General features: G+C 62.4%; 56 protein-coding genes and 1 tRNA gene (1 of these 57 running past the window's edge). 25 read left to right on the top strand and 32 right to left on the bottom strand.

Annotated elements, in window-relative coordinates:
- The coding region (locus HMPREF9696_RS07485) for a COG3904 family protein (protein ID WP_040301252.1) at positions 1-857 on the bottom strand (857 nt) is incomplete at its 3' end.
- A 312-nt stretch (positions 858-1,169) separates the two neighbouring features.
- Between HMPREF9696_RS07485 and yidD the strand changes: the two genes are divergently transcribed.
- Entirely contained in the window at positions 1,170-1,505 is a 336-nt protein-coding gene (yidD, locus tag HMPREF9696_RS07490; protein WP_002712368.1) for a membrane protein insertion efficiency factor YidD, read from the top strand.
- Here the strand turns inward: yidD and HMPREF9696_RS07495 are convergent, their stop codons facing one another.
- A complete protein-coding gene (locus HMPREF9696_RS07495; protein ID WP_002712369.1) occupies positions 1,506-2,609 on the bottom strand; it encodes an MFS transporter in 1,104 nt (367 codons plus the stop codon).
- 212 nt (positions 2,610-2,821) lie between these two features.
- Between HMPREF9696_RS07495 and thrS the strand changes: the two genes are divergently transcribed.
- Positions 2,822-4,855, top strand: a complete 2,034-nt coding sequence (gene thrS, locus HMPREF9696_RS07500) for a threonine--tRNA ligase (protein ID WP_002712370.1) — start codon at positions 2,822-2,824, stop codon at positions 4,853-4,855.
- A 131-nt stretch (positions 4,856-4,986) separates the two neighbouring features.
- On the top strand, positions 4,987-5,550 hold the full coding sequence (locus HMPREF9696_RS07505) for a nitroreductase family protein (RefSeq protein WP_002712371.1): 564 nt from the start codon (positions 4,987-4,989) through the stop codon (positions 5,548-5,550).
- Between the two features lie 4 nt (positions 5,551-5,554).
- Here HMPREF9696_RS07505 and HMPREF9696_RS07510 read toward each other — a convergent pair whose 3' ends face one another.
- Positions 5,555-6,598 (bottom strand): hypothetical protein, encoded by a 1,044-nt coding sequence (locus HMPREF9696_RS07510; protein ID WP_002712372.1) that lies wholly within the window; start codon positions 6,596-6,598, stop codon positions 5,555-5,557.
- A 295-nt stretch (positions 6,599-6,893) separates the two neighbouring features.
- Here HMPREF9696_RS07510 and HMPREF9696_RS07515 point away from each other — a divergent pair, with 295 nt between their 5' ends.
- Positions 6,894-7,937, top strand: coding sequence for a patatin-like phospholipase family protein (locus tag HMPREF9696_RS07515; RefSeq protein ID WP_002712373.1), 1,044 nt, complete (start codon positions 6,894-6,896; stop codon positions 7,935-7,937).
- A 113-nt stretch (positions 7,938-8,050) separates the two neighbouring features.
- Here HMPREF9696_RS07515 and HMPREF9696_RS07520 read toward each other — a convergent pair whose 3' ends face one another.
- Positions 8,051-8,479: a CBS domain-containing protein gene (locus HMPREF9696_RS07520; RefSeq protein ID WP_002712374.1), complete on the bottom strand. Its 429-nt coding sequence runs from the start codon at positions 8,477-8,479 to the stop codon at positions 8,051-8,053.
- A gap of 192 nt (positions 8,480-8,671) precedes the next feature.
- Entirely contained in the window at positions 8,672-9,391 is a 720-nt protein-coding gene (locus HMPREF9696_RS07525; RefSeq protein WP_002712375.1) for a rhomboid family intramembrane serine protease, read from the bottom strand.
- Between the two features lie 507 nt (positions 9,392-9,898).
- Here HMPREF9696_RS07525 and HMPREF9696_RS07530 point away from each other — a divergent pair.
- The 3 genes from HMPREF9696_RS07530 to HMPREF9696_RS07540 all read left to right on the top strand — a co-directional run bounded on the left by HMPREF9696_RS07530 (position 9,899) and on the right by HMPREF9696_RS07540 (position 12,122).
- Positions 9,899-10,465, top strand: a complete 567-nt coding sequence (locus HMPREF9696_RS07530) for a PAS domain-containing protein (protein ID WP_002712376.1) — start codon at positions 9,899-9,901, stop codon at positions 10,463-10,465.
- An 87-nt stretch (positions 10,466-10,552) separates the two neighbouring features.
- Positions 10,553-11,170 (top strand): PilZ domain-containing protein, encoded by a 618-nt coding sequence (locus tag HMPREF9696_RS07535; RefSeq protein ID WP_002712377.1) that lies wholly within the window; start codon positions 10,553-10,555, stop codon positions 11,168-11,170.
- A 331-nt stretch (positions 11,171-11,501) separates the two neighbouring features.
- On the top strand, positions 11,502-12,122 hold the full coding sequence (locus tag HMPREF9696_RS07540) for a transglutaminase-like cysteine peptidase (protein ID WP_002712378.1): 621 nt from the start codon (positions 11,502-11,504) through the stop codon (positions 12,120-12,122).
- Positions 12,123-12,297: 175 nt separating this feature from the next.
- Here HMPREF9696_RS07540 and HMPREF9696_RS07545 read toward each other — a convergent pair whose 3' ends face one another.
- From HMPREF9696_RS07545 to HMPREF9696_RS07555, 3 genes are all read right to left on the bottom strand, one after another.
- On the bottom strand, positions 12,298-12,690 hold the full coding sequence (locus HMPREF9696_RS07545; protein ID WP_002712379.1) for a DoxX family protein: 393 nt from the start codon (positions 12,688-12,690) through the stop codon (positions 12,298-12,300).
- A gap of 215 nt (positions 12,691-12,905) precedes the next feature.
- On the bottom strand, positions 12,906-13,436 hold the full coding sequence (locus HMPREF9696_RS07550) for a gamma carbonic anhydrase family protein (RefSeq protein ID WP_002712380.1): 531 nt from the start codon (positions 13,434-13,436) through the stop codon (positions 12,906-12,908).
- A gap of 68 nt (positions 13,437-13,504) precedes the next feature.
- A complete protein-coding gene (locus HMPREF9696_RS07555) occupies positions 13,505-13,834 on the bottom strand; it encodes a DUF6949 family protein (RefSeq protein ID WP_002712381.1) in 330 nt (109 codons plus the stop codon).
- A gap of 254 nt (positions 13,835-14,088) precedes the next feature.
- Here HMPREF9696_RS07555 and HMPREF9696_RS07560 point away from each other — a divergent pair, with 254 nt between their 5' ends.
- Entirely contained in the window at positions 14,089-14,802 is a 714-nt protein-coding gene (locus HMPREF9696_RS07560; RefSeq protein WP_002712382.1) for a hypothetical protein, read from the top strand.
- A gap of 67 nt (positions 14,803-14,869) precedes the next feature.
- Here the strand turns inward: HMPREF9696_RS07560 and HMPREF9696_RS07565 are convergent, their stop codons facing one another.
- From HMPREF9696_RS07565 to HMPREF9696_RS07580, 4 genes are all read right to left on the bottom strand, one after another.
- Positions 14,870-15,088 carry a DUF3126 family protein gene (locus HMPREF9696_RS07565; protein WP_002712383.1) on the bottom strand — a complete coding sequence of 73 codons (219 nt, stop codon included), beginning with the start codon at positions 15,086-15,088 and terminating at the stop codon, positions 14,870-14,872.
- A gap of 100 nt (positions 15,089-15,188) precedes the next feature.
- Complete coding sequence (gene cysE, locus HMPREF9696_RS07570) at positions 15,189-16,010, bottom strand: serine O-acetyltransferase (RefSeq protein ID WP_002712384.1); 822 nt, start codon at positions 16,008-16,010, stop codon at positions 15,189-15,191.
- A gap of 136 nt (positions 16,011-16,146) precedes the next feature.
- The gene (locus HMPREF9696_RS07575; RefSeq protein WP_002712385.1) at positions 16,147-16,899 is read right to left on the bottom strand and encodes an alpha/beta fold hydrolase; all 753 of its coding nucleotides are present in this window, start codon (positions 16,897-16,899) and stop codon (positions 16,147-16,149) included.
- A 98-nt stretch (positions 16,900-16,997) separates the two neighbouring features.
- Positions 16,998-18,122, bottom strand: a complete 1,125-nt coding sequence (locus tag HMPREF9696_RS07580) for a hypothetical protein (protein ID WP_002712386.1) — start codon at positions 18,120-18,122, stop codon at positions 16,998-17,000.
- A gap of 287 nt (positions 18,123-18,409) precedes the next feature.
- Between HMPREF9696_RS07580 and HMPREF9696_RS07585 the strand changes: the two genes are divergently transcribed.
- Both HMPREF9696_RS07585 and HMPREF9696_RS07590 read left to right on the top strand, forming a co-directional pair.
- A complete protein-coding gene (locus tag HMPREF9696_RS07585; protein WP_002712387.1) occupies positions 18,410-18,655 on the top strand; it encodes a zinc-finger domain-containing protein in 246 nt (81 codons plus the stop codon).
- Between the two features lie 7 nt (positions 18,656-18,662).
- Positions 18,663-19,856 carry an FAD-dependent monooxygenase gene (locus tag HMPREF9696_RS07590; protein ID WP_002712388.1) on the top strand — a complete coding sequence of 398 codons (1,194 nt, stop codon included), beginning with the start codon at positions 18,663-18,665 and terminating at the stop codon, positions 19,854-19,856.
- A gap of 144 nt (positions 19,857-20,000) precedes the next feature.
- On the opposite strand, the gene HMPREF9696_RS07595 is transcribed toward HMPREF9696_RS07590, so the two are convergent.
- From HMPREF9696_RS07595 to HMPREF9696_RS07610, 4 genes are all read right to left on the bottom strand, one after another.
- Positions 20,001-20,414, bottom strand: a complete 414-nt coding sequence (locus tag HMPREF9696_RS07595) for a hypothetical protein (protein WP_002712389.1) — start codon at positions 20,412-20,414, stop codon at positions 20,001-20,003.
- A 52-nt stretch (positions 20,415-20,466) separates the two neighbouring features.
- On the bottom strand, positions 20,467-20,676 hold the full coding sequence (locus tag HMPREF9696_RS07600; RefSeq protein ID WP_002712390.1) for a hypothetical protein: 210 nt from the start codon (positions 20,674-20,676) through the stop codon (positions 20,467-20,469).
- 36 nt (positions 20,677-20,712) lie between these two features.
- Positions 20,713-21,111: a hypothetical protein gene (locus tag HMPREF9696_RS07605; protein WP_002712391.1), complete on the bottom strand. Its 399-nt coding sequence runs from the start codon at positions 21,109-21,111 to the stop codon at positions 20,713-20,715.
- A 198-nt stretch (positions 21,112-21,309) separates the two neighbouring features.
- On the bottom strand, positions 21,310-23,544 hold the full coding sequence (locus HMPREF9696_RS07610) for an NADP-dependent isocitrate dehydrogenase (protein WP_002712392.1): 2,235 nt from the start codon (positions 23,542-23,544) through the stop codon (positions 21,310-21,312).
- Positions 23,545-23,962: 418 nt separating this feature from the next.
- Here HMPREF9696_RS07610 and HMPREF9696_RS07615 point away from each other — a divergent pair.
- Both HMPREF9696_RS07615 and HMPREF9696_RS07620 read left to right on the top strand, forming a co-directional pair.
- Positions 23,963-24,049, top strand: a tRNA-Leu gene (locus tag HMPREF9696_RS07615).
- A 196-nt stretch (positions 24,050-24,245) separates the two neighbouring features.
- Entirely contained in the window at positions 24,246-25,073 is an 828-nt protein-coding gene (locus tag HMPREF9696_RS07620; protein WP_002712393.1) for a metallophosphoesterase family protein, read from the top strand.
- Here HMPREF9696_RS07620 and HMPREF9696_RS07625 read toward each other — a convergent pair.
- Entirely contained in the window at positions 25,012-25,497 is a 486-nt protein-coding gene (locus HMPREF9696_RS07625) for a cyclic nucleotide-binding domain-containing protein (RefSeq protein ID WP_002712394.1), read from the bottom strand. The two genes, HMPREF9696_RS07620 and HMPREF9696_RS07625, sit on opposite strands and share 62 nt — an antisense overlap.
- Before the next feature lie 174 nt (positions 25,498-25,671).
- Between HMPREF9696_RS07625 and HMPREF9696_RS07630 the strand changes: the two genes are divergently transcribed.
- Entirely contained in the window at positions 25,672-26,577 is a 906-nt protein-coding gene (locus HMPREF9696_RS07630) for a crotonase/enoyl-CoA hydratase family protein (protein WP_002712395.1), read from the top strand.
- Positions 26,578-26,580: 3 nt separating this feature from the next.
- Here HMPREF9696_RS07630 and HMPREF9696_RS07635 read toward each other — a convergent pair whose 3' ends face one another.
- The 3 genes from HMPREF9696_RS07635 to HMPREF9696_RS07645 all read right to left on the bottom strand — a co-directional run bounded on the left by HMPREF9696_RS07635 (position 26,581) and on the right by HMPREF9696_RS07645 (position 29,121).
- Positions 26,581-27,555 (bottom strand): NADPH:quinone oxidoreductase family protein, encoded by a 975-nt coding sequence (locus HMPREF9696_RS07635; RefSeq protein WP_002712396.1) that lies wholly within the window; start codon positions 27,553-27,555, stop codon positions 26,581-26,583.
- Between the two features lie 125 nt (positions 27,556-27,680).
- Complete coding sequence (locus HMPREF9696_RS07640) at positions 27,681-28,298, bottom strand: 2-hydroxychromene-2-carboxylate isomerase (RefSeq protein WP_002712397.1); 618 nt, start codon at positions 28,296-28,298, stop codon at positions 27,681-27,683.
- A gap of 127 nt (positions 28,299-28,425) precedes the next feature.
- Positions 28,426-29,121, bottom strand: coding sequence for a glutathione binding-like protein (locus HMPREF9696_RS07645; protein WP_002712398.1), 696 nt, complete (start codon positions 29,119-29,121; stop codon positions 28,426-28,428).
- Between the two features lie 148 nt (positions 29,122-29,269).
- Here HMPREF9696_RS07645 and HMPREF9696_RS07650 point away from each other — a divergent pair, with 148 nt between their 5' ends.
- Positions 29,270-30,292 (top strand): methionine synthase, encoded by a 1,023-nt coding sequence (locus tag HMPREF9696_RS07650; protein WP_002712399.1) that lies wholly within the window; start codon positions 29,270-29,272, stop codon positions 30,290-30,292.
- A gap of 15 nt (positions 30,293-30,307) precedes the next feature.
- Here the strand turns inward: HMPREF9696_RS07650 and gpt are convergent, their stop codons facing one another.
- The 3 genes from gpt to HMPREF9696_RS07665 are packed head-to-tail and all read right to left on the bottom strand — an operon-like array spanning position 30,308 to position 31,971.
- A complete protein-coding gene (gpt, locus tag HMPREF9696_RS07655) occupies positions 30,308-30,811 on the bottom strand; it encodes a xanthine phosphoribosyltransferase (RefSeq protein ID WP_002712400.1) in 504 nt (167 codons plus the stop codon).
- 12 nt (positions 30,812-30,823) lie between these two features.
- Positions 30,824-31,237: a PaaI family thioesterase gene (locus HMPREF9696_RS07660; protein WP_002712401.1), complete on the bottom strand. Its 414-nt coding sequence runs from the start codon at positions 31,235-31,237 to the stop codon at positions 30,824-30,826.
- Entirely contained in the window at positions 31,237-31,971 is a 735-nt protein-coding gene (locus HMPREF9696_RS07665; protein WP_002712402.1) for a competence/damage-inducible protein A, read from the bottom strand. The genes HMPREF9696_RS07660 and HMPREF9696_RS07665 overlap by 1 nt, the downstream gene beginning before the upstream one ends.
- A 263-nt stretch (positions 31,972-32,234) precedes the next feature.
- Between HMPREF9696_RS07665 and HMPREF9696_RS07670 the strand changes: the two genes are divergently transcribed.
- The 6 genes from HMPREF9696_RS07670 to HMPREF9696_RS07695 all read left to right on the top strand — a co-directional run bounded on the left by HMPREF9696_RS07670 (position 32,235) and on the right by HMPREF9696_RS07695 (position 38,248).
- The gene (locus HMPREF9696_RS07670; RefSeq protein ID WP_040301884.1) at positions 32,235-33,650 is read left to right on the top strand and encodes a circularly permuted type 2 ATP-grasp protein; all 1,416 of its coding nucleotides are present in this window, start codon (positions 32,235-32,237) and stop codon (positions 33,648-33,650) included.
- Positions 33,651-33,653: 3 nt separating this feature from the next.
- Positions 33,654-34,598, top strand: a complete 945-nt coding sequence (locus tag HMPREF9696_RS07675) for an alpha-E domain-containing protein (protein WP_002712404.1) — start codon at positions 33,654-33,656, stop codon at positions 34,596-34,598.
- Between the two features lie 175 nt (positions 34,599-34,773).
- On the top strand, positions 34,774-35,598 hold the full coding sequence (locus tag HMPREF9696_RS07680) for a transglutaminase family protein (protein ID WP_002712405.1): 825 nt from the start codon (positions 34,774-34,776) through the stop codon (positions 35,596-35,598).
- A 238-nt stretch (positions 35,599-35,836) separates the two neighbouring features.
- Complete coding sequence (locus tag HMPREF9696_RS07685; protein WP_002712406.1) at positions 35,837-36,583, top strand: proteasome-type protease; 747 nt, start codon at positions 35,837-35,839, stop codon at positions 36,581-36,583.
- A gap of 129 nt (positions 36,584-36,712) precedes the next feature.
- On the top strand, positions 36,713-37,465 hold the full coding sequence (locus tag HMPREF9696_RS07690; RefSeq protein WP_002712407.1) for an SDR family oxidoreductase: 753 nt from the start codon (positions 36,713-36,715) through the stop codon (positions 37,463-37,465).
- Between the two features lie 6 nt (positions 37,466-37,471).
- A complete protein-coding gene (locus tag HMPREF9696_RS07695) occupies positions 37,472-38,248 on the top strand; it encodes an NAD(P)H-dependent oxidoreductase (RefSeq protein ID WP_002712408.1) in 777 nt (258 codons plus the stop codon).
- Positions 38,249-38,276: 28 nt separating this feature from the next.
- Here the strand turns inward: HMPREF9696_RS07695 and HMPREF9696_RS07700 are convergent, their stop codons facing one another.
- The 3 genes from HMPREF9696_RS07700 to HMPREF9696_RS07710 form a co-directional block, all read right to left on the bottom strand.
- A complete protein-coding gene (locus tag HMPREF9696_RS07700; protein ID WP_002712409.1) occupies positions 38,277-38,843 on the bottom strand; it encodes a cupin domain-containing protein in 567 nt (188 codons plus the stop codon).
- Positions 38,844-38,932: 89 nt separating this feature from the next.
- The gene (locus HMPREF9696_RS07705) at positions 38,933-39,232 is read right to left on the bottom strand and encodes an usg protein (protein WP_002712410.1); all 300 of its coding nucleotides are present in this window, start codon (positions 39,230-39,232) and stop codon (positions 38,933-38,935) included.
- A 172-nt stretch (positions 39,233-39,404) separates the two neighbouring features.
- On the bottom strand, positions 39,405-40,100 hold the full coding sequence (locus HMPREF9696_RS07710; RefSeq protein WP_002712411.1) for a VIT1/CCC1 transporter family protein: 696 nt from the start codon (positions 40,098-40,100) through the stop codon (positions 39,405-39,407).
- A 291-nt stretch (positions 40,101-40,391) separates the two neighbouring features.
- Here HMPREF9696_RS07710 and HMPREF9696_RS07715 point away from each other — a divergent pair, with 291 nt between their 5' ends.
- Together HMPREF9696_RS07715 and groL are read left to right on the top strand one after the other, a co-directional pair.
- Positions 40,392-40,706, top strand: a complete 315-nt coding sequence (locus tag HMPREF9696_RS07715; RefSeq protein WP_002712412.1) for a co-chaperone GroES — start codon at positions 40,392-40,394, stop codon at positions 40,704-40,706.
- 140 nt (positions 40,707-40,846) lie between these two features.
- On the top strand, positions 40,847-42,490 hold the full coding sequence (gene groL, locus HMPREF9696_RS07720) for a chaperonin GroEL (RefSeq protein WP_002712413.1): 1,644 nt from the start codon (positions 40,847-40,849) through the stop codon (positions 42,488-42,490).
- An 84-nt stretch (positions 42,491-42,574) separates the two neighbouring features.
- Here the strand turns inward: groL and HMPREF9696_RS07725 are convergent, their stop codons facing one another.
- On the bottom strand, positions 42,575-42,889 hold the full coding sequence (locus HMPREF9696_RS07725; protein WP_002712414.1) for an ArsR/SmtB family transcription factor: 315 nt from the start codon (positions 42,887-42,889) through the stop codon (positions 42,575-42,577).
- Between the two features lie 114 nt (positions 42,890-43,003).
- On the opposite strand from HMPREF9696_RS07725, the gene HMPREF9696_RS07730 reads away from it, so the two are divergent.
- Entirely contained in the window at positions 43,004-43,756 is a 753-nt protein-coding gene (locus HMPREF9696_RS07730; RefSeq protein WP_002712415.1) for an SDR family NAD(P)-dependent oxidoreductase, read from the top strand.
- Between the two features lie 184 nt (positions 43,757-43,940).
- On the opposite strand, the gene HMPREF9696_RS07735 is transcribed toward HMPREF9696_RS07730, so the two are convergent.
- Positions 43,941-46,019 (bottom strand): putative bifunctional diguanylate cyclase/phosphodiesterase, encoded by a 2,079-nt coding sequence (locus HMPREF9696_RS07735; RefSeq protein ID WP_002712416.1) that lies wholly within the window; start codon positions 46,017-46,019, stop codon positions 43,941-43,943.
- A 797-nt stretch (positions 46,020-46,816) separates the two neighbouring features.
- On the opposite strand from HMPREF9696_RS07735, the gene HMPREF9696_RS07740 reads away from it, so the two are divergent.
- Positions 46,817-47,836, top strand: a complete 1,020-nt coding sequence (locus tag HMPREF9696_RS07740) for a hypothetical protein (RefSeq protein ID WP_210161298.1) — start codon at positions 46,817-46,819, stop codon at positions 47,834-47,836.
- Positions 47,837-48,706: 870 nt separating this feature from the next.
- Here HMPREF9696_RS07740 and HMPREF9696_RS07745 read toward each other — a convergent pair.
- From HMPREF9696_RS07745 to HMPREF9696_RS07760, 4 genes are all read right to left on the bottom strand, one after another.
- Positions 48,707-49,834 (bottom strand): DUF2778 domain-containing protein, encoded by a 1,128-nt coding sequence (locus HMPREF9696_RS07745; RefSeq protein ID WP_002712418.1) that lies wholly within the window; start codon positions 49,832-49,834, stop codon positions 48,707-48,709.
- 219 nt (positions 49,835-50,053) lie between these two features.
- Positions 50,054-50,356: a hypothetical protein gene (locus HMPREF9696_RS07750; RefSeq protein WP_002712419.1), complete on the bottom strand. Its 303-nt coding sequence runs from the start codon at positions 50,354-50,356 to the stop codon at positions 50,054-50,056.
- Positions 50,357-50,489: 133 nt separating this feature from the next.
- Positions 50,490-51,995: a glycosyltransferase family 39 protein gene (locus HMPREF9696_RS07755; protein WP_002712420.1), complete on the bottom strand. Its 1,506-nt coding sequence runs from the start codon at positions 51,993-51,995 to the stop codon at positions 50,490-50,492.
- On the bottom strand, positions 51,992-53,104 hold the full coding sequence (locus HMPREF9696_RS07760) for a glycosyltransferase (RefSeq protein ID WP_040301258.1): 1,113 nt from the start codon (positions 53,102-53,104) through the stop codon (positions 51,992-51,994). The genes HMPREF9696_RS07755 and HMPREF9696_RS07760 overlap by 4 nt, the downstream gene beginning before the upstream one ends.
- Before the next feature lie 296 nt (positions 53,105-53,400).
- Between HMPREF9696_RS07760 and HMPREF9696_RS07765 the strand changes: the two genes are divergently transcribed.
- A protein-coding gene (locus HMPREF9696_RS07765; protein WP_002712422.1) for a DUF72 domain-containing protein crosses the window boundary here: on the top strand, positions 53,401-54,192 show its 5' portion. Its footprint extends 12 nt past the window's final position; the window shows 792 of its 804 coding nt (coding positions 1-792); it begins with the start codon at positions 53,401-53,403; its stop codon lies beyond the right edge, outside the window.

A 54,192-nucleotide genomic window follows, 5' to 3' on the forward strand; every position in this document is an offset into this window, starting at 1 on the left:
CCGCCGGTCGGGACATGGGCCTCGGCCGTCCGTGTGCCGGGCGCAAGGCGGGTATCGTTGTTCTGAACATCCGAGATCAGCGACACCTCCGGCGCACTCACCACGCGATCCTGCGCCTTCGGCGCGGCGCTACCGGTTACCTCATCCGAAGGCCGCCGCGCATCCGCCATCGTGTTCATCGTGACAAGATTGGTCAGGCGCAATTCATCCGCGGTGAGCTGATGCAGCGCCTCCCACGGCGGCACGCTCAGTGCGAGCGACAGCAGGTCGCCGGTGCCGCCCATGTCGAAGGTGTATTTGGCGAGGCGGCCGATATCGCGCTCGACGATCATCAGGTCGTCCGCGGAGTACGTCGCAGCCTTGGCGTCGTCGGCGCGGTCGCCCATCCAGATCTGATGCACACGGACCCGCGCGCCTTCGGGCACCGTGCGCGTATTGCCCGCCAGCAGCAGGAACGCGCACATCGATTCACAATAGGCGTCGGGAAGAATGTCGCGCCGCTCGTCGCTCGCGATCACAAGACCGACGGTGGTGCGCAGTCCGAGTGTGCGCCAGCGCCGTCCGAGCGTGATGGCGTCCAGCACCGAGCCGCCGCTGGAATCGAGCACGACAAGGCTGCCCTTGAGATTGCGGCCTCTGACAAACTCCTCGAATTTCGCCGGCGTCTCGGAGGTGATGACGCCGACTGCGCCGATCCAGCCCGCGCAATCGCGCGCGCAGGAGGCCTGCGCGTCGTGCCACATGAAGTTCATCGGAAGTTTGCGTTCTTCGAGGGTCGCCGATGCGCCGACGGTGCCGCCGAGCGTGGCCGAGCCAGGCAGAGCAAGACAGATCGCGGTGGCGCAAACTCGCGCCAAGCCGCTCCAATTCAGCGACCTCACGGCGTTCAACGTGGTTCCTTCCCCGCCCCAATCGACAACGGCATCGGCCCCAATCCGCGCGGCGATTCTGTCACACGGATGTTATGGAAAACGTACTAGGGCTTAAGATTCGCGTCCATGCGACTTTTGCTGCGATGCCGTCAAAATCATGCGATAGTCCGGCCGGTGTGGCGCGAAAGACAACATGTTGCGGTTCCCTGCGCAGGAACCCGTCATGTGGGCGCTGGCAATTCCATCATGCGCCGAAAAATCCGGCATGGTGCGAACAGTGACGGCCAAGGCAGTTCCATGAAACATTCCACGCAATGCCCTGACTGCTCCGGCGGGATTCAGAATCTGCCGCGCAATGCCGGGCGTGGACTGATCTGGGTCTATCGCCACACGCTCTCCCCGCTGGTCGGCTTCAACTGCCGCCATTTGCCGACATGTTCCGTGTACGGGGACGAAGCCATCGGCCGTTTCGGCCTGTGGGCTGGCGGCTGGATGACGCTGGCGCGGCTGCTGCGCTGCCAGCCATGGGGCACATCCGGCATCGACAATGTGCCGGATGCAATTTCAAAAGAGGCGCGCTGGTATCTGCCATGGCGTTACGCGCGCTGGCGCGGCGTCAATGATGGCAGCTAGTTATCGCCGCGACAGAACCACCGCGATCACGGCGCAGACAAGGAAGCCGACGCCGAAGTAACCGACGGCGTAATACATCTCGCGCGCAAACAGGAAGCCGCCGATCCCCGACCCGATGGCCTGGCCGATATAGAGGCCCGACGTGTTCAGCGACACCGTCGCGCTGGCAAAAGCGGGCGCGGCCCCCGCGAGTCTGACCTGCTGCATCGAGTTGACCGATGAGAACGCCATGCCCCACGGCACCATCGAGGCCAGCATCAGCGGCACGATGCCCGCCCCAAACGCCCACATCGCCAGTCCGAACAACATCATCGAGATTGCCGTGAGTGACGTGCGATAGCCGCCCCACGAATCCACCACGCGGCTGGCGATCACGTTTCCAATGAATCCCATCACGCCGTAAATGCCGAATGCGAGGATGGCGAGTTGCGCGCTGCCGCCGAGTTTCGCAAACAGCGGACCCAGATAGGTGAACACCACGAACTGGCCGGAGGTCTGCAGTACGGTGATGATGAGCAGCAGCACGATCAGCGGGTTGCGCATCAGATCGGCCCACGTCTTCAAGTCCACCGGCGTGCCGACGAGCCCGCCGGGAATGCGCGAGATCAGCATCACCAGATTGAGCAGCGCGAGCACACCAATTCCGCCATAGGCGACGCGCCATCCGATGTGACTGGCGACATAGGCGATCAGCGGCAGACCGACCGCCAGCGCCAGCGACCAGCCAAGGAAGACATAGGACATCGTGCTGCCGCGCCGCTCGGGCGGCACCATCATCGCCGCCGTCCCGGCCGCCTGCGGCGTAAACAGCGCCGCGACCGCCAGCATCAGAAGCCGGATCGTCATGAGCACCGCGTAGCTCGGCGCCAGCATGGATGCGAACTGCGCCGCCGCCATCGTCGCAACACTGATCGACAGCAGAAGCCGCCGGTCGACGCGGCTGGTCAGCCAGGCAGACACCGGCGAAGCAACGCACAGCACAAACGCGCCGAACGTGATCAGAAATCCCGCTTCACGGATCGAGACGCTGAATTCCTGCGACAATTCCGGCAGCATGCCCGCCGGCGCGAGAATGCTCACGCCGGTGACGAAATTGCCGAGCATCAGGGTCGTGGGTGCAAAGCGTTTCACAGTCCGTTGTTAGCACACGAACAGTTAAATGCAATTGCATGAAAGCCATGCGAGATCGCCGCGAGGAGCCAATCCCGCAATACGGCCCCTCAGCCGCGCATTGCGCCGCCCGAATCCGCTGCTATACAACGGGTCCCATCGCTTACCTGCGTTCGTTCGCGGGAGTGAGCAACAAGGAGAATATGATGACTGAGAATCCGGAATCCGGCTTCAAATTCGGCCTCGCCAATCTCAAGGCGGCCGACAGCACCAGCAAGGTCAAGGTGACCTTCCCAGACGGTGCGACGCGCGAATATCCCAACGGCACCACCGGCCTCGACATCGCCAAGGGCATCTCGCCCTCGCTGGCGAAGCGCACCGTCGCGATGGCGCTGGACGGCGTGGTAAGCGACCTCGCCGATCCCATCACGCATGACGCGAAGATCGACTTCATCAACCGCGACGACCCGCGCGCGCTGGAATTGATCCGGCACGACGCCGCGCATGTGCTCGCCGAGGCGGTGCAGTCGCTGTGGCCCGGCACCCAGGTCACCATCGGCCCGGTGATCGACAACGGTTTCTATTACGACTTCTTCCGCAACGAGCCGTTCACGCCGGACGATTTCGCCGCCATCGAGAAGAAGATGCGCGAGATCATCGCCAAGGATGCGCCCTTTACCAAGGAAGAGTGGTCGCGCGACCGCGCCAAGAAGGTGTTCGCCGACAAGGGCGAGACCTTCAAGATCGAACTGGTCGACGCCATTCCGGAAGACCAGTCGCTGAAGATCTACAAGCAGGGCGACTGGTTCGATCTGTGCCGCGGCCCGCACATGACCTCGACCGGCAAGGTCGGCAACGCCTTCAAGCTGATGAAGGTCGCCGGCGCCTACTGGCGCGGCGACAGCAACAATCCGATGCTGACCCGCATCTACGGCACCGCTTTTGCGAACCAGGCCGATCTCGACGCTTACCTCAAGCAGCTTGAGGAAGCTGAAAAGCGCGACCACCGCCGCCTCGGCCGCGAGATGGACCTGTTCCATTTCCAGGAAGAAGGCCCCGGCGTCGTATTTTGGCACGCCAAGGGCTGGACGCTGTTTCAGGCGATCATCGCCTATATGCGCCGCCGCCTTGCGGGCGACTATCAGGAAGTGAACGCGCCGCAGATGCTCGACAAGTCGCTGTGGGAAACCTCCGGCCACTGGGAATGGTATCGCGAGAACATGTTCGCGGCGCAGTCGGCCGGCGACGAGGCGGAAGACAAACGCTGGTTCGCGATCAAGCCGATGAACTGCCCCGGCCATGTGCTGATCTTCAAGCATGGCCTGAAGAGCTATCGCGAACTGCCGATCCGGCTTGCCGAGTTCGGCGTCGTGCATCGTTACGAGCCGTCGGGCGCCATGCACGGCCTGATGCGCGTGCGCGGCTTCACGCAGGACGACGCGCATGTGTTCTGCACCGAAGATCAGCTCGCGGAAGAGTGCCTGAAGATCAACGATCTGATCCTGTCGACCTACGAGGACTTTGGCTTCGTCGGTGAACTCACCGTGAAGCTCTCGACGCGGCCTGAAAAGCGCGTCGGCACCGACGAGGCGTGGGATCACGCCGAGACGGTGATGGCGAAAGTGCTCGAGCAGATCGCCGCGCAAGGCCACAACCGGATCAAGACCTCGATCAATCCGGGCGAAGGCGCGTTCTACGGGCCGAAGTTTGAATACGTGCTGCGCGACGCCATCGGCCGCGAGTGGCAATGCGGCACCACGCAGGTGGACTTCAATCTGCCGGGCCGTTTCGGCGCGTTCTATATCGACGATCACTCCAACAAGGTGACGCCGGTGATGGTCCACCGCGCCATCTGCGGATCGCTGGAGCGTTTTACCGGCATCCTGATCGAGCACTTCGCCGGGCACTTCCCGCTCTGGCTTGCGCCGGTGCAGGCTGTCGTCACCACCATCACCTCGGACGCGGACGATTATGCGCGCGAGGTGGTCGCGGCCTGCCGCAAGGCGGGAATGCGCGTAGAGCTCGATCTTCGCAACGAGAAGATCAACTACAAGGTGCGCGAACATTCGCTGGCGAAGGTCCCTGCGCTCCTCGTTGTCGGCAAGAAGGAAGCCGAAGGCCGCATGGTCTCGATCCGCCGCCTCGGCAGCGAAGGCCAGACCGTGCTGCCGCTCGACGAGGCGCTCAAGGCGCTGACCTATGAGGCCCTGCCGCCGGACATCAAGCGCGCGCAGGGTTGAGGCGGTCCAAAACGTTTATGAGGTCTCTTTTTAGAGACCTCATAAACTGCGAGCCTTGTTATCGCGGTTCGGATTGCCGATATCAGCGCGGCGCACTTTTCGCCACGCGCGTCAACATCACCGGATACCTCATGCTCTACGCCATCGACCTCCTCACCACGCGCCGGTCCGTCAAGCCGGTGGAGATGACCGGCCCCGGCCCCTCGCCTGCCGAGATCGAAACCATTCTCACCATCGGCGCGCGCGTGCCCGATCACGGCAAGATCGTGCCATGGCGTTTCATCGTGTTCGAGGGCGACGCGCGCGCGAAGGCCGGAGATATCTTCGCAAAAATTTTCCGGCTGAAGAACGTCACCGCGACGCCGGATCAGGTGGAAGCGGAGAAGAAGCGCTTCATGCATGCGCCGCTTGTCATCGCCGTGGTGAGCAGAACCTCGAAGCACCCGAAGGTGCCGCCGTGGGAGCAGGAATTGTCGGCGGGCGCCAGCGCCATGAACATCGTCCATGCGGCGCATGCGCTCGGCTATGTCGCGAACTGGCTGACGGGCTGGATGGCATTCGACCGCGACGTGATGAGCGCGCTCGGTCTTTCAGAAGATGAAAAGATTGCCGGCTTCATCCACATCGGCCACTCCGCACGTCCTGCCGATGACCGGCCCCGTCCCGCGCTCGGCGATATCGTGACGCGGTTTTAGAAACCTAGCGCGCGATGACTTCGACCTCGCCGTCGACGCCGTTGCTGACGTTGAACGGACGCTCGTACACCTTGCCTTCGTTCTTCGCGATCACGCGATACTCGCCTTCCGAGAGGATCACCTTCGGGAAAGCGCCGTTGTATTCCTTGATGACGTCGCCCGCGGGCGTGATCACCGACCATGCGGTGTTGGCGAGCGCTTCGCCGCCCTTGTCGCTGACGAGCTTGAGCGTGATGACCGCCGCGCGGTGTGTGACGGTGACATCGGTGAGCTTGCCGGCCTGCACGCGAATGTCGGAGCGCACCACCGAGTTGGCGTCGCCGTAGTTCGAGATGATGTAGTAGGTGCCCTCCGGCACCAGCAGCACATCGCCCGCGGCGACGTTCTGCGCCAGCGGCGCGCGCTCGCCGACTTCAAACTGGCTGCCCTTGTATATCGAGAACGTGATCTGGCCCTGCGGAATCTTCGTGGTGCCGACGCGCCCCTCGATGCGAAGTCCGCCAGCCGGAAGATCGAACTGTTCGCGCAGCGTGTCGTTGCGCAGCGTGACCGGACGGACCGCGCTGACAAGACCGAGCGAGGCGTGAACCACATACCCGCCCGGAGGCAGCACGATGTTCGGGGTCGGGTTGCGGTCTTCGCGCACAAGCTGGAATGCGCCGCTGGCATCGGGCCTGTCGGAATAGACCCGCCATATCACGCCACTGGTCACAGCCGGCATGTCCTTCCCGAAACGCGCGTTGAGCGCGAGCACGCCTTGCGGCGGCGCCGGCGAGGCAGGCACCGGCGCGGCTGCGGGTGGCAGGGCTGTCGTCACCGGCGGCTGGGTCAGGGTCGAGGGCAATCCCGGCGTTGCGGCGGGTCCGGATGGCGGCGCCAGACTGATCGCCGGACCCGACGGTGTCGGCGCCTGGGGCACATTGGCCGGCGGGATCGGCGGAGGCGCATCACCGATGAACTGGGCGAAGGCCGGGCTTGAGAGCGTGATTGCGGCCAGACACGCCAGCGCGCGCATCCATGCCGATGCATAGCGATGCATGGGGGTCATGGAGCCTGTCCGCGCGCCGCAGACGGCTGTCCTGCGGCTGTGTCCGGGGGCTGTCATGGCGGAGGTTTTTCACCGAAAACGAGGCAAATTCAAGCCTGACAACCGTCTTGACGGCTTTTCCGGGGATGCCCTGCGGATTGGTGGGTTCTGCGGCCCGGCAAGCCGCGCTACAGTCACATTTGCCGATTACCGGGGCGCGTGAGGACGGCACCATCACAGCCGTTCCGCGTTCTGATGACCGGATCGGGCCGAGAGGGACCGATTCGCCATCACGAAAGGCCTCAGGAGACCGGCGTTGCTCGAAAGTTTGATTGGATTCCGCAATGGCGGCACACGGGGCAAAATGGAGCTTGGGGGACCACTGACAAAGAAACCGAAGGTCGGGCTCGCCCTTGGCGGCGGCGCGGCGCGTGGCTTCGCCCATATCGGTATCCTGCGGACGCTGCTCGCCAACGGCATCGTACCGGACATCGTGGTCGGCACCTCGATCGGCGCGGTTGTGGGCGGCTCCTATGCGGCGGGCCATCTCGACACGCTGGAGTCCTGGGCACGAGGTCTCCTGCCGCGCAATATCTTCAGCTATCTCGACATCCGCCTCAGCGGCTCCGGCCTGATCGGCGGCAGCAAGCTCGCGGCCCAGCTCGAAGCCTCGTTCGGCGACATTTATATCGACGAGCTTCCGCTGAAATTTGCCGCCGTCTCCACCGAAGTGAATACCGGTCACGAGATCTGGGTCACCAACGGCAAGCTGGTGGACGCGGTGCGCGCCTCCTACGCCCTGCCCGGCATCTTCGAGCCGGTGCTGATCGGCGAACGCTGGCTGGTGGACGGCGCGCTGGTCAACCCGGTGCCGGTGTCTGCGGCCCGCGCGCTCGGCGCGGAAATCGTGATCGCCTGCAATGTTTCGACCGACGTGTTCGGCCACGGCACCATCATCTCGGCCACGAGCCGCGCGGAGCTTGAGCCTGCCCTCGCGGACGAGCCGCCGCCGGCGCCCGAAAAGCGCGGTTTCGGAAAGTTCTTCTCGGCTGAAAGAACCGTGAAAAGGGAGTTCTTCGGCAGCGCCGGACGCCCCGGTATTTCGACCGTGATGGTCGAAGCCTTCAACATCATGCAGGACCGCATCACCCGCTCGCGCCTTGCGGGCGATCCGCCCGACGTCCTGATCTCGCCGCGCGTTGGCAAGGTGGGATGGTTCGACTTTCACCGCGCCGAGGAAATCATCGCGCACGGCACGCGCGCGGCGGAACGCAACATCGAGTCGATTCAGGAAGCGATTAATCTCTTGAGTCCGACGACGAACCAGACGCCGGGCACCGCGCAGCCGACGCAGCCGTAACTTGGTCCTTATGGAGAGGAGCGAGGCCTTCAAGGCCTCGCGTCTCGAACCATGGGCAACAACATCCTCATCCTTCGAGACGCGCGCAAAAGCGCGCTCCTCAGGATGAGGCCCTACGCCGTCTTGATGTAGTCCTGCAGCGCTTCCTGCTCGCGCTCGTATTCCGCCACGCGCCATTTCACCACGTCGCCGATCGAGATCAGGCCGACGATCCGCTCGTTCTCCACCACGGGCAGATGGCGGAATTTTCCGGCCGTCATCACTTCCATGATCGCGGAAACGGTGTCGGTCTCCCGGCAGGTGATGACTTTCGACGTCATCACGCCGCGCACCGGCTCCTCGAGCACGCCTGAACCGCGCTCACCCAGCACGCGCACCACATCGCGCTCCGAAAGAATGCCCTCGATTTTCTGGCCGCTCATCACCATGACGGCGCCGATACGTCGTTCGCTCAGAATTTTGATGGCTGCGGAAAGTTTGGCGTCGGGCGATACGCTGATCACCTGATGGCCTTTAGAACCCAGAATGGATCGAACCGTCATTGAAGCCTCCCGAAAATCCCACCGCGCGATCGAACGAGCGCAGTCTGCCGTCGAGTCAAACAACGTGGGGTCTGTTTGGTTTCGCGCGCCTCCCAAAAATGCCTGTTCGGGATGATGGAGCAAATACTACCGCCTCGCAAGGCGCTGCGTGACACGGCATGGCTGCTGATGACTGGGAGATTTGGACGCAGGTCAGTCCGCCGCAGGCGGCAACGCGCCCGCATTGTTATCCTGCACAATGGCGCGCGGCACCGGGTCGAACAGCGAAAACAGCACAAGTCCCGCGACAAAACCGCCGATATGCGCCTGCCAGGCGATGCTTTGTGCGGATGCACCAATCGCGATGGCGCCAAGGCCGGTCATGATGTTGAGGCCGAACCACACGGCAAGGAATCCCAGCACGCGCGAATTCTGCAGCGACTTGACCAGCGAGAGCGCCGGCACCCGCGCCGCCACTTCCGCATCGCCCCGCCGGAACGACAGAAAGCTGCCATGCTGGAAGGCAAAGCGGATCGCAGCCGCCATCATGCCCGAGACGGCGGCCGATGCACCGATCATCGGCGCAACCTCGTGCTGGTGCGTCAACAGATGCGCGACCGCGCCCGCGATGGCGGTCACCGCGAAAAAGGCGAAGAACCGCACCGTGCCGAACCGGCGCGCGACAGCGCTGCCGAACGGCAGCATCCACAGCATGTTGAAGGCGATGTGGGTGATGTCCGCATGCAGGAAGGCATAGGTCAGGAAAGTCCAGATTTCCGCGCCCACCCCGCCCGGAAATTTGCCGGCCAGCACCGAAGCGTCATATCGCGCCGGCACGAACCCGAAGGTCCAGATCACCTCCTGATCGGTGGCCAGCGGCAGCAGCGCGCGCAGGCCATGGATGGCGGCCATAACCACAATGACCGCGGTCATCGCAAAAGGAATGGTCAGGATCGGTTCGCGGGGAGATTCGGGAGAGTCCAAGGTCGCACAGGTCCGGAAAGCGGGCGGGTCACCTGAGATAGGCGGCTTTCGCGGTGCGGTGCAAGCGCGAGGACCCACATGGACAAAAGAAAAGGGAGGGCTTGAAGGCCCTCCCCGGTCTTTGCTTGTTTTGCCGGTCTTTCCGCGCCGTCCGGGTATCCCCACCCCTCCCGCGCAATGACCAGGTCGTTTTCCGCCGCCTGTCTTCAACTTGAGTTCTTGGCCAGCGCCGACCCTGGAGAAGACCGGCGATCTGGAGTGACCGGACACTACCCGGCCTACGTAGATCCACGAAGCTCATAGTTAAATTAATCTTAACAACGCAAACCCGCCGCCCTGCATGGGTTCGGCATGGACGCTGCACCTCAAGTCCCGCACAAACAGAAAGGGGCCTCGCGGTGCCCGAAAGCGGGACAAACCTGTCCCGCCGTCGTTGTCCGCGGGGCGGGGTTGAGTATGAAGCATCCGGCAAATCAGGAATTTTACGCGTATTGGGACCAGAAGCGCGCGGGCGCCCTCGCCCCGGAGCGCAGCGACCTGGAACCCGAACAGGTCCGGCATCTGCTTGGCGACATCTTTGTCCTGTCCTGCGATCTGGCCGCCGGCTACCCGTTTCGGGTGGCGGGAACCCGGATGTGCGCCCTGCTCGGCACCGACCTGAAGGGGCAGAGCTTCCTGAATCTGTTCCGCGAAGCCGACCGCGACGAGATCGCCGATCTTCTCGGGATCGTGTCGGAGGAAACCCAGCCCACCGTCGCCGGCCTGACCAGCATCGCCCCCGATGGCGGCCGTTTCCATCTTGAACTGCTGCTGCTGCCGTTCAGCGCCCGCTCGCATAGCCCCGTCAGCCTGACCGGACTGCTCGCCCCCCTCACGTCCCTCGAGGGGGCGCAGGCCTATGGCAACCTGAAAGATTTCAGCCTGACCTCGTGGCGTCATCTCGAACAGGACCGCGGCCGTGCGCGCGCGCTGCGCAAGTGGTCGCTGATCCGCGGCCTCACCGTCTACGAGGGCCTGCGCTAAGTCAGCACGGTTCCCGTATAGCTAACGCCTCATTAACCCTGTGCACCGTAAGGTTCATCATACCGAAAAACCGGTTGACCGGTGTTGATGATGGCGTTGGTGCAAAGACAATCAATCCGTCCGTCCGCTCAGGAGCGGCGGCGCTTTCAGCGCGTGAAGGTTCACCTGCTCGGCCGCTACATGCTGTCGGACCGGCGTGAATTCCCATGCCAAGTCATCAATATGTCTCCCGGCGGCCTTGCGATGCTGGCGCCCGGCATCGGCAATGTCGGTGAGCGCGTCGTCGCCTATCTCGATCACATCGGCCGTGTCGAAGGCAAGATCACACGCCTGCTCGACAACGGCTTCGCTATGACGGTCGGCGCGACCCCGCGCAAGCGCGACAAGCTCGCCGCCCAGCTCACCTGGCTGGCCAATCGCCAGATCCTCAATTTGCCGGAAGACCGCCGCCACGACCGCATCGTGCCGCGCAATCCGATGTCGATCCTCAAGTTCGACGACGGCCGCGCCATGGCCTGCCGGATCATCGACCTGTCGCTGTCCGGCGCGGCGCTCGCCGCGGAGATCAAGCCGCTGGTCGGCGAGCCGGTCATGCTCGGCCGGGTGCAGGCCCGCGTGGTCCGCCACCTCGAAGAAGGCTTCGCGATCGAGTTCGTTCACGCGCAGCTTCCCGAGACTGTCGAAGACAACGTAAGCGCGCAGTAAAGAGCCGCGGTTACCCATTTCTGATTTTGAGGCCGATCAGGGCGATACCCGCATCCGGGTATCGCCCTGATGCTTTTGGCGTGCCCTGTCACCCGCCGTCGTGCCGCTTTTGGACACCGGCAAAACGCGATGGAGATCAATCGCTTGCGGGATGATAGATAAAATTTGAATCAAATTCGATTATCTCGAATTTTATGCGTATTTTATTCAAGTATAGATCGAGTTCGCTGCGTCTTTTACTTGTATTCGTCTCAATTGTACTTTGACGACTTAGCGGCGGTTCAAATCCTTTGTGTGAAAAGTGGTCCCAACAAGAAAAACGGGGGCCACAATGTTTTCAATTCGTGGACGGGGAGCGGGTCTGGCGGTTGCCGCCAGCCTTTTCGGAATGACGATTGCGGCGCAGGCCGCGAACGAGCGCGTTCTTTACGCAAGCCTTGGTGACGCGACACGCGCGCCGATCGGCTGGGTGGAATTCTGCAACGACAATCCGCGCGATTGCCGGGTCGGCGCGACGCAGGCCCGCGACATCGTGATGACGCAGACCGCGTGGAAGGATCTGTTGCGGGTCAATCGCTGGGTCAACGAGACCGTCAAGCCGATGACCGACATGGATCACTGGGGCGTTATCGAGAAGTGGTCGTATCCGACCGACGGATATGGCGATTGCGAGGACTATGTCCTCTTGAAGCGCAAGATGCTGATGGACGCCGGATGGCCGCGCGAAGCGCTGCTGATCACGGTGGTGCGCGACAAGAAGGGCGAAGGCCACGCGGTGCTGACCGTGAAGACCGACAAGGGCGAGTTCGTTCTCGACAATCAGAACGAGGACGTCGTCGCCTGGACCGACACCGGCTACCGCTTCGTGAAGCGGCAGTCGCAGAACGATCCGAATACGTGGGTGTCGCTGGGCGACTCGCGTCCCGCCGTCGCCACCGCAAGTTCACGCTGAGATTTGGAGCATGGCCGCAACGCCATGCTCAAAAAATGGATACTTGAAAAGATAGGAACACACGACCCGGTCGTATCCCCACCCCTCCCCGTCCCAGACCGGTTCGTGCGCGGCCGAGCTTCCCCCAAAGCTCGGCCGCAACTTTTTTTTTGGAACGGATGACGCCGCGGACTTGCTATCGCGGCAGTGTCAGCGGCAGCAATTCGCGCAGCCGCGGATCGCGCAGGTAAAGCCCGCCCCATGTCATGACACCGAGCAGCAGGCAAATGAGCTGCGGCGGTGAGCCGAATTCACCGAGCCGAAAGTGCGTGCAGATCGCGCCGCCGAGAAAGGCCGTGGTCAGGATGGCCCCGAGATAGACCGTGCGCGGAATCGCATAAAGAACGCCGCAGACAAGCATGATGATGCCGAGCGGCACGGCAAGGCTCATCGGAAATCCGGTCGCATCCATCGGCTCTTTCAGCAAGTGCGGTGCGAACAACTGGATACCGCCGTCGGCAAGCAACGCCAGCACCACGAGGGCACTGATGACATCGCCAATCCAGTTGGCTGCGGTCTTCTGCGCCATGATATCTCCTTTTGTCACAATGATTTTTTGAAGCGGCCGCGCCGGCGGGCACGCAACATTCCGTCGCCCGCCGCGATGAATTGCGGAAAGACGCGATGGGCCACGGACAGGCCGGCGCGTCAATGGACGATTGGTTGCAAATCAGCGGTTAAAATAAATGCGGCGCCACTTGAAATGGCAAGCACCCCGCATGGGAAAAGATTCGCAAGCGCGCGTCAGCCGATCTTCTTCAGTCCCGCCTTGAAGCGCTTGCCGTTGTGAACGTAATGCGCGGCGCCATAGGTCATGGCGGTGACCTGCTCCGGCGTCAGCGTCTTGATCACGCGGGCGGGCGCGCCGATCACAAGCGAGCGGTCCTCGAATGTCTTGCCTTCGGTGATGACGGACCCCGCGCCGACGATGCATCCCTTCCCGACGCGCGCGCCGTTCATGATGATCGCACCCATGCCGATCAGTGCGCCGTCCTCGATGGTGCAGCCGTGCAGGATGACATTATGGCCGATGGTGCAATTGGTGCCGATGGTCAGCGGAAATCCGGGGTCGGTGTGAAAGGTGCAGTTGTCCTGCACGTTCGATCCCTCGCCGATCTCGATCAGTTCATTGTCGCCGCGCAGCACCGATCCGAACCAGACGCTGGCGTTGGTCTTCAGGCGCACATTGCCGATCACCGTCGCGGTCTCGGCGATGAAGTATTGCCCGTCGGGAGGAAGTTGCGGGGATTTTCCGTCAAGTTCGTAGATCGCCATTCATGGTCTCCTTTGCGGCGACCATGCCACGAAAAAAGCGTCTCTGGCGAGAGGATGGAGACGAATGATCAGGCGAGAATGCCGGCGCTTTCCAGCAGCATCAGCACGAACGTGCCGGACATCATGCTCCAGAATCCGGCGATGACGGTGGCTGCCGCGACGAACTGAACCCGGCGGCCTTCCAGCGTGCGGCCACGCACCGTATTGCGCATGATGATGAAGGGCGCGGCGAACACCAGAAACGGCACCGCGGCGAAAGCCTTGGACGTCGCGTCCTGCATCAGCAGTCCGAAGCCCGGCGGCTTTTCCATCAGCGCCTGAAAGCCGCTGTTGAGCGCTCCCGCCACAGCAAATCCGATGAAAAGGGCAAAGAAGGAATTCAACGCTTCGGGCGACATCTGACACGTCCAACGCACGCGACCACTTGGAGGCCACCGCGCGGCGGCCTCCCTAGGCATCGCAAAATGCCGCCGCGCCCGCCAGCTTATCCTTAAGGAAGGGTTAACGCGGCGCCGCCGCCCGGCTGTCCGCGCATGGCTCCGGCCCGCATGCCCTCATGCGGAACCACAGGAAATCCCCCAGCGCGTGGCATACTCCCGGCGATTCGGCCCGCCTCTTGCGGGCCTCAACTCCAATGTTCTGACGCCCGGTCATGGCTCTGTTTTCATCCGCATCGTCCCGCCCCGCTCCTGCGCGCGCCGCCCGCCGCAGCCACGTTGTGCCGTTTCTGGTCATGGGCGCGATTGGCGCAAGCGCGGTCGCCGTGGTGGCGTATCTGCTCTGGCCGACCTGGGGAATCGAGAAGGCCGGCGATCCCGACCGGCTGCCGATCAGCATCGGCGGCACGCTGTTCAACGTGCCGACCAAGGCGATCCGGGTGAAACTGCAAAAGCGCACCGGCCCGCAGGAGCGCGTCGATATCAGCCTCATCTATCCGTCCTTGGAAGCGCCCGAAGCACGGCGGCCGGTCAGCGCGGAAACAGTGGAAGAAAACCTGCCCGAGATAGACCGGATTTTTCTCTCGATCGCCGCGCATCACGATGCCATTTCGCCGGACGAGCGCACGCGCACGATCTATCCGCGTTATCTCGATCCGAATGCCGGACGCCTGCAGGACGGTTTGAGCATCCGCCCGTTCCGCGACAACACGCCCTATGCAAACGAGGATCTGGTTTACGCCTCTTCGCCGCTGATCATCGCGCGCTGCACACGCGATGGGAAAACACCCGGCATGTGCCTCAGCGAAAGGCGGATCGAAGGCGCGGACCTGACGTTCCGTTTCCCGCGCGACTGGCTGTCGAAATGGCGGGATATGGCCGGCGCGATGGACCGGATCGTCGCCCGGATGCGCACGCCGCACGGCTGATCCTCCTGCCCAAAAACGAAAATGCCCGGCAAGCGCCGGGCATTTTGACTCAACGAGGCTGAAAGGCTCAGACCTCTTCCTCGATGTCGGTTTCGAGGATGGCCATCTGGAACTGGAAGGACCGGTCATCATCCTCGTCATCGACGAACAGCACGCCGATGAATTCCTCGCCGATATACACCTCGGCGGAATCGTCCTTCTTCGGACGCGGCACGACGCGGATTTTCGGATTGCCGAACAGGCGCTTCAGATAAGCGTCGAGTTTCCTGACTTCTGTAACGTCCACGGGCGTTTCTCCAACTGAACAGTCTATGTTGGCGACAGCTTTAAAACGATCCGGCGCAGACTGCTAGGCCTGCGCCGCCATAAATCGCAATCTGTTTGAGTCAGATGCCGCCGTTGAGCATCTGGTTCATGGTACGCGACGGCTCGGAACAGCCCGCCTCGCCGACGATCTTCGCCGGCACGCCTGCGACCGTGACATTGTTCGGCACGTCCTTCAGGACCACCGAGCCGGACGCCACGCGTGCGCAGTGGCCGACTTCGATATTGCCGAGAATCTTCGCGCCGGCGCCGAGCATGACGCCGCGGCGGATTTTCGGATGCCGGTCCTCGTTTTCCTTGCCGGTGCCGCCCAGCGTCACACCGTGCAGGATCGAGACATCATCCTCGATCACCGCCGTCTCGCCGACGACGAACCCTGTGGCATGGTCGAGGAAAATGCCGCGGCCGATGCGCGCCGCCGGATTGATGTCGGTCTGGAATTCCGCGGACGAACGGCTCTGGATGTAATAGGCGAAATCCTTGCGGCCGTTGTTGTAAAGCCAGTGCGCGAGACGGTGCGCCTGAATGGCGTGGAAGCCCTTGAAGTAGAGCAGCGCGTCGATGAAGCGCGACACCGCGGGATCGCGGTCGTACACGGCGACAAGATCGGCGCGAAAGGCGTTGCCGAGATCGGGATCTGCTTCGAGCGCGTCGTTATAGGCCTGGCGGATCAGATCGCCCGACAGCGCGGAGTGATCGAGACGTTCGGCGATACGATGCACCACCGCGTCCTCAAGCCGATCGTGATGCAGCACGCTGGAATAGATGAAGGTCGCAAGCTCGGGCTCGCGCTGCACGATGGCCTCGGCCTCGTCGCGAATACGGCTCCAGACAGGATCGACGGTGGAAAGAACCGCCTTCGTATCGAGGTGATGCTTGGCCATGGGCACAGTCCGGCTGATGAACGTTGAGGATATCTTACCACATAATGGGCGGACGGAAGGCCGCAACGGTTGCCAAGGTTGACGCGGGAATAATGTTCTCCTTTCGCCGGAGAATAATTATCTACGCCGCGCGAGATCAGCCATGCCGGCCAAGGAACTCCAGTACGCCGTCCTTGTAAACCCGGTCGCCGACCGCGCGCATGTGGTCGCGGTTTGGAATATCAAGCACTTGCGACCCCGGAATGACGTCGGAGAGACGCTGCGCCGAGCCTGCAATGTCATCGGTGGTGCCCACCGCGATCAGTGTGGGGACGGAAATGGCCGCCGCTTCGTCGCGCGTCATCAACCGCCGCGAGCCGCGCAGGCACGCCGCAAGCGCCCTGCGATCCGAGCGGGTCTGATCTGCAAACGCCCTAAACGTGCGTCCGACCGGATCGGTGACATCGTCGAGGGACGCAGCTTCGAGTGCGGAGGCGACATTCTCGCCCGGTCCGCCGCCTTCGATCAGGCCCATGCCGATGCCGCCGAGGATGATGTTGCGCAGGCGCTCCGGGCTGCGCTGTCCGAGATAGGCCGTGATACGTCCGCCCATCGAGTAGCCCATCATGTCCGCGCGTTCGATGTTCAGATGATCCATCAGCGAGCGCACGTCACTGGCCATGGTGCCGATGTGATAGTCTTCGGAGTCATACAGCTTGGTCGACTCGCCATGCCCGCGCAGATCGAGCGCAATCACGCGGCGTCCGGCTTTTGTCAGTGTCGACGTCCATCCCGGATAGGCCCAGTTCACGTTCTTGCTCGATGCAAATCCGTGGACCAGGACGATCGGATCGCCCTCGCCTTCATCGAGATAGGAAAGCTCAACGGAGCCGTTGTGAAAACTCGGCATCTTGTCGTCCAGTGTTCGCGGGGGGTGAAATGTGGCCGAAGCGGCGACGATACAGGGGCGAGAAGTTTATCCGGATGAGTCGCGCATGACCAGTGCGGTCAGACGCTCTGAAGCGCCTGCGCAGCCGCGAGTTCACGCCGCGCGCGCTTGAGTTTCGAGCGTTGAATCCACGCCAGTGTCAGCCGCTCGGTCGTGGCCTTGATCGAGGCGATAAATCCGAACAGCGCCAACAATGCGGCGAACACCCACCAAGCAAGATTGAACGCGCCCGCGGTCAGCAGCAGCGCACTGCGTCCGAGAATCTTGATGATGGCGCGAGTCTGGCCGCCCTTGGATTCCGCAAGCCGCGCCGCGCGCGCGACATCCTTCGGTCCGTCCGCGATGCGCAGCACATCGAGCGCGCCCTTGGTCCCGGCCTTCTCACCGACACGGCCGACGTCTTTCGCAAGCCGCACCAGCGCACCGGCCTTCTCCGCCTTGAACGCCGCCTTCATCGCGGTGATGGTCTGACGTGGATGCGCAAGCGACGCGTCGGCGACAGCCTTCTGCAGCATCGGCGCATCGACCACGCCGCGCGCCGAACGGCCCGCCCATTCGGTCAGACCGGCACCGAGCCGTCCGACCTTGCGTGCATCCTTCACCATGGTCAGACCGGCGCGAACCGGAGTCGCTCCGCCAGCGGAGACATAAGTCGCTGCCGTCACCACAAGACCGACACTGGCAAGGCCGAGCACAAGCCGGTCGGCGTCCTCGCCCATGGCCAGCCGCTTGCCTTCACGCACCACATCGCGGATGTCGCCGAACACGAAAAGATCGCCCGCGACCGTGCCGGAGAGGCTGGCGACGTCATCGGCTTCGCCGGTCACAAGCCCGGTGGCAAAACGCCTCGCCACGCTGGCGGTGGAATTCTCGTCCGCGACCGCGGCATCGACACGCGCGCTGACGCCCTCCGGCAACGCAATACCCTTGTCCCGCGCCAGGTCGGCAAAACTGTTGGCCAGATCGGCATCCCCGGCCTGCAAGGCCTGTTCGGCTCCCTGCCCAAGCGCGGCGGGATTCGTTCGCAAGGCGGAATTGATCCGCCCATCTGACAGGGCTGCGGGATCGTCCTGCGCCAACAGCAGGCTACCGGCCTCGCGGGCATGCGGCCATAACGCGGCAAATACCGCCGCCGATGCGACGGCGCCCGCCATCGTCAAACCGATGCGCCAGGACAATTTCATTGAGGAATAACCCTCCACCGGCCCAGAAGGTCCGGACTTGGTGACTTTGCGATGACATGGTGCGCCGTTTTTCGGACACAACCTCCCCTCCGAAAGAAGGGCTTTCCCAACGCGGCAGGATTGTGTCGAATTCACACGCTGACTTCTGGGGCGAATGGACGAATCCAGCTCCACTATCTAGGAATAAACGGTATTGCCCGGTATGTTGCAGAGCAGTGGCTGCGTCGCCGCTGTGGGCCGGGTTTTGGGCAAACGACGCAGAAGACCAGGATTGGGGTAGAGCTACCATGGCGGATCACGTCGTCCCTCACTTTCACAACGATGCGGGCGTGGCCATCATCGAAATCGGATCTCGCGAGTTCATGTGCGTGGGCGCAAATCCCCCGTTCGATCATCCGCATGTCTTCCTCGATCTCGGCGACGACAACGAAATCATCTGCCCCTACTGCTCGACGCTGTACCGCTACGCCAAGGACCTCGCTGCCGGACAGGCGCGTCCGCCGGAATGCGTGGTGAAAGACAAGGTCGCTTAAAAACCTCGTGGCGGTTTCGCGCACCATCGTTGTCGCTGGTGCGGGTATTGGCGGACTGACCGCCGCGCTGACGCTTGCCGCGCGCGGATTTCGCATCGTCGTGCTCGAGCGCGCCGCAAGGCTCGAGGAAGCCGGCGCCGGTCTGCAACTGTCCCCGAACGCCAGCCGCATCCTGATCGAACTCGGCCTTGAGCCGCTGCTCGCGCCGCATGTCATCGCGCCCGACTCGATCAGCATCATGACCGCCCGAACCGGCAAGGAAATCGGCCGCGTGCCCCTCGGCGAAGCGGCAGCGCTGCGGTATGGCGCGCCCTACTGGATCGTCCGCCGCGCCGATCTGCAATCCGCGCTGCTGGCGCGTGTGACCGGTCATCCCGATATCGACCTGCGGCTCGGCGCGCAGTTCGAGGATGTGGCTGTCTATCCCAAGGGGGTCACGGTTGTTCAGCGCCGGGTCAGCGAACGGCAGCAGGAGACGGCGTTGGCGCTGATCGGCGCGGACGGCGTCTGGTCCAGCGTCCGCCACCAGATTTTCCCCGAGGCGCAGCCGCAATTCACCGGCAGCATCGCCTGGCGGGGCACTGTGGACGCCTCGCAACTGCCGCGCGGCTTCATGACCCAGCGCGTGCAACTGTGGATGGGTACCAATGCGCATCTGGTCGCCTATCCGATGTCAGGCGGCAAGCGCATCAACATGGTCGCCATCGTGTCGGGCAAGTGGAACAGGCCGGGCTGGAGCGAGCCCGGGGATGTAGTCGAGATCGGCAATCATTTTGCCGATCCGCATTGGCCGATTGCCGCGCGCATGATGATCGGCGCGGTCGATAGCTGGCGGAAATGGGCGCTGTTCGCCATGCGCGACGGCGGCGTCTGGAACAAGGGACCGATTGCCCTGCTCGGCGATGCGTCCCACGCCATGCTGCCGTTCGCCGCGCAAGGCGCAGGCATGGCGATCGAGGATGCCGCCGTGATCGCCAAATGTCTCGATGCCTCGCGCACCCATCCGACGGCGGCCTTCGCGCAATATGCCGGCCTGCGCGCGGCGCGTGTCGCGCGGGTTCAGCGCACCGCGCGCAAGAACGGCCAGACCTATCATCTGGGCGGGCCGGTCGGCTTCGCGCGCGACCAGGTCATTCGCGTGCTCGGCGGCTCGCGCCTGCTGTCGCGGCAGGACTGGATCTACGACTGGAAAGTGCCCTGAGAGAGAATCTCTCTCATTGCCATTGCGAGGAGCCATTAGCGCGTTCACGCGCGTCTTCGACGCTATGGCGACGAAGCAATCCATTCTTCGTTCTTGCCATAACAAGATGGATTGCTTCGCTTCGCTCGCAATGACGAAGTGCAATTAACGGCGGCGGCGAGTCGCCGGCGCGGCAAGCTCGGCGCTGCAATTGTTGCGCGCCAGTTTCTCGTCAATGGCATCGCGCTGGGCTCGCTGGGCGCGATAGTCGGTCTGATACGCCAGACCCGACACCAGCGCTCCGCCGGCACCGGATTCGGCCTTCGCCATCAGGCCTTCAAGCTCAACCACGCGGTCGTTGGTACTCTTGCGGGCAGTGGCAAGCTGCTCGCAGTTATAGAGATCGTATTTGGACGGGTCGACGAACACGCTCGAACCGAACGGCGACTCGCCGCCCGAGCTGGCACAGGCACTGAGGCTGGCTGCGATGACCCCGAGCACGGCGAAGCGCAAGGCGCCCGCCGTTCGCTGCTTCGCCCGCATCCCGCTCATGGCTTCCGTCATCCGCACAGGTTTCATGGCCGTCGTGTCGCGGGTCTTCGTGTTGAATTTGTGGTGGCCCGTCGTGGCCTCAAAGCGTTTCCTGCTTGTGGCCGCATTCCTTGCAGGTGAAGGACGCGCGCCTCGTCCCCTTGGCCGCCAGAACGCGATTGGCCTTGCCGCACTTGCCGCAGGTCGCATCGAAGCGCGTATTGCCCTGCTTGACGACAAGCGCCTTGCGCTCCATCGCCTCGCGCACCAGCCGCTCGGTTTCCTCGCGCAGGGCTTGCTTGTCCACCATGGTCGATCCTTCGGGTCCCGGAAATTCCGTGCGACCTTAGCGGCCCTTGCCCCCGTTTAACAAACCATATCCGTCGGCGACACGGCGAAATCGCCACTCGCCCGTGCCGCCGGGCCGAACGGTCAGCACGGGACCGCTGGCATCCACCTGCGTCCGGCTGTTGCTCATCGTTCCATTATGACTTTTCCACTTCAGCGAAACGGAGTTGCCCCACACCCTGCAGTCATAGACGCCGCCGAGCGAACTGCGGAAAATCAGCCAGCCGAAACTCTCGTCGATCTGGCGCGGCGGCTGCGGCAGGTTGAAATAGGACTGCACGCTCGCCTGACAGACCAGCGCATTCGGCCAGGCTTCCCCGGTTTGCGCGAAAGTAACGGAGGGAAGCAGCAGGCTTGAGGCACACGCGAGAGCGCCGCCGGCATGTCTGAAAAGCACGTTCGTATCCTGACCACATCGCCTCTTCGGAGGCGTCATTCGATTGCATCGGGCGCGCGAAACCCGACGCGCGTCTGCCTACACCGCGCAGGCGTTCGCTGCAATGATCTCTGGCCCACAGCTCGGGGGCGCATCACAAAATCAAACCCCGCCGCGGCATCGCGGCGGGGCTGACAGGACGCGAGCGCCCCCGGGACTTTACGCGCTCACCTGCGCCAGCGCGGCGTTGAGCGTCTTGCTCGGACGCATCACGGACGCGCACTTTGCCGCATCCGGGAGATAATAGCCGCCGATATCCGCAGGCTGGCCCTGCACGGCAGCAAGCTCGGCGACAATCTTCTCTTCATTCTGGGCGAGCACCTCGGCCAATCCCTTGAACTTCGCCTGCAACTCCGGGTCTTCAGTCTGCGCTGCAAGCTCCTGCGCCCAGTACATCGCCAGATAAAACTGGCTGCCGCGGTTATCCAGTTCGCCGGTGCGCGGCGACGGCGACTTGTTGTTGTCCAGCAGCTTGCCGGTGGCGGCATCGAGTGTCTTGGCCAGCAGCTTCGCCTTCGGATTGTTGGTTTTCAGGCCCAGGTCTTCAAGCGAGACGGCGAGCGCCAAAAATTCGCCGAGCGAATCCCAGCGCAGGTGGTTCTCTTCCACAAGCTGCTGCACATGTTTCGGCGCCGAACCGCCCGCGCCGGTTTCATACATGCCGCCGCCGGCCATCAGCGGCACGATGGACAGCATCTTGGCCGAGGTGCCCAGCTCCATGATCGGGAAAAGATCGGTCAGATAGTCGCGCAGGATGTTGCCGGTCGCGCTGATCGTATCCTGCCCGCGGATCACGCGCTCCAGCGTGTAGCGCATCGCGCGCACCTGACTCATGATCTGGATGTCGAGGCCGCTGGTGTCGTGCTCGTGCAGGTACATCTTCACCTTGGTGATGAGCTGCGCCTCGTGCGGACGATACGGGTCCAGCCAGAACAGCACCGGCATTCCCGAGTTGCGGGCGCGAGTGACCGCGAGCTTTACCCAGTCGCGAACGGCCGCATCCTTGGTCTGGCACATGCGCCAGATATCGCCCTGCTCGACGTCCTCGCTCAGGAGAACTTCGCCAGTGGCGAGGTCGGTGATGTTGGCAACGCCGTCTTCCGGAATCTCGAAGGTCTTGTCGTGCGAACCGTATTCCTCGGCCTGCTGCGCCATCAGGCCGACATTCGGCACCGTGCCCATGGTCTTGGGATCGAAGTTGCCGTGCCACTTACAGAAGTTGATCATCTCCTGATAGATGCGCGCAAAAGTGCTTTCCGGCATCACCGCCTTGACGTCCTTGAGGCGGCCGTCGGCGCCCCACATCTTGCCGCCATTGCGGATCATGGCCGGCATCGACGCATCGACGATGATGTCGTTGGGCGAGTGGAAATTGGTGATGCCCTTGGCCGAGTCGACCATCGCCAGCTCGGGCCGGTGCTCATGGCAGGCATGGAGGTCGCGCTTGATCTCGTCCTGCTTGCTCTGCGGCAGCGTGGCGATCTTGTTGTACAGATCGACCATGCCGTTGTTGACGTTGACGCCGAGTTCGCGGAACAGCTCGTCGTGCTTCTCGAAGGCGTCGCGATAGAAAATCTTCACGCAGTGACCGAACACGATGGGGTGCGACACCTTCATCATGGTCGCCTTCACATGCAGCGAGAACATCACGCCGGTCTTGTAGGCGTCCTCGATCTCCTTTTCGTAGAACTCCAGCAGCGCCTTCTTGCCCATGAACATGGAGTCGATGATCTCGCGATCCTGCAGCGAGACTTTCGGCTTGAGCACGATGGTCTTGCCGCTCTTGGTGATCAGCTCCATCTTCACATCGCGGGCGCGATCCAGCGTCATCGACTTCTCGCCGTGATAGAAGTCGCCGCCGTGCATATGCGACACATGCGAGCGCGAGGCCTGGCTCCATTCGGCCATGCTGTGCGGATTCTTGCGCGCATAGTTCTTCACCGCCAGCGGCGCGCGGCGATCTGAATTGCCCTCTCGCAGCACCGGGTTCACCGCGCTGCCGATGCACTTGGCGTAACGCGCGCGGATCGCCTTCTCGTCGTCGGTCTTCGGGTTTTCCGGATAATCAGGAACCTTGTAACCCTTGCCCTGCAGTTCCTTGATCGCCGCCTTCAACTGCGCGACGGAGGCGCTGATGTTCGGCAGCTTGATGATGTTGGTCTCGGGCAGCAGCGTCAGCTTGCCTAGCTCCGCCAGATTGTCCGGCACGCGCTGCGGCTCGGTCAGAAACTCCGGAAACTCACCGAGAATGCGCGCGGCGACCGAGATATCGCTGGTTGTCACATTGATTCCCGCCGGCGCGGCGAACGCGCGCACGATGGGCAGGAAGGCGGCCGTCGCCAGCGCCGGGGCTTCGTCGGTCAGCGTGTAGATGATGGTGGGCGTCGCGCTCATGCGCTGGTTTCCTCGTCTCGTGACGTCCGGCACCGGAGATTCATCGGCATAGCTTGTATGGACACGGCTGGCGTGGACTGGCTTGCGTGGAATCGCCCGAAAACCGGTGATGCGGTGGCGTTTTGAAGGACTTCTTATCGCCGCAAAACCTGACATTTGCCATGACATTCATCAACTGATTTGTGCCTCTGGCCATCGCCGGGGCGTGTCCACGCGGTGAACAGCCACGCGAGCGTATCCGGCGGGCTAACCTCAAGATGCCAGGACCGCCAATTGCGCTTTTCCGGCGACCGCAATTCACCTTGCGCGGGTTCAATTGCACCTTTCCAACCGCCTGCCGGCTGATAGGTTTTTCAGGGCCGAACAACGCCACGCCGGGCTTTCAGCGCCACCCCGTGCGGTGTTACAACCCGCCCGCGCGGACGTGGCGGAATTGGTAGACGCAAGGGACTTAAAATCCCTCGATGGCAACGTCGTGCGGGTTCGATTCCCGCCGTCCGCACCAGCCGCCTCCCCGCAACCCAATGCAAAAAACATCGGCACGGCAGGCTTGCCTTGCAGATGCTGCGTCGAAAAGCCCGGCGGCATCGGGCCATGCCGATTGCAGACCGCAGGTTTGTCGCTAAAGTTGTTCCGCCGGACGGATCGCCGCGACAGCTTTTTCACGAGCTGGCGCGGATCGACATTGGATGTGATTCGTCATGCGCTGCCTCGTGGTTGCCGACCTGCACTACTCGCTGCCGCAGTTCGACTGGGTGCTGAACGCCGCCGCGCATTTCGACGTGGTGATCATCGCCGGCGATGCGCTGGACATCGGCTCGGTGGTCGACTTCCGGGCGCAAATCGTGGTGGTGCGGAAATATCTCAAGCTGCTCGCGGACAAGACGCGGGTGATCCTGTGCTCGGGCAATCACGATCTCGACGAGCGCAACAGCAGCGACGAGAAGATCTCACGCTGGATCGGCGACATCGGCAATCTCGGCATTGCCCATGACGGCGACAGCCTGACCATCGGCGATACGCTGTTTACCGTCTGCCCGTGGTGGGACGGCCCTCGGGTCAAGGCGCGGATCGGCGTGCAACTCGAAGAAGCGGCCACCGAACGCCACGGGCGCTGGATCTGGGTCCATCACGCCCCACCCGCCAACTCGCCGACAAGCTGGGCCGGCTCTCGCTTTCAGGGCGACATCGAACTCGTGCAATGGATTGAAACGTATCATCCGGACATCGTCCTGTCGGGACATGTCCATCAGTCGCCGTTCACGAAAGACGGCTCATGGTTCGACAGGATCGGCGACACCTGGGTGTTCAATGCCGGGCATCAGTTCGGCAGCCCGCCTGCCTTCATCGCGCTGGACCTCGGCGCCAATCGCGCGTTCTGGCTGTCCGCGGCGGGCGAACAGAGCATTGACCTCGGCGCACCGCTGCAGCGACCGGCAGGCGGCATCCCGGAATTTCCCGCGTGGCTTATAGCCGCGGGTCAGGCTGCCGGTCCGAGCCCGGCGATGCTTTCGAATCCGGCAGATTGACGAGAGTTTCGAGCACCTCGCCCACCATCTCCAGATGCGTGCCGTGTCCGGCATATTGCCGCTTGATGTCCGCGAGATATGTGGTCGCGGCATTCAGCCGCTGCGCAAGAACCCTGGCGACCAGCAGCGCGACTTCGGTCTTCTCGCGCAGGAAGCCGTCGCCATCGTCAATCCGGTACACGGTCGAGCCGGTGGCGGCCCGCACCGTTGCCGTGTGCGGCTGGCCGAGCAGCACCGACATTTCGCCCAGCACGGCGCCCGGCTCCGTCACCACGGCGACAACGGTTTCGCCTTTCAGCACTTCAAGCTCGCCCTCCAGCAACACGAACAGTTCACCGGTGGTCTCGCCCTCGCGCAGCAGCAGCGACTGCGCCGCGACATAGCTTTCCTGCCGGCCGATACAATGTTCAAGAACTGCACGCATAGAGGCCTCCGCGCTGATGGAACGAAGGCTAGGCCGCGCTGTTTAAAACGTCCATCGCATAGTGCCATCCCGAATGCGTAAATTGCCAGCACTCGGACGGGCGCGGTATTGTCCCCGTCCGGTCCGCCTTCGCGCGGACACAAAAAACAACAGGCTGAAGAGGACGCGCTGACGATGGCCCAGGCAAATTACGAACAGATCAAGTACGAGGTGCAGGACAACATCCTGACCATCACGCTCAATCGTCCGGACAAGATGAATGCGTTCACCCATGTCATGATGGATGAACTGATCTCCGCATTCGACGCCGCCGACGCCGACGACAATGTCCGCGCGATCATCGTCACCGGCGCCGGCCGCGCGTTCTGCGCAGGCGCCGATCTGTCCGAAGGCGGAAAGACGTTCGACCGCGCCGCCCGCTCGGACCGCAAAAGCGCGCCGCTCCGCCCGAATGGTGAAGTGGAATGGAGCGACGAGGCGGTGCGCGACGGTGGCGGCCGCGTGACGCTGCGCATTTTCAAATCGCTGAAGCCCGTGATCGGTGCGATCAACGGCGCGGCGGTCGGCATCGGCGTCACCATGCAATTGCCCATGGACATCCGCATTGCTTCGGAAGACGCGCGCTTCGGCTTCGTATTCGCGCGGCGAGGCATCGTGCCGGAGGCTGCGTCAAGCTGGTTCCTGCCGCGCATTGTCGGCATCTCGCAGGCGCTGGAGTGGTGCTATTCGGGCCGCGTGTTTCCAGCGCAGGAAGCGCTCGCCGGACGTCTGGTGAACAAGGTCGTGCCCGCGGATGAACTCATGACCACTGCGCGCGGCATCGCGCGCGAGATCGTGGAAAACGCCGCGCCGGTGTCGATCGCGCTGATCCGTCAGCAGATGTGGCGCATGCTTGGCGCGGACGATCCGATGGAAGCGCACAAGGTGGACAGCCGCGGCATTTACTCGCGCGGCCAGTCCGCCGACGTGCGCGAAGGCGTGATGTCGTTCCTCGAAAAGCGCCCGGCGAAATTCGCGCAGACGGTGTCGAAGGACATGCCGTCCTATTTCCCGTGGTGGACCGAGCGGGAATACAAGTAACCGCTATCGCATCGTAAGCACCACGCGCCCGATGGCGCGGCGGTCCATCAACAGACGCATCGCCTGCGCGTAATCCTCAAGCGGCAGGCGATGCGAGATGTTGGGGCTGATGCGGCGCGCTTCGGCAAGCCGCGTCAAATCCGCCATGCGCGCCACCGCAAGCGATGGATCTTTCCGCACGGCTTCGCCGGCCCGCACGCCCAGCACGCTCGCGCCCTTGATCAGCACCAGATTGGTTTTCGCCGCGCCGACGCCGCCGGTAAATCCGATCACCAGCAGCCGTGCGCCCCATGCGATGCAGCGCAGGCTGTCTTCAAATATCTGCCCGCCCACCGGATCGAACACAACATCGGCGCCGCGTTCGTCGGTGATGCGTTTGACCGCATCCTTGAATGGCTCGCGGGCGTAGAGCACGCCGTGATCCGCGCCGCGCTGCTTGGCGACGTCGAGCTTCTCCTCGCTCGACGCGCAGGCAATGACGGTCGCACCGGCCACCTTGCCGAGTTCGACGGCGGCAAGCCCCACCCCGCCGCCCGCGCCATGCACCAGCAGCACCTCGCCGGGCATGATCTGCGCGCGGTCATGCAGCGCATGCCAGGCTGTGCCATGCGCCGCGAGAAAGGCCGCGCCCTGCGCATAGTCGAAGGTCAGCGGCAACGGCGTCAGTTGATCGGGCGTTACCACGATCTCTTCGGCGTAGCAGCCGAACCGCGCCTTCACGATCACCCGGTCGCCGGGCTGAAAGCCGTTGTCCCCGGCAACCTCGATCACCTCGCCCGCCGCCTCCATGCCCGGCGTGAACGGCAGCGGCGGCTTGAGCTGATAGTCGCCCGCCGCCATCAGGATGTCGGGAAAGTTCAGACCGGCGGCATGGATCGCGACCCGCACCTGGCCCGGCGCCAGAGCGGCGCGCGGCACCTCTTCCAGCTTCAGCGTTTCAGGCGGCCCGAGTTCGCGGCAGACGACGGCGCGCGGCATGAAATGATCCTTAAAATTCCAGTGTTCGCAATGGCAATCGCCGTCATTGCGAGCGAAGCGAAGCAATCCAGCTTTCTTGGCACAAGAATGGATTGCTTCGTCGCTATCGCTCCTCGCAATGACGCTTATGCCATTGCCTTCTTCTCCAGCAACTTCGCGTGGATCAGCGGCAGGCGGTCATTGCCGAAATACATGTCGGTCTTGTCGAGATAGATGGTGGGCGAGCCGAACGCGCCGCGCGCGATCGCCTCATCGGTGTTGGCCTTGAGCTGATCCTTGACCGGCTGCTCGCCGATCCCAGCGAAGAATTTCGCAGGGTCGATGCCGACGCGCTCGCAGATTTTCGTCAGGACGTCATCCTTGGAGATATCCTGATCGTCGCCCCAATAAGCCTCGAACACCGCGGTCGCGAACGGAACGAGCTTGTCCGGTGCGGTCTGCTGCACCCAGATGCAGCCGCGCATCGACTTCACCGCATTCACCGGAAACACCGTCGGCGGCATGGTGATCTTGATGCCGGCGAGCCGCGCCCAGTCCTGCATGTCCTTTGCGGTGTAAGCCTGCTTCGCCGGGACCGGATTGGCGCGGGTCTCGTACATCGTCTTGTTGACGGTGTTGAAGATGCCGCCGACCAGAATCGGCCGCCATGTAATCGGCGCGCCAAGCTCTTTCGCCATCGGCTGGATATTGGTGAAGGCCAGATAGGTCCACGGGCTGGAGCAGTCGAAGAAGAACTCGATCATGGATGCGTTTCCTTATTGGTGCGTTTCATTCCCTTCGTCATTGCGAGCGAAGCGAAGCAATCCAGAGCAACACAGAAAGAGTTGATTGCTTCGTCGCTTCGCTCCCCGCAATGACAGTCTGTTGCATCTACTGCGCCTGCTGCGCAGCCTTGCCGAACATGGTCTTGCGCTGCTCCTCGGTGAACGGCGTCTTGTCGAACTTGCCCACAGCCAGCCCCTTCTGCACTTCGGGCCGCGCGCGCACGGTTGCGTACCAGCGCTTGATGTGCGGAAAATCGTCGAGGGTAAAACCCTGCGCCTTGTGGGTCATGGTCCACGGGAAGATGGCGATATCGGCAATCGAATACGCATCGCCCGCGACATAGGCGCCGGTCTTGCCGAGCTGCCGGTCGAGCACGGCATAGAGCCGCTCGGCTTCATCACGATACCGCTGGATCGCGTAAGGAATCTTGTCGGCGGCATAGAGCGCGAAATGACCGTGCTGGCCGAGCATCGGACCGAGCCCGCCCATCTGCCACATCACCCACTGGATCACCTTGAAGCGGCCGCGCACATCCTTCGGTAGGAAGCGCCCGGTCTTCTCGGCCAGGTAGATCAGGATCGCGCCGGTCTCGAACATCGGGATCGGCTCCCCGCCGTCGGCAGGCGCCTGGTCGATGATCGCGGGAATGCGGTTGTTGGGGCTGATCGCAAGGAATTCGGGCTTGAACTGGTCGCCGGTGCGGATGTTCACCGGGATCACGTTGTAAGGCAGCGCCAGTTCCTCCAGCATGATCGAGATTTTCCACCCGTTGGGTGTCGGCGCATAATAAAGGTCGATCATTGGATACCCGCTATTGTCTGGCGAGGTGCGACTCTAACCACGGCGGCTGTCACATTTCCATCCCGCAGGCGCGAATAGCTTGTTGCCCAAACCCCGGGCATGGCAGATAAGCGTTCAACAGCTTCAACAAGAACAACGGATATTTTTCATGCTGTTTCAAACGACCATTGCCGGTTCGCTGCCGAAACCAGACTGGCTTGCCGAGCCCAACACATTGTGGGCGCCGTGGAAGCTCAAAGGCGCGGAACTCACCAGCGCCAAGCGCGACGCCACGCTGCTCTGGGTCAAAATCCAGGAAGATGCCGGGATCGATCTTGTCACCGAGGGCGAACAGGCCCGCCAGCATTTCGTCCATGGCTTCCTCGAGCGCGTCGAAGGCATCGACTTCGCCCACAAGGTCGAGATGGGCATCCGCAAGGACCGCTACAAAGCCATGGTGCCGCAGGTGGTCGCGCCGCTGCAACTCAAGGGCCGCGTTCACGCCGATGAGGCGCAGGCCGCGCGGGCGCACACCACGCGCAAGCTGAAGTTTACCCTGCCCGGCCCGATGACCATCATCGACACGCTGGCCGACAGCTATTACGGCGACCGCGTCAAGATGGCGTTCGCTTTTGCCGAGTTGCTCAATCAGGAAGCCAAGGCGCTGCAGGCCGACGGCGTGGACATGATCCAGTTCGACGAACCGGCCTTCAACGTTTTCATGGACGAAGTGAACGACTGGGGCATCGAGGCGCTGACCCGCGCCGCCGCGGGCCTCACCTGCCAGACCGCCGTTCACATCTGCTACGGTTACGGCATCAAGGCCAACACCGACTGGAAGGAAACGCTCGGGGCCGAGTGGCGGCAGTACGAGCAGATTTTCCCTGCGATCGACAAGAGCCCGATCCAGCAGGTCGCCATCGAGTGCCGCAACTCGCATGTGCCGGTCGAACTCCTCAGCCTGCTCCAGAGCAAGATCGTGCAGGCCGGCGTCATCGACGTCGCCAGCGATGTGGTCGAGACGCCGCAGGACGTGGTGGAGACCATCGAGGAAGTCATGCAGTTCGTGCCCAAGCAGCGCATCATCGCGACAACCAACTGCGGCATGGCGCCGATGCGCCGCGACATTGCGGAGGCCAAGCTGCGTGCACTCGGCGCGGGCGCGAAGCTGGCAAGGGAGAAGTTCGGATAGCCGAACACGAAATCTTTACGCAGCCCCGTCCCGGATCGGCGGCTGGAACGACAGTCCCGTATCCCACGGGAAGAAGATCCAGGTGTCCTGCGACACTTCCGTGATGAAGGTATCGACCAGCGGTTTGCCCATCGGCTTGGCATAGACAGCGGCGATATGCGCCTGCGGCACCAGATCGCGCACGATGCGCGCGGTCTTGCCGGTGTCCACAAGGTCCTCGACCACCAGCAACCCCTTGCCGTTGCCGCCGCCGAGCCGTGACACCGCGTCCGAGATGCCCTTGAGCACCGTCGGCTCGCTGACCTGCGAGGTGTGGCTGTAGCTCGACACGCACAGCGTATCGATCACCCGAATGCCGAGTTCGCGCGCGATCACCGCCGCGGGCACGAGGCCGCCGCGCGTCACCGCAACCATGGCCTCGAACGGCCCCGCGCCGCTCAACCGCCACGCCAGCGCGCGTGCGTCGCGGTGGAACTGGTCCCACGACACCGGAAACGGTTTCCGCGCTTCATCACTCATCGCTGCGCTCCGTTACGCCATCTTCCGGACCATCGCCGTGGCGCTGGCGACGAGCTTGTCGTCCTGAAACAGCTCTCCGGCGAGATGAAGGATATCCCTGCCCGGCTTGGTCACGCGCCCTGTGCCCCGCACCTTGCCGATTTTCACCGGACGGTGAAACTGAACATTGATCGAGAGGGTCGGCGCGAACTCTCCGACAGCCAGAAACGTCGTCGAGGCGAGGCCCATGCAATCGTCCAGCATCGCGGACAGAAAACCGCCCTGCACGATTCCGATCGGGTTGGCGAATTCCGGCTTGCCCTCGAACGTCAGTTCAACGCTATGGGTGCCGAGATCGTAGCCGAGAATGTCGATACCGAGCGTCCTGGCGCATTCCGGCGTCGGGACCTTCCCGGCCGCGATGGCCTCGATCAGTCGCCCGGACATTATTTGGCAACCTTCAGGTTCGCCAGCATCGCCTCGACTTCCGCCATGGCGGCCCTGAGCTTGGCCTCGTCACGCGAGCGCACCACCACATTGGTGTTCGGCTTGCCGTTCTCGTCCAGGAACGGATAGCTGCCGATGCTGGTGTCGGGATTGGCTTCCTGAATGGCGCGCAGCGGCGTGCCGATGTCGCCTTCGCGCGCATTGGCCCGTACCGAGTCCGACAGCATGCGGACGCCGGACTTCAGCTTCGGCGACACGATGTCCATCATCGCCTGCATGATCGACGGAACGCCGGCCATCACGATCACATTGCCGATCTTGAAACCGGGCGCGAGGATGGTGGCGCTGGAAATCAGTTCCGCGCCGTCGGGAATGCGGGCCATCCGCAGCCGGGCCTCGTTCAGGTCGGCGCCGAACCGCTCCTGAAAGCGGGCCACAACCTCCGGGTGGTGGTCGATCTTGACCCCGAACGCCTTGGCGACGCTGTCGGCGGTGATGTCGTCATGGGTCGGCCCGATCCCGCCGGTGGTGAAGACATATGTGTAACGCTGACGCAGCGAGTCGAGCGCGTAGACAATCGCGTCTTCCTCGTCGGCGACCACCCGCACTTCCTTGAGGTCGATGCCGATATTGGTCAGGTATTCGGCGATGAAGCCGATGTTCTTGTCCTTGGTACGCCCGGACAGGATTTCATCGCCGATCACGAGAATGCCGGCGGTGACGATCTCAGTCATCTCAACTCTCCTCCTGCCCCGGACCTCCGGGTCACCAACTGCTACGCCATGATCCTTGCCATGATCTTTGGCGCAGGCAACGTCTTGAAGTCACGCACTTTTGCCGCATGACTGGGCAGCGCGCAGCCCGTTTTGAAGGCAGCGCTACGCAAGAACCCGCCAATTGCCTTGAGTCAATGCATATCGCGCTGGCCCAAGCCTTGCTACCATCCTTTGAACGGTGGATCATTCTCCCCGTTATCAAGATGGAAGCGTTCTGGTTTATGTCAGTTGCCTTCGATGAAATGAACGGACCCGGCGGCGCGCTCCGCTCCGCTTACCACGAACTCTCCCTCTGGCTGAAGGAGACCCCTCCGGACGCGCTGGAATATCGCCGCCAGGAAGCCGAACTGCTGTTCCGGCGCATCGGCATCACCTTTGCGGTCTATGGCGAGGCGGAGTCCACCGAGCGGCTGATCCCGTTCGACGTGATCCCCCGCATTCTCTCCGGCAAGGAATGGACAACGCTGGAAAAGGGGCTGAAGCAGCGCGTCAAGGCGCTCAACATGTTCCTGAGCGACATCTATCACAACCGCGACATTCTCCGCGCCAAGGTCGTTCCCGACGACCTGATCTTCCAGAACCCGGTGTTCCGGCCGGAGATGAACGGCCAGGACGTGCCGCACGATGTCTATGTCCACATCGCCGGGATCGACATCGTCCGCGTCGATGCCGAGAACTTCTATGTTCTGGAAGACAATGCGCGCACCCCGTCCGGCGTGTCCTACATGCTGGAAAACCGCGAAATCATGATGCGGCTGTTTCCGGACCTGTTCGCGCGGCATCGCGTCGCGCCGGTGGAGAACTATCCGGACGAACTGCTGGCCGCGCTGCGCTCGGTCGCGCCCGCGACCTCGAAGGCGGAACCGACGGTCGCGCTGCTGACGCCGGGCATCTACAACTCGGCCTATTATGAGCATTCGTTCCTCGCCGACAAGCTCGGCGTCGAACTGGTGGAAGGCCGCGACCTCATCGTCAAGAACGATGAAGTGTTCATGCGCACCACCGAAGGGCTGAAACGTGTGGATGTGATCTACCGCCGCGTCGATGACGATTTCCTCGACCCCCTCACCTTCCGCCCCGATTCCGTGCTCGGCGTGCCCGGCCTGATGTCCGCCTACATGGCCGGCAACATCACGCTGGCCAATGCTGTCGGCACCGGCATCGCCGACGACAAGGCGGTCTACAGCTACATGCCGGACATCGTGAAGTTCTATCTCGGCGAAGAACCGATCCTGAAGAATGTGCCGACCTATCGCTGCCGCGAAGCGGACGATCTCAAATACGTGCTCGACAATCTGAAGGATCTCGTGGTCAAGGAAGTGCATGGCTCCGGCGGCTACGGCATGCTGATCGGCCCCGCCGCGACCACCGAGCAGATCGAATCCTTCCGCGCCAAGCTGAAGAAGGAGCCGGAAGGTTTCATCGCCCAGCCGACGCTGGCGCTCTCCACCTGCCCCACCTGCACAGAGAAAGGCCTCGCTCCGCGTCACGTCGATCTGCGCCCGTTCGTGCTGACCGGCAAGGATCATGTCACCGTGGTTCCGGGCGGCCTGACCCGCGTCGCACTGAAGGAAGGTTCGCTCGTGGTCAATTCCAGCCAGGGCGGCGGCACCAAAGACACCTGGATTCTCGAGTAACACATGCTCTCGCGCACCGCTGAAAGTCTCTACTGGCTGGCCCGCTACGTCGAACGCGCGGAATATCTCGCGCGCACCATCGACGCGACCCTCCGCGCCACCTCCTTGCCCGATGCCTATGTCGGCAAGAGCAACGAATGGGAGTCGGCGCTGCTGACCGCGGGCATCGACGAAATCTTTCACCAGCATCACGAGGAAGCCAACGAACGCACGGTGGTCGATTTTCTGGCCTTCTCACCCGACAACCCGTCATCGATCCGCAACTGCATCGAGAACGCGCGGCTGAATTCCCGCTCGGTGCGCACCGCGCTCACCAGCGAGATGTGGGACACCATCAACAGCGCCTGGATCGAACTGCACGCGGCGTTCCCGCGCGGCGCGACCACGCGTGACCAATTGACGAAGTTTCTGCGCTTCGTGCAGGAGACGTCATTGCGCTTCGACGGCTCCGCCTACCGCACAATGCTGCGCAACGACGCCTACTGGTTCTCGCGGCTCGGCCTGCATGTGGAGCGCGCCGACAATACCGCGCGCATCCTCGACGTAAAATATCATGTGCTGCTGCCGGAAGAAGAACATGTCGGCGGCCCGCTCGATTACTATCAGTGGACGTCGATCCTGCGCTCGGTCTCCGCGCTCACCGCCTATCACTGGGTGTATCGCGAGACGCTGAAACCGTGGCTGATCGCCGATCTTCTGATCCTGAACGAGTCGCTGCCGCGCTCGCTGGCGAGCTGTTACGGCAATCTGGTGCGCAATCTCGACCAGATCGGCGTCGCCTATGGCCGTCAGGGCGCGGCGCAGCGCCATGCGCGCGGCGTTCGCAACCGGCTCGAACACAGCAACATGGACGATCTCTTCCAGCGCGGCCTGCATGAATTCATCCAGGAGTTCATTGCGGACAATGCGAGGTTGAGCGATACCATCTCGAAACAATATCTGATCTGATGCGATCCAAGCTCCATGTAAAAGCCGTCATGGCCGGGCTTGACCCGGCCATCCACGTCTTGCTTTAAAACTGCGCAATAAAAAAGACGTGGATGCCCGGCACGGCAGACAAGTTTACGCAGTCTGCGACTGCTATGGCCGGGGATGATGAAACTCAAAGTTGGCTGATACCGCCATGCGCCTGAAAATCGCTCACACCACCACCTACCGCTACGAGCCGCCCGCCACCGGCGTGATCCAGATCCTGCGCATGACGCCCGGCAGCCATGACGGGCAATACGTCGCCGACTGGCAGATCGACGTCTCCACCGATTCACGCCTCGATGTTCATGAGGACGCCTTCGGCAACATCACCCATGTCCTGACCCATGGTCCGCTGTCGGACCTGACCATTCGTGTCGAAGGGCTGGTCGAAACCCATGACACCAGCGGCGTGCTGCGCGGCGCGGACGAGCGCTTTCCGCCGAGCCTGTTCCTGCGCGCGACGCCGCTGACCGAGGCCAACACCGCGATGGCGAAGTTCGCCGGCGAGCTGCACCTCGAGGCCGCCGGCGATACGCTCGGCTTTCTTCATGCGCTGATGCTGCACATCAACGATCACATGACATTCGATGTCGATCCGACCAATGCCGGAACATCGGCGACGGATGCGTTCGCTTTGCGGCGCGGCGTCTGTCAGGACTACGCGCATATCTTCATCGCCTGCGCGCGCAGCGCCGGGGTCCCGGCCCGCTATGTCTCCGGCCATCTGCTGCGCTCCGACGGAATCGTCGCACAGGACGCAGGCCACGCCTGGGCGGAAGCCTATGTCGAAAAGCTCGGCTGGGTCGGGTTCGACACCGCCAACGCCATCTGCACCACCGAGGCGCATGTCCGCGTCGCCGTCGGGCTGGATTACCTCAGCGCGGCGCCTGCCCGCGGCACCCGCTATGGGGGCGGCATGGAAACGCTGGAGGTCGCCGTTCGGGTCGATCAGGCCGGACGGCAGAGCCAGAGCTGATGCTCTTTCTCACCGCTCCCCGCCTGCGGGGAGAGGTCGGAAACCGAGTGCGCGAGGTTTCCGGGTGAGGGGCAATTTCATCAATTCGCCTCATCCATTTTTTTAGCGCCTTAAAAGCCCCTCACCCCAACCCTCTCCCCGCAAGAGCGGGGCGAGGGAGAAGAACACCGCCGGTGACAGGTTGCCCCGCCCTGCTCCGCCGCGTAGAAATGCGCGGGACTGAGAGGCGGGAAACGGAATGACCTATTGCTGCGGAATCCTTGTTCGTGACGGTCTTGTGATGATGGCCGACACCCGCACCAATGCGGGCCTCGACAACATCTCCACCTTCCGCAAGCTGCATATCTTCAAGGACCCCGGCGAGCGCATCATGGCGATCGCGACCGCGGGCAACCTCGCCATCACGCAATCCGTGATCTCGACCCTGAACGAAGGACTGGAGGATCCGGAGACCGGCGAGCGCGAAACGCTGATGAACGCGCCGACCATGTTTCAGGCGGCGCAGCGCATCGGCCGCGCGATCCGCGAGGTTCACAAGCTGGAAGGCAACGCGCTGCGCGCCGAAGACATTTCGTTCGATGTGTCGTTCCTGTTCGGCGGCCAGATCAAGGGCGCGCGGATGCGCCTGTTCATGATCTACACCGCGGGCAACTTCATCGAATGCACCACCGACACGCCGTACTTGCAGATCGGCGAGCACAAATACGGCAAGCCGGTGCTCGACCGCGCGATCTCCTACGACGTCGATCTTTATGACGCGCTCAAGGTCGGTCTCGTCTCGATGGATTCGACCATGCGCTCCAATCTCGGCGTCGGCATGCCGATCGACATCCTGCTGGTGCGCCCCGACGCGCTCGACGCGGAGCTGGATTATCGCATCGAGGCGGGCGAGCCGTACTTCCACGACCTGCGCTCGCGCTGGTCGGCGGCGCTGCGCGCGGCGCATCAGAGCATTCCAAGGCCGCCATATGGAAATGTGAAATAGCCGTTTTCGTCATTGCGAGCGAAGCGAAGCAATCCATTCTTAGGAAAAGCTGGATTGCTTCGTCGCTAACGCTCCTCGCAATGACGATTGAGAAATCAACACCAAAGAAGAAAACAAAGGGAGAAACACATGTCCGCACTTAAGGTCGCCCTCGTCACCGGCGCCGGCTCCGGAATCGGCCGCGCCTCGTCGCTGGCGCTGATGAAGGCCGGGTTCTCGGTCGTGCTCGCCGGACGGCGCAAGGATGCGCTGGAGGAAACCGCCAGGCTCGGCAAGGATCACGGCAAGAGCCTCGTGGCGCCGAGCGACATGACCGACCCGGCCTCGATCGCCGCGTTGTTCGCCAAGACCATGGAGACGTTCGGCCGCCTCGACGTGCTGTTCAACAACGCGGGCGTCGGTACGCCGCCGGTGCCGCTGGAAGACCTCACCCTGCAGCAATGGCAGACCACGGTCGACACCAACCTCACCGCGCCGTTCCTTTGCACGCAGCATGCCTTCCGCATCATGAAGAACCAGACACCGCGCGGCGGACGCATCATCAACAACGGATCGATCTCGGCCTATGCGCCGCGCCCGTTCTCCTCGCCCTATACGTCGACCAAGCACGCCATCAGCGGCCTCACCCGCGCCACCGCGCTCGATGGCCGCGCCTATGACATCGCCTGCGGCCAGATCGACGTCGGCAATGCCGCCACCGAGATGACCGAGCGCATGACCGGCGGCGTGCTTCAGCCGCGCGGCGATACCATGGTCGAGCCGCGCATGGATGTGCAGAACGTCGCCGACGCCATCGTGTTCATGGCGACGCGCCCGCTCGACGCCAACGCGCTGTTCCTCAACATCATGGCGACCAAGATGCCATTCGTGGGACGGGGCTGACGATCTATGCGCGCGCACATCGTCCTCGCTCATCCCGAGCCGAAATCCTACAACGCGCACCTGGCCGCAACCGGCCGGGAGGCCCTTGAACGGAAAGGCTGGTCGGTTACCGTCTCCGATCTTTACCAGATGGGATTCGATCCCTGCGAGCGCCCGGAGCATTATCTCGCGCCGCTGGATCGCAGCCGGTTCGATGTACAATCCGAGCAGCGGCATGCATCCGCCTCGCAAACGATCCCGTCCGATGTTGCCGCCGAAATCGCGCGGCTCGATCAGGCGGACCTGCTGATCCTGCAATATCCGATGTGGTGGCACCTGCCGCCCGCGATACTGAAAGGATGGTTCGATCGCGTTTTCATCTACGGCGACGTCTACACCAGCAAGAAGCGCTTCGAGAACGGCCGGTTTGTCGGCAAGAAGGCGATGCTGTCGGTAACGGTCGGCACCAGCGAAGATACCTATGCCTATAACGGACGCAGTGGCGACATCGACCTGCTGCTGTGGCCGGTCAATTTCTCGCTCGCTTACGGCGGATTTTCGGTGCTCGAGCCTTTCGTCGCCTATGGCGTGGAAGCGGGCTTACGCTATTCGGACTCATCGTCGGTGGAAGCGCGGCTGAAAGCGATCACCACCGATTTCGCAACAACCCTGTCGCGGGTCGAAACCATTCCTGCGATCCCGTTCAACCAGATGGCCGACTGGGGCGGAGATGGACGGATTACGCCGGACGCGCCGGTCTATTCGCCATTCATCCGCCGCAAGCCGCAACTCGAGCTTGAGTGATCGCCGTGGTGGGAGACGGCGCGCCAGTTCAGGCCGTCAACTCCACCGTCTCGAAATCGGCGGGCAGGATCACTTCCAGCAGTTCGCACTCGTCGGAGTAATCGCGGATCAAATGCCGGATACGCGGCGGCTGTGTCCAGCAGCTTCCCTCGCGCATCAGGATTTCGCCCTGCCCCTCCAGATAGGTCTTCACCCAGCCTTTAAGGACATAGACCATCTGGAATTCGACATCGTGCAGATGCAGCTTGGAGACTTCCTGCGGATTGCACGGCCCGATCAGGCGGATGACGTGGGCGCGCGCAAGGCCGTGGGTGCCCTTGGCGATGCCGAGATCGCGGTATTCGGCATAGGCGCGCAGGCCGTCGGCGCGGAAATCTTCCTCGCGATGATGGCTGACGACGAAACGCTGCTTCGGGCGTACGGGCTTGGCTGTGCGAACCGCCGTTGCACCCGGCTTGCGGGCTGTAGCGCGTGATGCGGATGCCGCCGTCTTGCGCGGAGCGGATGCCTTCACGGCGGCTTTGCGCGCCGCCGGCTTCGAGTTCGTTTTGGCCTTTTTCGTTTTGTTTGTTTTGGCCGGTTTCTTCTGAGCCATGCACGCCTCCCTTCCAGCGGCATCAACGATGCCGCGCGGCAAGGCAAGGTTAGCGGCTGGCAGTCAGCCGGACAATCCGGCTGACGACCTCAGTGCAGCCGGAAGACGCCGTCGATGGCCTTGATCTCCGCAGGCTTGATCAGCTTGGAATGCGCGACCGTGACCGACACCAGCGGCCCCTCCAGCTTTTCCTGCCAGAAGGCGAGAAAGTCCTTCAGCGCCGGAAAGTTCGGAAACAGGTCGTAGTTCTGCCAGACGTAGGATTGCAGCAGCCAGCGGTGATCGGGGCGCCGGTAGAGAATTTCGGCCGTGGTCAGGCCGTAACCGGCGAGTTGCCGCTTGAAGTCCTCCGAGACGTTGCCCTGAGGAACGGTCGCAGTCGAAACCATCAGAACCTCCTTAAAGAGGCGCGATGATCGCGAACCGGATTCCACGTCGCGACCAAACGCGCTTGAGGAAAAACCTGACGCAGTACGAAGGCTCATCTCAAGACCAAACTTTGAATAAATTGTTAATAATCAAAGCACTGGCAGCATCGCGTCAGGACTGCTGACAGAACCGTCACCCGAACAGATGCGCCAGATAGAACGCCGCGCCGGCGGCAAGCCCGCCCACCAGCGCGGTCTGGAATCCGGATTTCAGCATGCTGATGCCGGTCAGCCGTCCTTTCACCGCGCCGAACACCGCAAGCGCAATGCCCGTGCAGACCACCGAATAGATCAGCGCCGTGCGCAGTTCACCGGTGAGCATGTAAGGCAACAGCGGGATCAAACCGCCGACGAGATAGGACACCGCGATCGTCGCCGCGCTGATCGGTGCACGCTTCGAGTCGGGTTTCTCGAGACCGAGCTCGAAGCGCATCATGAAATCGACCCAGCGCTTCTTGTCCGCTGACATCGCGGCCACCACCGATTCCAGCGCGTCGCCCTTCAACCCGTAGGCGGTGAAGATGTCGCGCACCTCGCCGATCTCGGCCTCGCGCATGTTGTCGACTTCCCAGGCCTCGCGGCGCTCCTCTGAAGCAAAGTGCTCCTGATCCGTCCTTGCTGCGAGATAGCCGCCAAGGCCCATGGCGATGGCGCCGGCCGCGATCTCCGCAAGGCCCGCGGTGACGATGAGCTGCGTCGATGTCACCGCCGCGGACAACCCAGCCGCCAGCGCGAACGGCACGGTGAGGCCGTCGGCCATGCCGATCACGACATCGCGGACGGAGGCGGAGCCAAGGAAATGACGTTCGACATGGGGCGTGGCGGGCATCGGCAGGATTCTCCGAAAGGAACTCTGCCCGTCATATATTTAGAACAATTCTAAATTCAAAGTCTCAGCCACGCAGGACGGAAAGCCATCAGCGGAAAATGCTCCACCGCGCGGTTAATGATGAGACGGAATTTCTGGCAGCCGTCACACGCGAGTGCCAATTTTTCTGCTACAGACCCTTGCCCGGCGCGCGCCATGGGCCTATGTCCGTTCCAGTTGTGGGTAGCACTCGCTCACCCTGACTGCTAACCTAGCAAAAACACAGACTTATCAATCTATTAGGAGGACTGCATGAAATTCCGTCCGCTTCACGACCGCGTCGTGGTCAAGCGCATCGACGCCGAAGAGAAGACTGCTGGCGGCATCATCATTCCGGACAGCGCCAAAGAGAAGCCCTCCCAGGGCGAAATCCTTTCGGTGGGTCCGGGCGGCCGTGACGAAGCCGGCAAGCTGATCCCGATCGACCTCAAGGTCGGCGACATCGTCCTGTTCGGCAAATGGTCCGGCACCGAGGTCAAGATCGACGGCCAGGAAGTGCTGATCATGAAGGAAAGCGACATCATGGGCGTCATCACCGAGACCGGCGCCAAGAAGAAGGCCGCCTAAGCCACGCCATTAGCCTCATCCTGAGGAGCCGGCGCAGCCGGCGTCTCGAAGGATGAGATCCACGACCATCCACTCATCCTTCGAGACGCCCGCAAGGGGCGGGCTCCTCAGGATGAGGTTTCGTTCAAACGGAGACTCACATGTCAGCCAAAGAAGTCAAATTCGGCGTCGACGCCCGCGACAAGATGCTGCGCGGCGTGGACATCCTCGCCAACGCCGTGAAGGTGACGCTCGGTCCGAAGGGCCGCAACGTCGTTCTCGACAAGTCGTTCGGCGCACCCCGCATCACCAAGGACGGCGTCACCGTCGCCAAGGACATCGAGCTTGAAGACAAGTTCGAGAATATGGGCGCCCAGATGGTGCGCGAAGTGGCCTCCAAGTCGGCGGACCTCGCCGGTGACGGCACCACCACCGCGACCGTTCTCGCCCAGGCCATCGTGAAGGAAGGCGCCAAGTCGGTTGCCGCCGGCATGAACCCGATGGATCTGAAGCGCGGCATCGACCTCGCTGTGGAAGCTGTGGTCGCGGACCTCGTCAAGAATTCCAAGAAGGTCACCTCGAACGACGAAATCGCCCAGGTCGGCACCATCTCGGCCAACGGCGACAAGGAAATCGGCGACTTCCTCGCCAAGGCCATGGCGAAGGTCGGCAACGAAGGCGTCATCACGGTTGAGGAAGCCAAGTCGCTCGACACCGAACTCGATGTTGTCGAAGGCATGCAGTTCGACCGCGGCTACATCTCGCCGTACTTCGTCACCAACGCCGACAAGATGCGCGTTGAATTCGACGACGCCTACATCCTGATCAACGAGAAGAAGCTCTCCTCGCTGAACGAACTGCTCCCGCTGCTCGAAGCCGTGGTGCAGACCGGCAAGCCGCTGCTGATCGTTGCGGAAGACGTCGAAGGCGAAGCTCTCGCCACCCTCGTCGTCAACCGTCTGCGTGGCGGCCTGAAGGTCGCGGCCGTGAAGGCTCCGGGCTTCGGCGATCGCCGCAAGGCCATGCTGCAGGACATCGCGATCCTGACCGGCGGCCAGGCGATCTCGGAAGACCTCGGCATCAAGCTTGAGAACGTGACCCTGAACATGCTGGGCCGCGCCAAGAAGGTGATGATCGACAAGGAGAACACCACCATCGTCAACGGCGCCGGCAAGAAGGCCGACATCGAGGCGCGCGTTCAGCAGATCAAGGCGCAGATCGAAGAAACCACTTCGGACTACGACCGCGAGAAGCTGCAGGAGCGTCTGGCCAAGCTCGCAGGCGGCGTCGCGGTGATCCGCGTCGGCGGCGCGACCGAGGTTGAGGTGAAGGAGCGCAAGGATCGCGTTGATGACGCGATGCATGCGACCCGTGCGGCTGTTGAAGAAGGCATCGTTCCGGGCGGCGGCGTCGCCCTGCTCCGCGCCTCCGAGCAGCTCAAGCGCATCAAGACCCAGAACGACGACCAGAAGACCGGCGTCGAGATCGTCCGCAAGGCGCTCTCCGCTCCGGCCCGCCAGATCGCCATCAACGCTGGCGAAGACGGCTCGGTCATCGTCGGCAAGGTGCTCGAGAAGGATCAGTATTCCTACGGCTTCGACTCGCAGACCGGCGAATACGGCAACCTCGTCTCCAAGGGCATCATCGACCCGACCAAGGTCGTCCGTGCGGCGATCCAGAACGCAGCTTCGGTTGCGTCGCTCCTGATCACCACTGAAGCGATGATCGCCGAAGTGCCAAAGAAGGGCGGCGCGGCTGCTCCGGGCGGCATGCCCGGCGGCGGCATGGGCGGCATGGATTTCTGATCCACGCGTCTTTCGCAGTTACGAAATGCAAAACCCCGGCAGCGATGCCGGGGTTTTTGTTTTGCGTTAGCTCTTGCCTCCCGCCTACTTGTCCGCGTGCTTGAGGATCGACTTCAGCAGTCCCGGAAAGCGCGCGTTGATGTCGGCCTCGCGCACGGCGTTGCGATGCTCGACGCCCTGCTTGGTGGTGTGGATCAGGCCCGCCTCGCGCAGCACGCGAAAATGGTTCGACAGCGTCGACTTGGCCATCTCCGGGCACGGCGCCGCCGCCGTACACGACATGCAATCCTTCTGGCCGATCAGTCCCTTGACGATCATCAGCCGCGTCGGATCGGCCAGCGCGGCGAGAACGCCGGCCAGCGTGATGTCCTGACGCGCGGGGTGAACGAACTGCACCATAAAAATAATATAGGCCGCCCCTTGATCTGGTTCAATAGTTCAATACTTCCGAACTATTGAATCAACCAGAAGGTCCGGACGACGGATCGGACAGACAGGTCAGGGACAACGATCATGACGAAGAAACTTGAAGGCAAGGTCGCGCTGGTCACCGGCGCATCCAAGGGCATCGGCGCGGAAATCGCGCTTCAGCTCGCAGAGGAAGGCGCCAACGTCGCCGTCAACTATGCGTCGAGCAAGCAAGGCGCGGACGATGTGGTGGCCAAGATCAAGGCCAGGGGCGGCAAGGCCGTGGCCGTGCACGGCAACCTCTCCGAGGCCAGGGCCGCGAAGTCCGTGGTCGCGGAGGCCGTGAAGGCGCTCGGGCCGATCGACATTCTGGTCAACAACGCCGGCGTCTACGAATTCGCCCCGCTCGAGGCCATCACGCCGGAACACTTCCACAAGCACTTCGACCTGAACGTGCTGGGTCTCCTGCTGGTCTCGCAGGAAGCCGTGCAGCACTTCAATGCGAACGGCGGCAGCATCGTCAACATCTCGTCCGGCGTCTCGACCATCACGCCGCCGGGCTCGGCGGTCTATACTGCGACCAAGGCGTCGGTGGACGCCATCACGGCGGTGCTGTCGAAGGAGCTGGCCGCGCGCAAAATACGCGTGAATGCGGTCAATCCCGGCATGATCGTCACCGAAGGCGTGAAGTCCGCGGGCTTCCATGAAGGCGAGCTGCGCACCTGGATCGAAACCGCCACCCCGATGGGCCGGGTCGGCAAGGTCGAGGAGATCGCCTCGGTCGTCACCTTCCTCGCCTCCGAAGGCGCGTCCTACATCACCGGCGAAACGCTGCACGTCACCGGCGGGTTCAGGTAGGCGGCCGACAGTCCAACGCCTCTGCGTTACGGCTTGGGCGATATCGGACCTCTGAGAGAAGCTGTCCTTCCGGACGCGGCGCGGCATCCTTCATGCCGCTCCGCGGAGCCGGAATCCCGCGCGAAGAACACGAAACGCAGAACCCCGGCAGCGATGCCGGGGTTGGCCTGCAGCAGTTGACCGATCAGGCCGCTTTTGTCTCCGCTTGATCGAATGCTGAAATATGGCTCGCCTCGCGCAGCTTTGTCTCCGCGATGACATCTGTCAGCCTGTCCAGCGGCGCGGGCTTCGCCATGAGATAGCCCTGCCCTTCCTTGCATCCTTCGCGCATGAGAAACGTCCGCTGCGCAAGCGTCTCGATGCCTTCCGCGAGAACGGGGACATTGAGACTCGCGCCGAGCGCCAGCACGGTGCGGACGATGGCAACGGCGGACATGTCGTCCGGCAGCTTGCGCACGAACGATTGATCCAGCTTGATCTTGTCGAAAGGGAACGCGTGGAGTGTTGCAAGCGACGAATATCCCGTTCCGAAATCGTCCATTGCAATGGCAATGCCCATCGACTTCAGCTTGCGCAGCGTATGAAGCGCGGCGATCTCGTCCTGCATCAGTGTCGATTCAGTCACCTCGACTTCCAGCCGCGACGGAGACAGGCCGGTTTCCAGCAGGATGGAATGTATCTTCTCTGCAAGATCATTCTGCCTGAACTGAATCGGCGAGAGATTGACCGCGACAACGCCCGGAATTTTCCCCGCGGCCGCGTCCTGACATGCCCTGCGCAACGCCCATTCGCCCATGGGAATGATCAACTCAGATTCCTCCGCCAGCGGAATGAAATCCGCCGGCGAAACACATCCCCGCGTGGGATGGACCCAGCGCATCAGCGCTTCAGCGCCCCGGATCGATCCGTCCGCCAGAGACGTCTGGATCTGATAATGCAGGGCAAGTTCATCGTTCTGGATCGCGAAGTGAAGATCCCGCGCCAATGTCCGGCGGTCGCGCGCGAGTTCGTCCATGCCCTGATCGTACTTGCAGATCAATCCGCGCTGCCTGGTCTTCCCGCGATGCATCGCAAGCTTGGCCTGACTGAGCAGGTGATCGCGCTCCGGGGTATCGGTCGGAAAGATCGCATAGCCGATGGACGCGGTGAGCTTGACGGGCGTTCCCTTCGCATTGAAAGGCTCGGTCAGCGCCGCGCTGATGCGTTCGGCGAATTCCTGTGCCGTTGCTGGCTGGTTGCCCGACATTTGCAACGCAAGAAACTCGTCGCCGCTCTGGCGCGCCAGAAATTCCCCCGGCCTCAGCATGGCGCGAAGGCGTTCGGCGACCTGAATCAGGACAAGATCGCCCGTGCTGTGTCCGAACACGTCATTGACGTCCTTGAAGCCGTCGATATCGATCGAGAACGCCGCGAGCTTGTGCGCCTTCTCGTGGGCGTCGGACACGTCGAACGCCAGGCGCTCGTTGAATGCAATGCGGTTCGGCAGGCCGGTCATGGTGTCGTTGAACGACAGTTGAAAGATGCGGTCGGCGGCTTCGGTGCGCGACCGCAAATCGATGATGTACGACGAAAATCCGCTGCCGATGACAAGAAGCACCGCGCCCACCACGCCGATCGCGAGCGTATGCGCTGGGATCAGGTTCGGCGGTAACTGGACGGTGGTATCCGGAATCATGCTGTGAGATGCGAGCAGCGTATAGTGCATGGCGCAAATCAGAAACGTCATCACGATGGCCGCGCCGTGGCGGCAGTAACGCGTCACCGGGCGGTTCGCCCGGCTCACCGACAGGGCGCCGAGCCCGAGCCCCAACACAACGCTGATGCCGATGCCGAACCAGCTCCAGTCCACGGTGCCGGCGACATACCATGCTTTCAGGCCGACATAGTGCATGGCGAGGATGCCGGCGCCGACCACCAGTCCTCCGAGTTCGGGAGCAAGCGAGGGCCGCTTGCGGCTGCCGATTTCAAATCCGACGACGCATGTGGCAATGGCGATAAGCAGCGCGCCGGCTGTCGGCGCAAGATCGAAGCCGCTGTGCAGCAGCGGCGCTTGCGACAGGATGGATATGAAGGTCGATGCCCAGAGCGCAGCGCCGGTTCCCAGCGAAGCCATGAACAGCCAGCCGTAGCGCGTCAATCCCTGCGTGGCGCGGGCACGCGCGAAGTGCCGCATGCCGACCCAGGTGCCGAACAGGCAAACGGCGGCGGCGACGAAAATCAAGCCGTGATGATAGACGAACAATAAATTCGTATAATCAAACATCGCAGTCTCCGGCGATTACCAGAGACTATACGTGTTAAGCCTGAGTATCCGGGACACGCCTCGCCGGAATTGGGTGGAATAGCGTTTCCAATCAATGAACAGCCTCGGCAGCGGTGAGCTTGGGCCATTAATCTATTGCAGGCTTTTGTTCCTATTCATCTCCCGATGAGGGGCGTTTCGCGATTCGTCACGGTGCGCCAGGCGGGATGCGGTGGCCGCGTGCGGTGTTCGATTCGCCGGATACGCATGAAACCTGTTTCTTTGGACAGATCGTGCGCGGACAGCGATGATCAGCGGGTGGCAAAGAAGGGCGGCGCGGCTGCTCCGGCGATGCCGGGCGGCGGCATGGACTTCTAAGTCCATTCGTTCAAGCAGGTATCAGAATACAAAACCCCGGCGGCGATGCCGGGGTTTTTGTTTTGCCTGCCCTTCATACCCAAGAGTATCTTTTACAGGACGCAGCGAGAAAGGGAGACGGACTTTGGGGAGACCGGACGAACCCTATTACATCGTAGTCGTTGAGACGTATCGCATCTCTGGTTCTGGGCTACACGGAGACATTCATGTTCGACCCACGAAGGGAGAGAAATTTCCGCAAACTATGCACGTCCGCTTTCCGCGGAAGGTCAGGCACGCACATCCCGTCGGAACACGATTTCGCGTTTACGCAAAGCTTACGGATAAGGAAGGCGGAAATCCTTTCCTCCACACCAACCATGCGGCGACTATGAAGTTTTGGACGACTAAGTTCTCTAGAAATTCGAGGAAATATGTTTAAGCGACGAACACTATTCGTTGTGGGTGCTGGCGCCAGCCAAGAAGTCGGATTTCCGGTTGGGACACAGCTAGCCAGAGCGATTGGGGAAAAGCTTCAAACTCACATCGATTACAACGAACGCGTCCACTATTTCGAAGATCGCACACTATTCCAGGAGCTTCGTCGGCATCGACATGGCCTGGACATTGCCGCGTATGTAAGCGCTGCAGCAACGATAAATGAAGGAGTCCACCTCGCGAATTCCATCGACGATTTTCTGAATATTCATAGCGGCGATGCTGCCCTTATTGAATTAGGCAAAGCCGCAATTGTTCAAGCCATCTTAGATGCGGAACAACGCAGCACGCTTTTCGTCGACCCATCCAATATTTACAATAAGATGGACTTCAACAAAATTGAAAACACTTGGTTTGTAAAATTGATGCGAGTTCTTGGCTCGGGTGGCAATCCAACCAACGTGAAAGAAATCTTTTCGACAGCGGCGTTTATCATCTTCAATTATGATCGATGCATAGAGCATTTTCTCATACACGCGTTACAAGCTCTCTATGCAATTTCACGCCAAGAAGCATCTGAGATCGTAACGCAGATTACTATTATCCATCCCTATGGGAAAATAGGGGAGCTTGATCGCATTCCGTTTGGAAACGACGGCTTACCAACAGCCAGTTATTTCAATCTTGCGAGGTCAATAAAAACGTATACTGAACGATTAGAACAAGAGGCCGAGCTAGATAGAATTCGAGCTGAAATGCGAGATGCGGATTGCATCGTATTTCTTGGGTTTTCTTATTTAGAGCAAAATCTCGAAGTCGTTCGACCTACCCGTCAGATGCGCCGAAAGCCAATCTTTGGCACCGCTTATGGGATGTCTACTAGCGATAGAGATGTCACGGACAGTCAGTTGGAAAAGATGTTCGTCCCATCGCAATATATTGATCCAAACCCCTTCATCGAACTGAACAATGAAGTGAAATGTTCTCAGTTTTTCGACTTTTATGCGCGATCTTTGAGTGCGCCTAAAACCGAAATTGATTGACATTCCGCCTGCGTAGGATTATATTCCATATCGTCCCGCCCCGTCATGAGGGGCGTTTCGCGATCGTCACGATACGCGGGGCGGGATGCGGTGGCCGCGTGCGGTGTTCGATGCGCGGGCTGATTGATCGGGCGCACTCCTGAAAGGGAGCGGCGCTTTTTTATTCGGCCCGGGCTGACGACCACGCCGTATCGCGGACGGCCCAAAGCGCGATATCCCGGTGCCTCGCCTGGCGCCATGGGGCATCGCCAATGTTCTCTCCTCGTACAGAGGGAGAGCGGCGGCGTGGAAGTCCCCTGGAGCGATGATCACCTCAGGGTCGGTCGTCGGGGGTTTTCGCGAAGCAAGCCGTTCCAACCATTGCGTGCGGAACGCCGGATGAAGCGGCGTGACCGTGGTGACTACGCTCGTGTGCTTTTTTGTTTTGCACACGGGGCTGCGGATGCGTTTGCGCATCCGGCGTTCCGCGCGCCCTCATTGAAGGGCAGGCGATGAAAAGATTACGGGCGCCCCCGCGCCGTCATAACAATAGGGGTAATGGCGCTTGTCTTTGCGCGAATGGGGCAAGCCCCAAGCGCGCTTGGCTGTTTGAAAATTGAATCTGGATGCGAAGATTGTGCACAATGTTGCCTGATCCACAATCGTCATACGCGGGCTTGACCCGCGTATCCATCACTCAAGAAAGATGGATGGCCGGGTCAAGCCCGGCCATGACGAACTGCGAATTTGAACAAGCTGACGGCAAGACCTTCGCCGGGACGACGCGGAGAGAGCCCCTCACCCGCTCGCCATAGCGAGCCGAAGACGCGCATGAATGCGCTTACGGCTCGCGAACTCTCCCCGTCGGAACGGGGTGAGGTGGACAACCCCTCAGTCCTTCAAACTCGCGACCACCACCAGGCGGCGGACTTCGCCGCGCTGATAGGCCTTGAGGAAGGCGTCGTAATTCTTGAACGAGACGCAGCCGTTGGAGTCGCCGTTGGGGCCCAGCATGTAGGTGTGCGCCAGCAGTCCGGTGCGGCCGTGGATCGCGGCCTCGCCGCCCACCGGCGTCAGGCGCAGCGCCGCCACGCCGTGAAACAGCGCCTCGCGCGGCTTGAGCGTGTAGATGTGCGGCGGCGTCGCGCCGTGCATGCGCACGTTGACATAGCGCGGGTCGTCGAGCTTGGAGCCGAGGCCCGAATGCGCCTCAAGCTTGGTGCCGTCCGGCATGTACACCGTGCGCGCGGTGATGTCGTAGATCGCGGTCACCTTGTCGTCGTCGCTGGTGCCCGCCGGCGTCTTCGCGGTGCCGTCGCTCATCACGCCGCCGTCGGAGCCGGCATAGGCCAGCACCGGGCCGGGCTCGGGCTTCTTGCCGAACAGGCGGTCGAACAGGCTCGGCGTCTTGGAGGCCATCGCGGCGAGCGCGGCGTTCTTGGCACGCTCCACCATCTCCGAATGGCCGGGCTTGACCCGGCTGGTTTGCGCGAACTTGAAATCGGCGGGGCGCGATGCGGGCAGCGGCACGGCTTTCGCCACGCGCGTCGGCGCCTGCGGCGGCAGCGCGACTTCCGGCGCGGCGTTGGCGATCTCGGCCTGCGACGGCGCAGCGCGCTGCGCATCGGGCGCGGCCACGACGGTCGGCCTGAACGCCACCGGCGGCGCGCCGAGCGAATGGGTCACGTCCATCAGCGCGGCGTAATTCTTCTGCTCGACGGTGAGCGCGGGCGCCTCTTCATGCGCCGGGATCATCGCAGCGAAGCGGTCGGTGAACGCCTGCTGGTCGAGGCCATCGGCGGCCGAGACGAACACCACGCGGGTGTCGCGCGAGGCGAGTTCATATGTGGCGCTGAACGGATTGCCGCCGAACACGTTGCTGTAGAGCGTCCAGCCGCAGGCCAGCGTCACGAAGGCGATGGCGGCGAGGCCTGCCGCATTCAACGGGCTGGACGGTCGCGAGAAACGACCGTGGGTGTGGGCTGTGTAGCCGGTACGCGCAACAGAACTGGTACTCATACGCCTTGCATCCAGAACAATCCCACCCTGTCGTTCCGGCTGCGTTCGGCAATTCATGCGCGAACGGCGCATGCGAAAGCAGGCCAGCAGTTGTCATGCGGAGCTTGGAGTTCCCCACGCGACATCTCGCAAAGGTGCGGAGCGGCATTAAGGCGACTTTTAGTTAAATGCGGATTAAGTCCCGGCAGATGTATGGCAAATCGTAAAGCCGGGTTCCCGTCAGTCGTCGTCATCGTCCTCGGGCGGTGGCGGCGGCGGCATCCGGCGGGGCGGTTGCGCGCCGGCGCGCGGCGGCGTCTGGGTCACCACGCGCGGCGGATAAAACACCGCGTAACAGGCCGGGCTCAGGCGCGGTCCGGAATTGCGCAGGCAATCGGTGATGCGGTCGGCATCGGGAATGTATTGCCCGCACAGGCGCATGGCGTCGGGCGTGCAGGCCTCGCGTTCCTGCTCGGTTCCCTGCGCGAAAGCGGGGTCCGCGCAGACGGCAACAGCGATCGCGATCAACGCAGCCTTGCCCATGGATGTCTCCCTGGATGGACCGATGGTACGGGGCCAACTCAATGCCCGTCAAAGCCGTTCCCGCATCATTTCTGCGCATTGCGCGCAAATCATGAGCGAAGCGTGACGGTTTTGAATGAGAGACGCGGCGGGTTCAGACCGGCCCGCCAAGCTCCGGCGGCTTTCTGCGATCGAGCACCTCACCGCGCGGATCTTCGAGCAGATCCGCCTGATAGGTCTCGACCGCAACGCCGCTGCGCTTGCGGGACAGGTCGGCGAGTTTTTCGACCCGCGCATAGTTGGCGCGCGGCGGAGTTATCCCGCCGACAGGACCGATCAGGATCGCCCTGCCCTTCAAGAGATTCGCGTCGGGCTCATCCAGGAAGGTCCAGCGATAGCGCTGCTGATACTGCGCGACGCAGGTGCCCTTCGGCAGATAGAACATCAGCCAGGACGTGGTGCCGTAATCCGCCGCCATCACGCAATTCGCGTCATGTTTGATGCGCAGCGCTTCGATCTCCTGCGCCATCTGCGGCCAGCCCACGCCGACGCTACGCACGGTGGCGTCGCGGCGAAAGCCGGTGAACAGTCCGGTATTGGTCTGCACGATCAGCACCACGAACAGCGCAACGCCGACCGGCAGCGCGAGCTTGCGCGACCGGTTCATGGTCCGCTGCTCACGCGGATTCCATGTCGTGCCCCATGCCGCATAGGCCGCAGCTACGGCGAATGCGGGATAGATCGGTCCGAGCCAGTTGGCCTCGACGCGGGCATGCAGCGAATGCCAGACGAAGTAGAGGAAGATCATCCACACGCTGATGCTGACCAGCGCGGCGCCCGCAGCGTTCCTCGCCCTCCCCTTCGCCAGCGCATACAGCCCGAACACGCCGAGGATGAAGACCGACGGCGTCGCGAATGCGAACTGCGTCGGGATCATCTCGCCGAGATACTTCAGTGTGATGCCCTCGACACGCGCGCGGCCGATCTGCTTGATCAGCGACACCCATTCGTGATCGGCATTCCACAGGATCACCGGCGCGAAGATCGCGAAGGCGACGACGCCGCCGAGATAGGGCCATGGCGAGGCCAGCCAGCGCCGCTGGTCCTTCATCAGCAGCAGCCACAGCAGAATCTGCGCGCCGAAGAACAGCGCGGTGTACTTCGACAGCAGGCCGCATCCGACCGCAACGCCGACCGCGAGCCACCAAACCCCGCGGCCGCTTTGCCAGACCTTGGCAAGCGTATAGAGGACGAAGCTCGCGGCCACGATCAGCGGCGCATCCGGCGTGACAATGGTCGTGCCGACCGACGCCATCAGCGTGGCATTGAGAAAGATCGCCGACGCGGCTGCGATGCGGGCATCGGCAAACAGGATTTGAGCGGCGCGATAGATCGCCCAGCTCATCGGCAGTGCGAGCAGGGTCGACACCATCCGCACGCCGAAGCCGGTGTCGCCCGCGATCATGATGCCGAGACGGATCACCACCGCCACCATCGGCGGATGATCGTAATAGCCGCCGGACAGATGCTTCGCCCATGTCCAGTAGTAGGCTTCGTCAAAGGTCAGCGGCGTGACCGCGGCCGCGATCAGGCGAAGCACCACAAGCGCGGCCACGGTGATGATCGTGCCGCGGGCCAGCTTCGCCTCGGAGGAGATCATTTTGCGCGCCAGACGAAGAGACTGGAGACGCCGTAATTCCAGACCACGCCCATCAGCGCACCGGCGACGCCCGCCAGCCACCAGATCGGCTCCTGATCGAAAACGGTCGCCGCAACGCCAACATTGGCAAGCAGGCCGACACTGCAAACCAGATAGAACAGGAGCAACCCACGCAGCAAGGCAAAGCCCTTCAAACGCTGATCGCGATAGGTCAGCCGGTTGTTGAGAAGGAAGTTTCCGGTCATCGCGACGAACGCGGCGAGACCCTGCGCCTCCGCGAACGGCACCTTGAGCGCGAGCGCGGAGTAAAGGGTGAGCAAATGCACGCCGAGGCCAACACCGCCGACCAGCGCGAACAGCAGAAAGCGCAGCGACACCAGATCGCCGGTCATCTTGGCCAGCACCAGTCCGAGGAAGTCGAGCACCACCATCGAGTCCAGCTTGCTCTCGCCATGCAGCCGTGCGCCGAACGAAAACGGCACTTCGACAATGCGGAGCTTTCCGCCGGCGGTTGCAATGATGTCGAGCAGAATCTTGAAGCCCTGAACCGAAAGCGACGGCGCAAGCTGCTCGAAGCGGTCGCGGCGGAGCATGAAGAAGCCGCTCATTGGATCGGCGACCTCGATATGCAGCAGCTTTTTGGCGATGTTGGTCGCGAACACGCTGCCGCCGAGGCGCGTGCTGCCGAAGCTGCCGGTGTCGCCGCCACTGACATAGCGGCTGCCGACCACGAGTTCAGCCTGCCCGGCTTGCAGGATTTCGAGCATCTTGGGCAGGCGGGTTTCGTCGTGCTGCAGGTCGGCGTCCATCACCGCGACGTAGGGCGCGGATGAGGCCAGAATTCCCTCGATGCAGGCGCCGGACAAGCCGCGGCGGCCGATGCGGCGGATACAGCGCACGCGGGAATCGGTCTGGGCCAGTTGCCGCGCCACCTCCCAGGTCCCGTCGGGAGAATTGTCATCGACAAAGATGACTTCCCACGCGATTCCGGCCAGCGCGGCGTCCAGCTTTGCGAAAAGCCGGGGGACGTTGTCGCGCTCTTTGAAAGTAGGCACCACAACGCACAATTGACGCGCGGGCGCCGCCTCGGGTGAGATGGCCTCAGTCATGGGCCCCAGCGTATATCCGGGGTCACCGACGATGCCAAGCCGCCCTCCCGCAACACGCTTCATATGAAGTATATGGGAAAGCGGGTGGCTATCGGCCTCGAAAGGTCCAGAAATGCCAACGACCACGGAGGGAGCCGGTGAGACTCAAGGCAGCGCGTACATCCGGCGCGCTCAACATCTCACGGCGTCTTCTCGTGGTCGTTCCGGCAATGGAGCTTAAAGGCTGCAACATCGCCGTTAGAAGCTAAATAGGTATGGGTCCGGCCTTCCGCAAGGGCCCCAGGGAACGCAGGAAAATGGCAAAAAAGGCAGGCCAAATTTATATCGGTATCGGCGGATGGACCTTCGCGCCTTGGCGCGGCGTGTTCTATCCGGAGAAGCTGGCGCAATCGAAGGAGCTGTCCTACGCCGCCTCCAAGCTGACCTCGATCGAGATCAACGGCACCTATTATGGGTCGCAGAAGCCTGAAAGTTTCCGCAAATGGGCCAGCGAGGTCCCGGACGGCTTCATCTTTTCGGTCAAGGGCCCGCGTTTCGCCACCAACCGGCGGGTTCTGGCCGAGGCCGGCGACTCCATCAAACGATTCTATGAATCAGGCGTCACGGAGATGGGTGACCGGCTCGGCCCGGTGCTATGGCAGTTTGCGCCGACCAAAAAGTTCGACGAAGCCGATTTCGGCGCCTTCCTTGACCTGTTGCCGCGCACGTTCGGCGGCGTCGCCCTGCGCCATGTGGTCGAAGTCCGTCATGACAGTTTCTGCAACCCGGATTTCATCGCGCTGTTGCGCAGGCACAATGTCGCGGTGGTCTATGCCGATCATCTCAAATACCCGGCAATTTCCGACATAACCGCCGATTTCGTTTACGCCCGGCTGCAGACCGGCAAGGATACGGTCAAGACCGCCTACCCGCCCAAGGAGTTGGATGCGTGGGCGAAGCGGTTGACTCTCTGGTCGCAGGGCGGCGAGCCCGGTGACTTGCCCCGCTTCGACAAAGCATCGGCAAAGAAAGTGCCGCGCGACGTCTTCGCTTACGTGATCCACGAAGGGAAGATTCGCGCGCCGGCCGGCGCCATGGAATTGATCGAA

This window comes from Afipia clevelandensis ATCC 49720 (assembly GCF_000336555.1).
GTDB lineage: Bacteria > Pseudomonadota > Alphaproteobacteria > Rhizobiales > Xanthobacteraceae > Afipia > Afipia clevelandensis.

What these genes read in the sequence shown, in the direction of transcription:
- yidD (WP_002712368.1), top strand. Translation starts at nt 1,170, where the DNA reads ATGAAACATTCCACGCAATGCCCTGACTGCTCCGGCGGGATTCAGAAT.
- HMPREF9696_RS07495 (WP_002712369.1), bottom strand. Translation starts at nt 2,609, where the DNA reads ATGCTCGGCAATTTCGTCACCGGCGTGAGCATTCTCGCGCCGGCGGGC.
- thrS (WP_002712370.1), top strand. Translation starts at nt 2,822, where the DNA reads ATGACTGAGAATCCGGAATCCGGCTTCAAATTCGGCCTCGCCAATCTC.
- HMPREF9696_RS07505 (WP_002712371.1), top strand. Translation starts at nt 4,987, where the DNA reads ATGCTCTACGCCATCGACCTCCTCACCACGCGCCGGTCCGTCAAGCCG.
- HMPREF9696_RS07510 (WP_002712372.1), bottom strand. Translation starts at nt 6,598, where the DNA reads ATGACCCCCATGCATCGCTATGCATCGGCATGGATGCGCGCGCTGGCG.
- HMPREF9696_RS07520 (WP_002712374.1), bottom strand. Translation starts at nt 8,479, where the DNA reads ATGACGGTTCGATCCATTCTGGGTTCTAAAGGCCATCAGGTGATCAGC.
- HMPREF9696_RS07525 (WP_002712375.1), bottom strand. Translation starts at nt 9,391, where the DNA reads ATGACCGCGGTCATTGTGGTTATGGCCGCCATCCATGGCCTGCGCGCG.
- HMPREF9696_RS07530 (WP_002712376.1), top strand. Translation starts at nt 9,899, where the DNA reads ATGAAGCATCCGGCAAATCAGGAATTTTACGCGTATTGGGACCAGAAG.
- HMPREF9696_RS07535 (WP_002712377.1), top strand. Translation starts at nt 10,553, where the DNA reads ATGATGGCGTTGGTGCAAAGACAATCAATCCGTCCGTCCGCTCAGGAG.
- HMPREF9696_RS07540 (WP_002712378.1), top strand. Translation starts at nt 11,502, where the DNA reads ATGTTTTCAATTCGTGGACGGGGAGCGGGTCTGGCGGTTGCCGCCAGC.
- HMPREF9696_RS07545 (WP_002712379.1), bottom strand. Translation starts at nt 12,690, where the DNA reads ATGGCGCAGAAGACCGCAGCCAACTGGATTGGCGATGTCATCAGTGCC.
- HMPREF9696_RS07550 (WP_002712380.1), bottom strand. Translation starts at nt 13,436, where the DNA reads ATGGCGATCTACGAACTTGACGGAAAATCCCCGCAACTTCCTCCCGAC.
- HMPREF9696_RS07555 (WP_002712381.1), bottom strand. Translation starts at nt 13,834, where the DNA reads ATGTCGCCCGAAGCGTTGAATTCCTTCTTTGCCCTTTTCATCGGATTT.
- HMPREF9696_RS07560 (WP_002712382.1), top strand. Translation starts at nt 14,089, where the DNA reads ATGGCTCTGTTTTCATCCGCATCGTCCCGCCCCGCTCCTGCGCGCGCC.
- cysE (WP_002712384.1), bottom strand. Translation starts at nt 16,010, where the DNA reads ATGGCCAAGCATCACCTCGATACGAAGGCGGTTCTTTCCACCGTCGAT.
- HMPREF9696_RS07575 (WP_002712385.1), bottom strand. Translation starts at nt 16,899, where the DNA reads ATGCCGAGTTTTCACAACGGCTCCGTTGAGCTTTCCTATCTCGATGAA.
- HMPREF9696_RS07580 (WP_002712386.1), bottom strand. Translation starts at nt 18,122, where the DNA reads ATGAAATTGTCCTGGCGCATCGGTTTGACGATGGCGGGCGCCGTCGCA.
- HMPREF9696_RS07585 (WP_002712387.1), top strand. Translation starts at nt 18,410, where the DNA reads ATGGCGGATCACGTCGTCCCTCACTTTCACAACGATGCGGGCGTGGCC.
- HMPREF9696_RS07595 (WP_002712389.1), bottom strand. Translation starts at nt 20,414, where the DNA reads ATGAAACCTGTGCGGATGACGGAAGCCATGAGCGGGATGCGGGCGAAG.
- HMPREF9696_RS07600 (WP_002712390.1), bottom strand. Translation starts at nt 20,676, where the DNA reads ATGGTGGACAAGCAAGCCCTGCGCGAGGAAACCGAGCGGCTGGTGCGC.
- HMPREF9696_RS07610 (WP_002712392.1), bottom strand. Translation starts at nt 23,544, where the DNA reads ATGAGCGCGACGCCCACCATCATCTACACGCTGACCGACGAAGCCCCG.
- HMPREF9696_RS07620 (WP_002712393.1), top strand. Translation starts at nt 24,246, where the DNA reads ATGCGCTGCCTCGTGGTTGCCGACCTGCACTACTCGCTGCCGCAGTTC.
- HMPREF9696_RS07625 (WP_002712394.1), bottom strand. Translation starts at nt 25,497, where the DNA reads ATGCGTGCAGTTCTTGAACATTGTATCGGCCGGCAGGAAAGCTATGTC.
- HMPREF9696_RS07630 (WP_002712395.1), top strand. Translation starts at nt 25,672, where the DNA reads ATGGCCCAGGCAAATTACGAACAGATCAAGTACGAGGTGCAGGACAAC.
- HMPREF9696_RS07635 (WP_002712396.1), bottom strand. Translation starts at nt 27,555, where the DNA reads ATGCCGCGCGCCGTCGTCTGCCGCGAACTCGGGCCGCCTGAAACGCTG.
- HMPREF9696_RS07640 (WP_002712397.1), bottom strand. Translation starts at nt 28,298, where the DNA reads ATGATCGAGTTCTTCTTCGACTGCTCCAGCCCGTGGACCTATCTGGCC.
- HMPREF9696_RS07645 (WP_002712398.1), bottom strand. Translation starts at nt 29,121, where the DNA reads ATGATCGACCTTTATTATGCGCCGACACCCAACGGGTGGAAAATCTCG.
- HMPREF9696_RS07650 (WP_002712399.1), top strand. Translation starts at nt 29,270, where the DNA reads ATGCTGTTTCAAACGACCATTGCCGGTTCGCTGCCGAAACCAGACTGG.
- gpt (WP_002712400.1), bottom strand. Translation starts at nt 30,811, where the DNA reads ATGAGTGATGAAGCGCGGAAACCGTTTCCGGTGTCGTGGGACCAGTTC.
- HMPREF9696_RS07660 (WP_002712401.1), bottom strand. Translation starts at nt 31,237, where the DNA reads ATGTCCGGGCGACTGATCGAGGCCATCGCGGCCGGGAAGGTCCCGACG.
- HMPREF9696_RS07665 (WP_002712402.1), bottom strand. Translation starts at nt 31,971, where the DNA reads ATGACTGAGATCGTCACCGCCGGCATTCTCGTGATCGGCGATGAAATC.
- HMPREF9696_RS07670 (WP_040301884.1), top strand. Translation starts at nt 32,235, where the DNA reads ATGTCAGTTGCCTTCGATGAAATGAACGGACCCGGCGGCGCGCTCCGC.
- HMPREF9696_RS07675 (WP_002712404.1), top strand. Translation starts at nt 33,654, where the DNA reads ATGCTCTCGCGCACCGCTGAAAGTCTCTACTGGCTGGCCCGCTACGTC.
- HMPREF9696_RS07680 (WP_002712405.1), top strand. Translation starts at nt 34,774, where the DNA reads ATGCGCCTGAAAATCGCTCACACCACCACCTACCGCTACGAGCCGCCC.
- HMPREF9696_RS07685 (WP_002712406.1), top strand. Translation starts at nt 35,837, where the DNA reads ATGACCTATTGCTGCGGAATCCTTGTTCGTGACGGTCTTGTGATGATG.
- HMPREF9696_RS07690 (WP_002712407.1), top strand. Translation starts at nt 36,713, where the DNA reads ATGTCCGCACTTAAGGTCGCCCTCGTCACCGGCGCCGGCTCCGGAATC.
- HMPREF9696_RS07695 (WP_002712408.1), top strand. Translation starts at nt 37,472, where the DNA reads ATGCGCGCGCACATCGTCCTCGCTCATCCCGAGCCGAAATCCTACAAC.
- HMPREF9696_RS07700 (WP_002712409.1), bottom strand. Translation starts at nt 38,843, where the DNA reads ATGGCTCAGAAGAAACCGGCCAAAACAAACAAAACGAAAAAGGCCAAA.
- HMPREF9696_RS07705 (WP_002712410.1), bottom strand. Translation starts at nt 39,232, where the DNA reads ATGGTTTCGACTGCGACCGTTCCTCAGGGCAACGTCTCGGAGGACTTC.
- HMPREF9696_RS07710 (WP_002712411.1), bottom strand. Translation starts at nt 40,100, where the DNA reads ATGCCCGCCACGCCCCATGTCGAACGTCATTTCCTTGGCTCCGCCTCC.
- HMPREF9696_RS07715 (WP_002712412.1), top strand. Translation starts at nt 40,392, where the DNA reads ATGAAATTCCGTCCGCTTCACGACCGCGTCGTGGTCAAGCGCATCGAC.
- groL (WP_002712413.1), top strand. Translation starts at nt 40,847, where the DNA reads ATGTCAGCCAAAGAAGTCAAATTCGGCGTCGACGCCCGCGACAAGATG.
- HMPREF9696_RS07725 (WP_002712414.1), bottom strand. Translation starts at nt 42,889, where the DNA reads ATGGTGCAGTTCGTTCACCCCGCGCGTCAGGACATCACGCTGGCCGGC.
- HMPREF9696_RS07730 (WP_002712415.1), top strand. Translation starts at nt 43,004, where the DNA reads ATGACGAAGAAACTTGAAGGCAAGGTCGCGCTGGTCACCGGCGCATCC.
- HMPREF9696_RS07735 (WP_002712416.1), bottom strand. Translation starts at nt 46,019, where the DNA reads ATGTTTGATTATACGAATTTATTGTTCGTCTATCATCACGGCTTGATT.
- HMPREF9696_RS07745 (WP_002712418.1), bottom strand. Translation starts at nt 49,834, where the DNA reads ATGAGTACCAGTTCTGTTGCGCGTACCGGCTACACAGCCCACACCCAC.
- HMPREF9696_RS07750 (WP_002712419.1), bottom strand. Translation starts at nt 50,356, where the DNA reads ATGGGCAAGGCTGCGTTGATCGCGATCGCTGTTGCCGTCTGCGCGGAC.
- HMPREF9696_RS07755 (WP_002712420.1), bottom strand. Translation starts at nt 51,995, where the DNA reads ATGATCTCCTCCGAGGCGAAGCTGGCCCGCGGCACGATCATCACCGTG.
- HMPREF9696_RS07760 (WP_040301258.1), bottom strand. Translation starts at nt 53,104, where the DNA reads ATGACTGAGGCCATCTCACCCGAGGCGGCGCCCGCGCGTCAATTGTGC.